Below are 54,319 nucleotides of genomic sequence, written 5' to 3' on the forward strand. Positions count from 1 at the left end.
CCAGGCCTTCAGGAAGCCCTCGCGGTCGTTCTTGTGGTCGAGATAGTAGGCGTGCTCCCAGAGGTCGCAGACCAGCAGCGCGGTCCCGCCCAGCTCCAGGGCGGTCGCGCCGTCGTGAGTAGTCTCGACCGAGAGCTTGCCGCCCTTGGCGATCAGCCAAACCCAACCGGAGCCGAAGTGGCCGTTCCCCTCGGCCACGAACTTGGCCTTCAGCGCCTCCAGTCCGCCGAAGTCGGCGTCGATGGCGGCGGCGAGGTCGCCGCCGGGCGCCTGGCCGCCGGGAGTCATGGATTCCCAGAACAGGGCATGGTTCCAGGCCTGCCCGGCGTTGTTGATCAGCTTCTTCTGGCCTTCGGCCACCGCCTTGCGGACGACGTCCTCCAGGGCGCCGACCGCGGCGTCGCCGAGGATCTCGTTGGTCACGTTGACATAGCGGGCGTGGTGCTTGTCGTGGTGGGTGCGCATGGTGGTCTCGGAGAGCACCGGCTGGAGGGCGTCGTAAGCGTAAGGCAGGTCGGGGAGGGAGAACATGGAACGGGATCCTTGCAAGCATGACGAACAGACGGTCCGCCGCGCGGAACGCTGCGGGCCGATGGGGCGCATATAGGGGCGTTAAGCGACAGTCGATGCCGCAAAGCCAATAATTTCCTGGCCTGGCGCGCCCGGCGCCTCGATTCCCAACGTTTCGGCGGAAGGGGTGTTCCGGCGGTCAGCCGCCCGCTTCGCTCATCGCCTGGCGCAGAGCGGTGATCTCGCGCTGCAGGCGGATGACGTCCTCCACTTTCATGCCCGACTGCTCGAACAGGCAGGCGGGGATGGTCCTGGCCTGCTCCTTCAGCGCCCGGCCCTGGTCGGTCAGGCTGATGCGCACCTGGCGCTCGTCGGCGGGATCGCGGCGGCGGGCCACCAGGCCCTGGGACTCCATCCGCTTCAAGAGCGGGGTCAGGGTGCTGGACTCCAGGGTCAGCTTGTCGCCGAGTTCGCCCACGGTCTGGCCATCCTCCTCCCACAGGGCGACCATCACCAGGAATTGAGGATAGGTCAGCCCCAGGGGCTCCAGCAGCGGCTTGTACAGCCGGTTGAAGGCGTGGCCCGCCGCATAGATGGCGAAACAGAGGAAGTCGCCCAGCTTCAGGTGATCGTCGTCGGAGGATTCTGCACGGGCCATGGTCTTCTCCAGCGCTCGTCCCGGCGAAGGCGGGGACGCGCACACATGAGGGGTCTCGCTTCCATGACAGATATATATCGCACGCGATTTAATCGCAATCGCTTGACAGTCGCCAGCGGCGGCTCATATAAGCGCCACACGATTTAATCGTGTGCGATTTAACTCAACCAAGGAGACCGACCATGTCCGTCAACGTGCTCTACAAGACCTCCGCCCGCGCCATCGGCGGCCGCGATGGCCGCTCGGCCACCCTGGACGGCTCGCTGGACGTCAAGCTGACCACGCCCAAGGAACTGGGCGGCCCGGGCGGCGAAGGCAACAACCCCGAACAGCTGTTCGCGGCCGGCTACGCCGCCTGCTTCATCGGGGCGATGAAGTTCGTAGCCTCCCAGGGCGGACCCAAGGTTCCGGCGGACGCCACGGTGACCGCGACCGTCGGCATCGGCCCGCGCGCGGAAGGCGGCTTCGGCCTGACCGTGGGGCTCGAAGTCTCCCTGCCGGGCGTCGAGCGCGCCGCCGCCGAGGCCCTGGTCGCCAAGGCCCACGAGGTCTGCCCCTATTCCAACGCGACACGCGGCAATATCGACGTGCAGCTGACGGTGGCTTGAGGTCCCTCTACGGTCGCTCGTCCGCCGCCCGCGGGTTGCGCGTGGCGGCGGCGACGCGGCCCAGCCGGTTCCTGTCGGTGTGATGGAACACCTGGTCCTGGCCCTCGATCTTCAGCACGGTGTCCTGTTCATAGGACCAGGTCCCGTCGTCGTGGATCTGCACCGCGACGGTCCAGGCCAGGGTGCGATAGGCCTTGTCGAGGAACGGGTTGGACAGAATGCCGAACTGGGGCGAGCCCAACTCGGCCTTGAGCTCGAAGCGCCTGGCGTCGGGCGCGGCGAAGCCGCCGGCCATGGCCACCTGCCCCCGCGGAATGGCCAGGGTCTGGATCACCGCCCCGGTCGCCGGCTCCCATAGCCAGTAGCCCACCTGGTCGTGAAACGCCTTCTCCTCGTCCAGCCGGCGGATGAAGGTGCGGTAGCGCAGGCCGTAATAGAGCTGAGGCCCGTTGGTCTGGGGATCGATCGGCTGCAGCTCGTAGCGCTCGCGATAGGGTTCGCTCAGCGGTCCGTCCGCCTCGGGATGCAGGTCGACGCCCTTGGTCCCCTCCCAGATCCCGGCCATGGGCCCCAGCGGGCCGAGATTGGCCAGGGTCTCGGGGTCGATCGGATCGGGCTCGAGGAAGATGTCGTCGCCGTAGGTCTTCAGGTCCATCGGATCGCTCTTGGGTCACGCCAGGCGGAGAGGCACCTCTAACCCGCCCGGCGACGCCTGTCTGCCCGCGACGCACGGCCTTGAAGGCTGTACAGTGCCGCCCGCCAGGCCTTGACCAAAAGGGGGGCGAGCATGAGCCGGATCTTCGGGCCTGTGCGGCAGAACGGCTACGTCGTGGGTGATCTGCATACGGCCGTGCGGCGCTGGACCAGCGTCCTGGGCGTCGGCCCGTTCTTCGTGTTCGACAGCGTCAAGATCGAGGACTTCCGCTATCACGGCGCCCCGTCGCGGCCTGACATGAGTATCGCCCTGGCCTGCTCCGGCGGCCTGCAGATCCAGCTGATCCAGCAGCACAACGACGCCCCCTCCCTCGCCCGCGACTTCCGCGCCGCCCATGGCGAAGGCTTGCAGCACCTGACCGCCTGGACCCTCGATTTCGAAGCCGACCTCGCCCGCCTGACCGACCTCGGCTATGGCGTGATCCAGCAGGGGCGGCTGGGCGCCAACCGCTTCGTCTATTTCGACACCGCCGGGGAAGACTGCGCCGGGGCCATGGAGCTCTACGACGTCAGCAACGGCATAGCCGGCTTCTTCGACAAGATCAGGAAGACCGCCGAGCGCTGGGACGGGTCCGACCCGGTGCGGCTGATGAGCTGAGGCCGCCTTCAGTTCACCCCGACGACGGCGCTCATCAGGGGTCCGATCTCCTCGTGCAGCACCAGGGTCGCATAGCCGTCCTGCTCGGTGGGCTCCCGATTGACGATGACCAGCGCTGCGCCGTTGCGGCGGGCCATGAGCGGAAAGCCGGCGGCAGGATAGACCACCAGGGACGAGCCCAGCACCAGGAACAGGTCGCAGGCCAGGGCCTCTTCCTCGGCCCGCGCCATGGCCGCCTCCGGCATCGGCTGGCCGAAGGAGACCACCGCGGTCTTGACCAGGCCGCTGCAGGACCGGCAGGCGGGAATCTCGCCGCGTTCGAGGAACGGGCCCTTCAGGTCCGCCAGCTCGTGCCTCAGGCCGCAGTCCAGGCAGGCGGCGTAGCTGGCGTTGCCATGCAGCTCGATCACCTGGTGGGCCGGCACGCCGGCGTCCTGGTGCAGGTTGTCGACATTCTGGGTGATCACGGCGCTGCACTTGCCCTCGGCCGCCAGTTTGGCGACGGCGCGGTGGCCGGCGTTGGGCTCGGCCCCGACCCAGCCGGCGACGCCGGAAAAGGCGCGGGTCCAGGCCTCGCGCCGCTTGTCCTCGCTGGCGACGAACTCCTGGAAATAGATCGGCTTCATCCGGCTCCAGACCCCGCCGGGGCTCCTGAAGTCGGGAATGCCGGATTCGGTGGAGACGCCGGCGCCGGTGAACACCACCATGCGCCGAGAGGCGTGGATCAGTTCGGCCAGAGCGCGTTGCGCAGAAGTGGACACCGGTTCTGCGCTCACAACGCGCTCAATCTTTTGAATTTACAGCATAATGAGGCCGGGCGATCTCGCCCGGCCTCATTATGCTGTAGGCGGTCGCGGGCGGACATGCTTTGGGGCTCTTCAAATCAGGGCCCCGACAGTCTGCCCAAGGCGTCATTGCGAGGCCAGATAGTTCAGCACGCGAAACAGGCGCAGGGCGAAGGTGCGGGCGAGCATCGGGGCGTGCTCGGACAGGGCGACCTTGCGGGCCAGGCTGCGGAACAGGGGCTTGAACGGAAGATTGGAGAGCAGCTTGGCGGCCTTGTAGGCCGGATAGTCCTTAACCAAGTCCGGATGGTCGGCCAGGATCTTCTGGAAGTTGGCGCCGGACGCGGCGTACTTGTCCAAAAGCGTCGAGACCGGGTCCAGGCCCATATGGCTGACGGTGTTGTCGATATGCACGATCGGCCAGCGCTCGGCGACCCGCATGCCCCATTCCTGGTCTTCCCAGCCCCAGGCGCGATAGTCGGGATTGAACGGGGTGTCGGCCATCACGTCGCGCCGCACCAGGATGTTGGCGCCATAGACGAACCGCCAAGGGGTGACCTGGCGCACAGGCGCCGGCATGCAGTCCAGCATGATCGCCATGGCCCGATGCAGGTCGTAGCGCGGCTCCTGCGAGGCCTGGATCAGCGAAAATCCGCCGATCACCAGCGGCGGGTCGCCGGCCTCGATCATCTCGGCATAGGCCAGGAGGAAGTCGGCGCGATCGGGGATGGTGTCGGCGTCGAGAAACAGCAGGTGCCGGCCGCGGGCGAACTGGGCCAGGCGATTGCGGGCGGCTGCGCGGCCCTCGTTGGCCGAGAGCCGGACGAAGGCGGCGGGAATACCCAGGGCCTTGACCTGGTCGGCGACCTCGCGGGCCAGGACTTCGTCGCCGGTGCCGTCGTCCAGGGCCACGATCTCCACCCGGCCCGGCAGCACCGCGGCCTGGGCCTCGATCGCCTTCATCAGGCGGGTCGGGTCGTCGCGCAGGAAGGGCGTCAGGACCGACAGGGTCGGCTGGGCGTCGGTCCAGGCGGCGTTGGTGACCAGGGTGACGTCGGTTTGGCGGGCGGCTTCGATATCGTTCGCGGCGCGCTTGCGCGGCGCAACGGAGGCGACCTCGCGCTTGGCGCTGATGACCCATGCGCCGCGCGCGCCTACGCCGTCGGTCTGATGACTGCCGGCCGGTATCCGCGTCGCCAAACCCATCTCGATCCCCGAACTTCGCTGCTCAAGCCACGTCCCGAAAAGGGCTTGCGATGCGGAAAACCGTTCCGATATCGCCCACCCGAATCTGGTGAACTGACGTGACAGCAACAACGGCGCCAAACTTGGCCACGCCGGAATGAACTGCGCCTGAACAAAGGTTTTGCCGAGGGCGTCCCGGACAGGCCTGCGCCCGACCCGCAGCCCCCTCGCGGCGCTCAACTAAATCTGTTTCACTTGATTCCAACCTGGATTTGAAGCTCCAGGCCACGCGGCTTATCCGCGCAGACTCATTGACGCTCACGTACGAAATTTTTTCCGAGGGATTCCAAGAGAATGGATAGACACTTGCCGCAGCCGACGCCGGAGACCCGGCATTTCTGGGAGGGCTGCAAGGCCGGCGAGCTCCGCCTTCAGCGCTGCACGGCCTGCAGACAGGCCTATTTCCCGCCGCGTCCCTTCTGCCCGGCCTGCGCCTCGCGCGAGGTCGAGGTGTTTCCCGCCAGCGGAAAGGCCAGTCTCTACAGCTACGTGATCAACCATCGCCCGCGCCCCGATATGGGTAGCGAGCCTCATTCCATCGCCGTGGTGACCCTGGAGGAGGGGCCTCGGATGATGACCAACATCGTCGGCTGTCCCCAGACGCCAGAGGCCCTGGCGCTGGACATGCCGCTGGAGGTGACCTTCCAGAGCTTCAGCGACGAGATCTCGCTGCCCTTCTTCCAGCCAGCGAAGGGCTGAGCGTCATGAAGCAGAAATCCGTGGCCGTGGTCGGCGCCGCCGAGACCACCAAGATGGGCAAGATTCCCGACGTGTCGGTAATCGGCCTGCACGCCGACGCCGCGCTGAACGCCCTGGCCGACGCCGGCCTGAAGCCCTCGGACATCGACGGCGTCGCCACCGCCGGCGAAAGCCCGGTGGCCATCGCGCAGTATCTCGGCATCACCCCGACCTGGGTCGACGGCACCGCCGTCGGCGGCTGCTCGTTCATGCTGCACGTGCGCCACGCCGCGGCGGCGATCAACGAGGGCCTTTGCAAGACCGTGCTGATCACCCACGGCGAATCCGGCCGCTCGCGGGTCGGCGCCGGGGGCTGGGGCCGCTCGCCGACCAGCTGGAGCGGTCAGTTCGAGGTCCCCTTCGGCGTCACCTCGCCGCCGACCATGTTCACCATCCCGGCGCTTCGCTACATGAAGACCTACGGCGTCACCGAGGAACAGGTGGCGATGGTCTCTGTGATCCAGCGCGAATGGGCGGCCAGGAACCCGCGCGCCAGCTTCAAGGACCCGATCACGGTCGAAGACGTGCTGAACTCGCCGATGATCGCCTGGCCGTTCCGCATGCTGATGTGCTGCCTGGTCACCGACGGCGGCGGGGCCCTGATCCTGACCAGCGCCGAGCGGGCCAAGGACTTCCCGCAGAAGCCGGTCTATATCCTGGGGACCGGCGAGAGCGTCGAGACCCAGATCGTCAGCCAGATGGAGGACTTCACAACCTCCAAGGCCTTCCGCGTCTCCGGCAGGAAGGCCTTCGCCGAGGCTGGGATCAGCCACGCCGACGTCGATCACCTGATGATCTACGACGCCTTCGCCCACCTGCCGATCTATGGCCTGGAGGATCTGGGCTTCTGCGAACGGGGCGAAGGCGCGCACTTCATCGGCGCGCGCAACACCGCGCCGGGTGGGAAGTTGCCCCTGAACACCAATGGCGGCGGCCTCTCCTACATGCACTCGGGCATGTACGGCATGTACGCCCTGCAGGAGAGCGTCAGGCAGATGCGCGGTATCGCCCCGGCCCAGGTCCCGGGGGCGAAGATCTCGGTCTGCCACGGCGTCGGCGGCATGTTCGCCGCGTCGGGGACGGTGATCTTCTCGAACGAGCCCGCTTGACCGCCCGTTAAGCGGACTCCCGCTAGGCTCGGGCCATGACCGAAGCCCGCGCCCTGATCCAGGCCCTGGACGCCCCCGCCGCCCTGATCGGGGGCGACGGGGCGGTGCTGGCCGCCAACGCCGCCTTCGAGGCGGCGGCGGTCCAGCCGGGCTGGATTGTCAGCCTCGTCCCCGGCGAGCGGCGCGAGACCCTGGATCCCAGCGGCCGGCTGATCGCCTGGAAGCTGACACTGCTGCCGGAGGGGGCGCGGCTCCTGACCGGCCGCTGGGCCCAGGCGGCGGTGGAGGCGCGGGAGAACTACCTGGCCTCGCTAAGTCACGAGTTCCGCACGCCCCTGAACGGGGTCCTGGGCATGGCCGGCCTTCTGGCCGAGACCAAGCTGGCGGCGGATCAGCGGGCTTATCTCGCATCGCTGCACGAGTGCGGCGAGCACCTTTTGGGCCTGGTCAACGATGTGCTCGACCTGGCGCGGATGGACGCCGGCGGGCTGACCCTGCACCCCGCTCCGCTCGACCTGACCCGCCTGCTGCAGGGCGTGGCCGAGCTGCTCAGCCCCAAGGCCCACGCCAAGGGCCTCGAGATCGGCTGGACCGCGCCGGCGGGCGCGCCGCAGATCCTGGCCGACGAGGGGCGCCTCAGGCAAATCCTGTTCAACCTCGCCGGCAACGCCATCAAGTTCACCGAGGCCGGCGGCGCCCTGCTCTCGGTGGAGGTCGAACCGTTGGGAGAGGGCAGCGCGCGCGTGCGCCTGATGGTCACCGACACCGGCCCCGGGGTCGCCGAGGCCGAGCGGGAGAAGATCTTCGAAGCCTTCGTCCAGGCCGACGTCCATACCGGCCGCAGCGACAGCACCGGCCTCGGCCTCGCCATCGTCCGCCGCCTGACCGCCGCCCACGGCGGTCGGGTCGGGCTGGACAGCCCGCCGGACGGCGGGGCCCGCTTCTGGTTCGAGGCAGAGTTTCCCATCGTCGAGGCCGGCGGCGAGGCGCGCCCCCTGGCCGGCCACAGCGTCGCCGTGGTCTCGCCCAACCCGATCGTGCGCGAGGCCGCCGCGGCCCAGGTTCGCGCCGCCGGCGGCGAGGCGCTCTGCCTCGAGGCTGCATGCAACGCGCCGCTGCCGGCCGGCGCCGTCGTCCTGATCGACCATGCCCTGGCTGAGGGGCGACGGCGGCCGCGGCCCGTGGCGGGCCATCCCAGCCTGATCCTGATCCCGCCCGAGGCGCGAGCCGAGATCCCCCGCTATCGCGCAGCCGGCTTCGGCGGCTACCTGATCAAGCCCCTGCGCGCCGTCTCCCTGGTCGAGCGGGTGCTGGCGGTGGCCGGTGACGTCGCCGACCTCCCCTCGGCGCATGACGAACGGGCCGAGCAGGTCACCGGCGTGCGGGTCCTGCTGGCCGAGGACAATCCGATCAACGCCCTCCTGGCTCGCTCGCTCTTGGAGCGGGAAGGCTGCAGCGTCTCGCGCGTGGCCACCGGCGCCGAGGCGGTGGAGGCGGGGGCCAGCGGGATGTTCGACCTGATCCTGATGGATCTCAGAATGCCAGGCATGGGGGGGCGCGAGGCGACGCGGACCTTGCGCGAGCGCGGCTGCCGCACCCCGATCCTGGCCCTGACCGCCGACGCCTTCGAAGAAGACCGCCGCGACTGCCTGGCCGCCGGCATGGACGACTTCCTGACCAAGCCCCTGGAACAATCCGTCCTGCGGGGCGCCTTGCGCCGCTGGACCCGCGCCGGCTGGACGCGGCCGGCGACGCAGGCGAAGCTCGCGTCCTGATTTGGCGGCGGGTCCGCCGCCGCTAGGGTAGCTGGATGTCGGTGGACAACGAGGCGACGCCGGCGGGCGGCAAGCGGGGCGTCGCCGGCGCGCTCGCCCTGTTCCTGGACCGCCGGATCGCGGTGATGCTGGCCCTGGGCTTCGCCTCGGGCCTGCCCAATCTTCTGATCTTCGACACCCTCTCGGCCTGGCTGAGGGAGAGCGGCCTGTCGCTCGAGGTGATATCCTTCTTCAGCCTCGCGACGCTGGCCTATTCCTTCAAGTTCCTTTGGGCCCCGGTGGTCGATCGCACGGCGATCCCAGGCCTGACCGCCTGGCTGGGCCATAGGCGCTCGTGGATGCTGGTCGCCCAGATCGCCGTCACCTGCGGGCTGCTCCTGGTCGCGCGGGGCGACCCGAAAACGGGGCTCGGCGCGGTGGCGCTGTTCGCCGTCTTCACCGGCTTCGCCTCGGCGACCCAGGACATCGTCGTCGACGCCTGGCGCATCGAGGCCTCCGAGAGCGACCGGCAAGGGGCCATGGCCGCCGCCTATCAGTGGGGCTATCGCATCGCCATCATCGTCGCCGGCGCCGTGCCGCTGGTGCTGGCCGATCACTATGGCTGGAACCTGTCCTACGGCCTGATGGCCGGACTGATGGGGCTGGGCATGCTGGCCGTACTCTGCGCGCCCAGGGAGCTCAGCCGCATCATCCGCCCGCTGCCGCATGCCGACATGGCGGCGTCCCCGGTTTGGGAGGGAATGGAATGGCTGGCGCGGCTGGGCCTGCTGTCCCTGGGCGCCCTGCTGCTCGGATCAGGCCTCGGGGCCAATGGCGAGGTGCTGGCCGGCGCCGTTCGCGCGCTTGGCCTGACGGCGGCCGCCGCCTGGCTGCAGGCCGCATGGGTGGCCAAGCCGGACGGGGTGTGGCTGCAACTCCTGGGCGTCCTGCTCGGCGGCGCGGTGATCGTCGTGGCGGCCTGTCCCCTGCCCCGCCTGCGCACCCGGCCCGGCGTCTATCTCTCCTCCGCGTTCGGCGAGCCGCTGGGCGATTTTTTCGGCCGCTTCGGCAACACGGCCGTGCTGATCCTGGCCCTGATTTGCGTCTATCGCCTGTCGGACTTCGTGCTCAACATCATGACCCCGTTCTATCTCGACCTAGGCTTCTCCAAGACTCAGGTCGCCGAGGCGCGCAAGGTCTTCGGCGTGGCCATGTCGATGGTCGGCGTGTTCGCCGGCGGCTTTTCCGTGGCGCGCCTGGGGGTGATGCGCTCGATGGTCATCGGGGCCTTCGCCCTGCCGATCACCAACACCATCTTCGCCTGGCTGGCGACACAGGGGCCGGATTTCCCGAGCCTGCTGGCCGCGATCGGCATCGACAACGTGGTCTCTGGCTTCGCCGGGACCTGCCTGATCGCCTACATGTCCAGCCTGACCAGCGCCGGCTTCACAGCCACGCAATATGCGCTGTTTTCCTCGCTCTATTCGCTGCCCGGCAAGCTGGTGGCCTCGCAATCGGGCCGTATCGTCGAGGCGGCGGCGCGTGCGGCCGACAGCGGAGGGCCGCTCGGCGCCCTGCGGGGCCTGTTCTCCCATGCGCCGGGAGCGTTCACCGGCGCCATGGCGAAGTCGCATGTTTCTCCCGCCGCTCTGGGCGCCGGCTATGTGGTGTTCTTCTTCTATGCGGGGCTCGTCGGCGTGCTGTCCATGGTGCTGGCCGTCTGGGTGGCCCGGCGTTCAAGTCCGGCTAAGCCGTCGAAACCGGCGCCGCGCGACACCACGGCGTAAGGTCAGCCTCGGCGCCGATCAGCGAAAGGCCCGCGGCGATGGATTCCAGCTCCGCGCCGCTGTCCAGCTTCTCCGCCCCGAAGCGGTCTTCGAACATGCGCCTGACCGCCGGCACAAAGGATGAGCCGCCGGTCAGGAACACATGATCCACGCCGTCGGGCGTCAGGTTCGCGCCGGCCAGGGCCTCGTCGACGGCGCCCGCGATCGCCGCCAGCTCCTTGCCGATCCAGCCTTCGAACTCGGACCGGCGCACATCCTTTTCGATCGACACCTCGCCCGCATGGAAGACGAACCTCGCCGCCTCCTCGGCCGACAGCGCCTCCTTCAGGTGCGAGACCGACTGGTAGAGCGGATAGCCGTATTCGCCGTCCAGGACCTCGACCAGCTTCTTCAGCTTGTCCGGCTCCAGCGCCGTCCTGACCAGGCCGCGGATGCCGCGCATGTCGCGCGAGGCGCGCAGCAGGGCCAGCTGGTCCCAGCGGGCGAAGGCGGCGTAGTAGCGGATCGGGATCGGCAGGATGTTGTCGTAGTCGCGATAGCTGGTTCCTTTGCCCAGCTCGGGCGAGACCAGCTGGTCGATGATCCGGTAATCGAAGGCGTCGCCGGCCAGACCCACGCCCGACTGGGCCAGCGGGATCGAGTCCAGCCGCCCGGCGCTGCGCTCGAAGCGGATGATCGAGAAGTCGCTGGTGCCGCCGCCGAAGTCGGCCACCAGCACGGTGGCGTCCCGGGTCAGGCGCTTGGCGAAGAAGAAGGCGGCCGCCACCGGCTCGTAGGCGTAGAGGATCTCTGAAAAGCCGAGCCGCCGGAACGCGGTCTCATAGCGGCTCAAGGCCAGGTCGGCGTCCGGATTGGCGCCCACGAACCGCACCGGCCGGCCGACGATGAGCCGCGGCGGCAGCTCAGCCAAGGCTGCGTCGGCGTGCTTCCTCAGCTGCAGCAGGAAGGCCGACAGCATGTCCTCGAACCTGTAGCGGCGGCCGAAGATGGTGGTCTCGGAGAACAGGCTCGAGGCGGCATAGCTCTTGAACGACTGGATGAAACGGGTCTCGCCCGGATCGTCCAGATAGGCGTCGATCGCCCACGGCCCGGCCTCGATCCGCCGCCCCCCGCCGTGGTCGTGCTCGCTGTGGAAAGCCAGCGCGGAACGGAAGGGGGCGCGGCCTTCGCCCAGGCCGTCGAACCGCACCAGATCGGCCTCGCCCGTAGGCGCGAGCAGGGAGACCACCGTATTGGTGGTGCCGAAATCGACGCCGATCACGGGACGGGCGGACATGGCGAAGCCTGCTTTTGGAAGGGCGCGGTGTTTGCGCGCCTTCCGCCTTCAGGTCAAGAGGCCAGATAGGGCTTCAACGCCATCCAGGCGGCAAGCTTGCCCTCAAACGAGACCCGTGCATGAGCCGGGCTGCTCGAGGGCAGGTCGATCAAGGCGAGGCCATCTGGCTGCCCCAGTTCCTTGCGGCCGATGGCGGCGGCCTTCGCGCCATTGAAGGCGACTGCGCGCAAAGTCGGGAGCGAGGCGACGAGGTCCGCCAGCGTATTGGCCGCCGCATTGCGGATGGCGCCGTCGAGGCTGCCCCTGCGTTCGGCGATGGCGATCGCGTCCCAAAGGCCCACGTGAGCGCTCAGCAGCTGGGCCAAACGCTCCGCGTAGGCCGCCCCCAGGAGCGGCCGACCGGTCACCGCCTGCATCAACCGCCAGAACTGGTTGCGCGGGTTGGCGTAGTACTGCGCCGCGGCCAGTGACATCTCCCCTGGCAGGCTGCCGAGGACGAGAATGCGCACGCCGGCGTCAACGACCGGCGGGAAAGACGCCTTCAAGCCCTACTCCGTCGGCGCCAGGTTGTAGGCCGCCATGGTGGCCATCTGCAGTATCTTGGACACCGAGGCGGACAGAGGGCAGATCTGCACTGACTTGGACAGGCCCAGGAGGATCGGCCCGATCACCGTCGCGCCGCCCAGGGACTGCACCAACTTGGTCGAGATCGAGGCCGAGTGGATGGCCGGCATGATCAGGATGTTGGCGCTGTCGGTCAGGCGCATGAACGGATAGTTGGCCCTCAGCTCCGGGTTCAGGGCCAGTTCGGGCGGCATCTCGCCTTCGTACTCGAAATCGACCCCCAGCTCGTCCAGGGTCGCCACCGCCTCGCGCACCTTTTCCGACCGCTCGCCCATGGGCTGGCCGAAGGTGGAATAGGACATGAAGGCCACCCGCGGCTTGTGGCCCAGCTTGCGCACGGCGTTGGCCGCCTCGATGGCGATTTCGACGAGGTCGCCCGCCTCAGGCATCTCAGTGACGTTGGTGTCGGCCACGAACAGGGTGTGCCCCTTGGCCATCAGGATCGACATGCCCAGCACCCGGCCGCTGGGCGCGGGATCGATCACCCGCTGCACCTCGTCCAGCACCTGGTCGAAATTTCGGGTCACGCCGGTGACCATGCCGTCCGCATGGCCCATGGCCACCATCGAGGCGGCGAAGCTGTTGCGGTCCTGGTTGATCAGCCGCTGCACGTCGCGCAGCAGATAGCCGTCGCGCTGCAGACGCTTATAGAGGGCGTCCACATAGCCGGGCCCCTGGTGTGACAGGCGGGCGTTGATGATCTCAAGCGGATGATCGTCGGGGCGCAGGCCGACCACCATCATGTTCTCGCGCACCAGCTCTTCGCGGCCCAGAAGGATGGCGTGGCCCAGGCCCTCGGTCTCGAAGGCGTAGGCGGCGCGGATCACGCTGGGCTCCTCGCCCTCGGCGAACACGATGCGCTTCTTGGGTCCGGCCATCACCGCCCCGGAGATCTTCTGCATGAAGCCGGCGGTGGGATCGAGCCGCTGGGCCAGGGAGGCTCTGTAGGCGTCCATGTCGGTGATCGGCCGGCGGGCGACGCCGGTGTCCATCGCGGCCTGGGCCACGAAGGGCGGGATGTAGCTGATCAGGCGCGGGTCGAAGGGCGAGGGGATGATATAGTCCGGCCCGAACTTCAGGGCGTTGCCGGCATAGGCCGCCGCCACCTCGTCCGGCACGTCCTCGCGGGCGAGCTGGGCCAGGGCGTTGGCGCAGGCGATCTTCATCTCGTGATTGACCGTGCGCGCGCGCACGTCCAGCGCCCCGCGGAAGATGTAGGGGAAGCCCAGGACGTTGTTGACCTGGTTCGGATAGTCCGACCGGCCGGTGGCCACGATCACGTCGGGGCGCACGGCGCGCGCCTCCTCCGGGGTGATCTCCGGGTCGGGATTGGCCATGGCGAAGATGATAGGGTTGGGCGCCATCGAGGCGACCATCTCGGTGGTCAGAACGCCCTTGGACGAGAGGCCGATGAAGACGTCGGCGCCGACCATGGCCTCGGCCAGGGTGCGGTGCGGCGTATCGACCGCGTGGGCCGACTTCCACTGGTTCATGCCGTTGGTGCGGCCCTGGTAGATGACCCCGGTGGTGTCGACGGCGATGCAGTTCTCGTGCCGCACCCCCATGGCCTTCATCAGCTCCAGCGAGGCGATCCCCGCCGCGCCGACGCCGCACAGGACCAGCTTCACGTCCTCCAGCCGCTTGCCGTTGATGTGGCAGGCGTTGATCAAGCCGGCGGCGGAGATGATCGCGGTGCCGTGCTGGTCGTCATGGAACACCGGGATGTCTAGGAGCTCCTGCAACTCGGTCTCGATGCGGAAGCACTCGGGGCTCTTGATGTCCTCCAGATTGATACCGCCGAAGGTGGCCCCGATGTTCTTGACCACGGTGATGATCTCGTCCGGGTCCTTGGAGGTGACCTCGATGTCGATGGAATCGACGTCGGCGAAGCGCTTGAAGAGGACCGCCTTGCCTTCCATCACCGGCTTGGAAGCCAGGGCGCCGAGGTCGCCGAGGCCCAGGATGGCGGTGCCGTTGGAGATCACCGCCACCAGATTGCCCTTGGAGGTGTAGTCGTAGGCGGTGTCCGGATCGGCGGCGATGGCGCGCACCGGCACGGCGACGCCCGGCGAATAGGCCAGGCTCAGGTCGCGCTGGGTGGCCATGGGCTTGGTCGGGGTGACCGCCACCTTCCCGGGGGTCGGGTATTTGTGGAAGGCGAGGGCTTCCTCGTCGGTGAAGGTCCGCTTCTCGGTATCGCTCATGCTTCTTCTTTATGCCCCGCGGGTTTCTATCCGCCCCAAACGGCCCCGCGGCTCCTCGTGTCGGCGCACCCTAGAGCCTGAACCGATCAAGCCCAATCGCATTTCTGCATGGGCTTTGCCGACGCTGGGGCAGTCAAGCCGGACGGGCGCAGCCTTGGGGCATTGACCACCAAGCCGCCAAGCCCGACTAAGGGCGAAGGGCGGGCGGGCTCCGTGGAGGACAGAGGCGATGGCGAACCCGGTCAGGATCGGCGTCTCCGGCGCGCTCGGGCGCATGGGTCGGGCCGTGGCCGCGGTGGTGCGGGCCGAGCCGGGCGCGAGCCTCGGCCCGCTGGCCGACCGTCCGGATCGCGCCGGAGAAGCGATCGAGGGGGCCAAGCTCGCCAGCTTCGACGAACTTCTTGCCGGCAGCGACGTGATCGTCGACTTCTCCACCCCGGCGGCGTCCCTGGCCCTGGCGCGAGCGGCGGCCCAGCGCGGCGGCCCGGCCCTGGTCGTGGGCACCACCGGCCTTTCGCCCGAGGAGGTCTCCTGGCTGGACGAGGCCTCCGAGCGCACCGCCATCGTCCGGTCAGGCAACTACTCCCTGGGCCTGAACGTGCTGCTGGGTCTGGTCGAGCAGGCCGCTCGCGCGCTGCAGGCCCGCGACTGGGACATCGAGGTCAGCGAGAGCCACCACCGGCGCAAGGTCGACGCCCCCTCCGGCACCGCCCTGATGCTGGGCGAGGCCGCGGCGCGGGGGCGCGAGGTCAGCCTGGCCCAGGTCGCCATCCGCGCCCGCGACGGGGTCACCGGTCCCCGGCCCGAGGGCGGCATCGGCTTTTCCGTCGTCCGCGGCGGCGGGATCATCGGCGAGCATGCGGTCAGTTTCGCCGCCGAGGAGGAGATTATCACCCTGGCCCACTCGGCCCGCGACCGCGGCCTGTTCGCCCGCGGGGCGGTGGCGGCGGCGCTGTGGGCGGCGGGCCGGCCGCCGGGGCTGTATGACATGATGGACGTGCTCGGCTTTCGGGAGGCCCGATGAGCGACATTCTTTCGCTGGACGCCCTGGGCCAGCTTCAGGCCCTGGTGACCAAGCGGATCAGCGCGGTCGAACTCCTGGAAGCCGCCATCGCCCGGCGCCAGGAGACCAAGGGGTTGAACGCGGTGGTCGCGACGGACCTGACCGCCGCTCGCGAACGCGCCAGAACAGTGGACGAGCGCCGCATAGCCGGCGAGCCCCTGGGCCCCTTCGCCGGCCTGCCCATGACCATCAAGGATACTTTCGACGTCGACGGCCTACCGGCCTCGGCGGGGGTGAAGGCGCTGCTGAACCGCACCGCCCATGACGCCGAGGTGGTGGCCCGGGCGCGCGCCGCGGGGGCCATTCCCTGGGGCAAGACCAACGTGCCGGTGATGGCCGGCGACTGGCAGAGCTACAATGACGTCTATGGGACGACCAACAATCCCTGGGACGTGACCCGCGTCCCCGGCGGCTCCTCCGGCGGGGCGGCGGCGGCGCTGTCGGTGGGGATCACGGCGCTGGAGATTGGCTCGGATATCGGTGGCTCGTTGCGCGTGCCAGCGAATTTCTGCGGGGTCCTGTCGCACAAGCCGACCTGGGGCCTGGTCTCCCAGTCCGGCCATGTGCCGCCGGCGCCGGGCGCCTACGCCGCTCGCGACCTGAACGTGGTCGGGCCCATGGCGCGCTCGGCGCGCGACCTGCGCCTGCTGCTCTCGGTGATCGCACAGGGTCCGATCGCGCCCAAGGCTCAACCTGCGGCGCTGAAGGGGCTGAAGGTCGGCCTGTGGATCGACGAGCCGAGCTTTCCGCTGGACCCCGAAGTCAAGGCGGTGGTTGAGGCCTTCGGCGCCCGCCTGGCGGGCGCCGGCTGCGAGGTCGAGACCATCCGCCCGGTCGACGCCCCGGCCCTGATCACCGCCTATACCACCCTCCTGAGCTCGGTGGTGGCTACCGACCTTCCGACCAAGGTCCAGGCCGACATGCAGCGGCTGCGCGGCATGGCCAAGCTGGCGATGCGCTTCGGCGCCGACCCCATGGGCTGGGCCGGCCAGGTGCTCGCCTATAGCGCCACCCACGCCGAGTGGCTTGCGGCGCACGAGACCCGCGAGCGGCTGGCGGTGCAGGTCAAGGCCACCTTCGACAAGCGCGACGTGATCATCGCCCCGATCTCACCGGTCACCGCCTTTCCGCACGATCACAAGCCGTTCCAGAAGCGCGTGCTGAAGCAGTCCGACGGCAAGACCATCCCCTACGTCTCCATGCTGAACTGGATCGCACTCGCCACCGCGCTGGGCCTGCCCGCCACTGTCCTGCCAGCGGGCTTGGCCAAATCGGGCCGCCCGGTAGGCGTCCAGATCATCGGCCCCCACGGCGGCGACAGCCGCACCCTGGCCGTGGCCGAGGGGATCGAGGAGGCGTTCGGCGGCTATCTGAAGCCGCCGCCGGAGATCGGCGGACGGTAAAACTCCTGCCGTTGCGCGCGGAGCCTTCCCACCGTCGAAACTTAGGTTATCGTCGCTCACCAACGACAAGAACCAGGGAGTGCGGCCATGGCGGACAAGGCCTTTGACGCAGTGATCGTCGGCGCAGGCTTTTCCGGGCTCTACATGCTGCATCGGCTGCGGGGCCTGGGCCTCACCGCCCGGGTGTTCGAGGCCGGCGACGGGGTCGGCGGCACCTGGTACTGGAACCGCTATCCGGGCGCGCGGGTCGATATCGAGAGCCAGGAATATTCCTATTCCTTCTCCCCCGAACTGGAGGACGACTGGGCCTGGACCGAGCGCTACGCCGCCCAGCCGGAGCTGTTGCGTTACGCCAACCACGTCGCCGACCGGTTCGACCTGCGCAAGGACATCCAGTTCGAGACCCGCGTCACCTCGGCGGTGTTCGACGAGGCGGCCAGCCGCTGGACCGTGACCACCGATCGCGGCGAGACCGTCACCGGCCGCTTCTGCATCATGGCCACCGGCTGCCTCTCCAGCGCCAACGATCCGCAGTTCCCGGGGCTGGAGAGTTTCCAGGGGCCGACCTACCACACCGGCCGCTGGCCGCACGAGGGCGTCGATTTCACCGGCAAGCGGGTTGCTGTGATCGGCACCGGCTCCTCCGCCATCCAGTCGATCCCCGAGATCGCCAGGCAGGCCGCCCGCCTCACCGTGTTCCAGCGCACGCCCAACTACAGCGTGCCCGCCCACAACGGCCCGCTCGATCCCAAGTTCGCCGCCGACTGGAAGGCCAACCGGGCCAGGCACAGGGCCGAGCAGCGCGTGTCCTCGGTCGGTTTCATCGCCCACGATCCCAACGACCAGTCGGCGCTGGAGGTCAGCGACGAGGAACGGCAGGCGATCTTCGAGGACCGCTGGCGGCGCGGCGGCTTCAGCCTGGGCGGCGCCTTCAACGACATCGGCGTCAATATGGAGGCCAACCTGACGGCGCAGAAATTCGTCGCCGAAAAGATCCGCGAGATCGTCAAGGATCCGAAGACCGCCGAGGCCCTGGTGCCCAAGACCTATCCGTTCGGGACCAAGCGCCTGTGCATCGACACCGGCTACTACGCCACCTTCAACCGCGACAACGTCGAGCTGGTCGACCTGCGCGAGACGCCGATCGAAGCGATCACGCCCGCGGGCGTGCGCACCAGCGCGAAGGAGTATCCCGCCGACGCCATCGTCTTCGCCATCGGCTTCGACGCCATGACCGGCGCCCTGAACCGCATCGATATCCGCGGGCGCGAGGGCAAGGCGCTGAAGGACGTCTGGGCGGACGGGCCCAAGACCTATCTGGGGCTGATGGTGGCCGGTTTTCCGAACCTCTTCACCATCACCGGCCCGGGCAGCCCGTCTGTTCTGTCCAACATGATCGTCTCGATCGAGCAGCATGTGGACTGGATCACCGACTGCCTGGCCTGGCTGGGCCAGCGCCAGGCCAGCGTGATCGAGGCCACGCCGGAAGCGCAGGAAGCCTGGGTCGCCCACGTCAACGAGGTGGCCGACACGACCCTCTATCCCCTGGCCAACTCCTGGTACATCGGCGCCAACGTGCCGGGCAAACCCCGCGTGTTCATGCCCTATGTCGGCGGGGTCGGGCTCTATCGCGAGCGCTGCGACGCGGTCGCGGCCAACGACTACGAAGGCTTCGAGGTGCGCTCGGCGGCGAGCTGACGAAGCTCAGTTCCCCCCGGTCGAGCCGAAGCCGCCGGCGCCGCGGGTGGTCTCGTCCAGGCTGTCGACCACGGTCCAGCCGGCCTGGGTCACCGGGGCGATCACCATCTGGGCGATGCGGTCGCCGCGGCGGATAGTGAAGTCCTCTTCGCCCAGGTTGATCAGGATCACCTTCACCTCGCCGCGATAGTCGCTGTCGATGGTGCCGGGGGTGTTCAGGCAGGTGACTCCGGCCTTGGCCGCCAGTCCAGAGCGCGGCCGCACCTGGGCCTCGTAGCCCTCCGGGATGGCCATGCAGAGCCCCGTCGGCGCCATCACCCGCGAGCCGGGGCGCAGGACGATCGGCTCGCCCTCGGGCACGGCGGCGCGCAGATCCATGCCGGCGGCGCCCGGGGTCTCGTAGGCCGGCAACGGCAGGCCCTCGGCATGGGGCAGTCGGGTGACGGCGATGGTCGGGGTCATGAGGGGATCTCGCGCGGCTGAGCGTCCGATAGAACCGGATTCTTATATCCGCTCATCCCCGCGAAGGCGGGGATCCAGATTCATCCACAGGATTCGGCCGCAAAGGGCTCAGCCCAGCGCCTCGGCGATCCGCGCCGCGATACGCCCAGCCACCTCGTCCTTGGGCGCTCGCTCCCAGCGCTCGACGTGGTCGCGGGTGATGATCATCACCGCATTGTCCGAGCCGCCCATCACGCCGGGCTCGGAGACGTCGTTGGCGATGATCCAGTCGCAGCCCTTGCGCGCCAGCTTGGCCCGGGCGTGCAGTTCGACGTCGTTGGTCTCGGCCGCAAAGCCGACCACCAGCCTTGGCCGGCCCGGGCCAGCGGCGGAAAGCTCGGCCAGGATATCGGGGTTTTCCACCAGGCGCAGGGTCGGCGGGCCGTCCTTGCCCTTCTTCAGCTTGATCCCGAACACCTCGTCCGGGCGCCAGTCGCTGACCGCGGCGACGCAGACCGCCGCCTCGGCCGGCAGGGCTGCGCGCACGGCCTCCAGCATCTCCTGCGCCGTCTCGACCGAAACCCGGCGCACGCCCGAGGGCGCGTCCAGCGCCGTCGGTCCTGAGACCAGGGTCACCTCGGCCCCCAGCCGCGCCAGGGCGTCCGCGATCGCATAGCCCTGCCGCCCGCTGGAGCGGTTGGTCAGCACCCGCACCGGGTCGATCGGCTCGGCCGTGGGGCCGGCGGTGACGATGATCCGCCGCCCCGCCAGCGGCCGGCCGCCGTCCAGCATCTTCATCGCCGCGGCGAAGATCGCCGCGGGCTCGGCCATGCGCCCCGGCCCGAACTCGCCGCAGGCCATGGCCCCCTCGTCGGGGCCGACGAATCTGACCCCGTCGGCGGCCAGGGTCTTCAGGTTCCTCTGGGTGGCCGGGTGCAGCCACATGCGCACGTTCATCGCCGGGGCCATCAGCACCGGCTTGTCGGTGGCCAGGAGCGTGGTCGCAGCCAGATCGCCGGCGAGGCCGTTCGCGGCCTTGGCCATCAGGTCGGCGGTCGCCGGCGCCACCACGATCAGGTCGGCCGAGCGCGACAGCTCGATATGGCCCATCTCGGCCTCGTCGGTCAGGGAGAACAGGTCCCGATAGACCTTGTCCTCGGCCAGGGCCGACAGCGACAGGGGGGTGACGAATTCGGCGCCCGCGGCGGTCAGGATCGGCCGCACGCCGACCCCCGCCTTGCGGAACAGGCGGGTAAGCTCTAGCGCCTTGTAGGCGGCGATCCCGCCGCCGACGATCAACAGAACCCGTTTGCTGTCCACGCTTTCGCCTCGCGCTCCGCCGCCTCGATCATTATCCGCTGAAAAGGCGCTGGACAAACGCCAAGCTTTTTGTTCTTAGTTTGTTCATACAACCTCCGCAGGAGACGGATGATGGTGAAAGGTAAAGGTCGCGCCGATTGGTCGGCGCTCGCGGCGTCGTGCGCCCTTCTGGTCCTGGCCGCCTGCGACGGCGGGCCGGCCAGCACCCCGGCGCGGGACCACTCGGCCAGCAACGATGGGCGGACGATGAGCGTCGCCTCAAATTCGGCCGCCCGCCCGGCTGCGGCCGGCAGCTATCGCAATGACCCCAACGACCCGCGCAACAAGCCGATCCCGCTCGTCTCGGGCAAGCCGATGTGGGCCGCCAACCGCCAGCACACGGCCGAGGAGAACGCCCAGTACCACTTCGAGCGCGACGGGGCCGACTTCGGCGCCAAGTCGGTCGACGACTATGTGGCCAAGGCCCACGCCTTCATCGACAAGCCGCCCAAGGACGTGCTGACCCTGACCCGCTCCAACGGCGACAGGCTGCTCTATGACCCCAGCGGCAATGTGTTCGTGGTCAGCAACCGCGAGGGCGCGCCGCGCACCATGTTCAAGCCGCGCGACGGCCAGGCCTACTGGGATCAGCAGAAGGAACGCGAGGCCCAGCGGGCGGACCGCTCTGACGGTTCCTCCTATCACCGCTATTCTCGCCGCTCGTCGCGCGGCGGGTCGGAGGACGACCAGGGTTGAGTTTGAAGGAGGCGGGCATGCCCCAGGCGCTCTGGAGCGAGGTCGACAAGGTCCTGAACGAGGCGCTTCTGGGCCCGGACTCGGTACTCGAAGCGGCCCAGGCGGCCGGCCACGCCGCGGGCCTGCCCCCCATCGCCGTCGCCGCCAACCAGGGCCGGATGCTGCAGATTCTGGCCCTGACCGCTGGAGCGCGTCGGATCCTCGAGATCGGGACCCTGGCCGGCTACTCGACCATCTGGCTGGCCCGCGCCCTGCCGGAAGGCGGCCGTCTGATCAGCCTGGAGATCGACCCGCGCCACGCCGAGGTCGCCCGCGCCAACCTCGCCGCCGCCGGCCTCGCGGATCGGGCCGAGGTGCGGGTCGGGCCGGCGATCGAAACCCTGCCGAAGCTCCAGGCCGAGGGCGCCGGACCGTTCGAGTTCGTGTTCATCGACGCCGACAAGGCCAGCAACGCCGACTACTTCGCCTGGGCGCTGAAGCTGACCCGGCCTGGAAGCCTGATCGTGGTCGACAACGTAGTGCGGGCCAGCGCCATCACCGATGGCTCCAGCCAAGACCCCAATGTCGCCGGCGTGCGCGACCTCCTCGACCTCGCCGGCCGGGAGCCCCGCGTCAGCGCCACGGCGGTGCAGACCGTGGGCGAGAAGGGGCATGACGGGTTCCTGCTGGCGCGGGTTTTGCGGTGATAAGGGATGGGCTGCTTTTTCTTGGCCTTCTTGTAGCCACTGGTTGTTCGCCGACCTTCACCCACCCCAGCGGTTCGCTCCCCGTTCGTGAATGTGTCGACGTTGCTGGACATTCTGCCGACTGCGTAGACGGGCCAAATACGCAGGAAGAATGCGTTGCCGTGGAACTGGGGCACTTTGACTGCCCGGGCAATCCCGTTTGCTATGGCGCTAAGAACACCGAAATTCCATGCGAGCGTCCAGTGCGGTTTGCCAGCGCATTGTGCAGCGACGGTCATATCGCAACGGTGAGACCTGCAGCCCTTGGCTGCTTGGGCCACGGCGGGGTTCGGAGAATCGCCGAGCATCGACGTCATTAGAAGCTTTCCATTGCTGGCAGCCCTACCCAACGATGGACTCCGACCCAGACCTGTCATCCTCGCCCGGCCAGGAGGCTGCCCCCTTTAGCAAAGCGCAAGCAGGCCAGTCCGCCCCGGCGTCACCGGAGACTGCGAAGCTTTCGCAACGGTTATGTGACGGTTAAGCCCTGCCGGCCTATAACCGCCGCCCCGGTTGCGAAGTAGGGCCTGCGGTGAGTTTGTCGGCGATCAATCTGTATCTTTTTCACCTGCTGAACGGTCCAGCCGGACATGCGGGACTGGATCAGATTGTCTGGCACCTGGATCAGAACGTGTTTCCGCGCGAACTGATCCTGACAATGCCTTACATCTATTTGTGGTTCTCCCAGAAGACGCCGGAAAGTCGGGCGAGGCTCGTGGCCGGCCTCGGCGGCGCGATCCTGTCGATCGGCCTGGCGCGGCTCATAGCCCACTTCGCGCCCTTCGAGGTGCGGCCGATGTACGATGCGGCCAGCGGCTTTCACAAACTGGCCGTCGACCGGGCCGCCGACATGGAGGGCTGGAGCGCCTTCCCCAGCGACACGGCCGCCTTCTCGATCGCCTTGACCCTCGGCCTCTTCACCGTCAGCCGCACGGCTTCGGTGGCCCTGACCCTGCTCAGCATGGCCTTCTTCGGTCTGGCGCGGGTCTATCTCGGCATCCACTATCCGCTCGACGTGGCCGCCGGCTGGCTGATCGGCGGTCTCGCGGCCGCCCTGGCGCAGACGCCGCCCATCCGAGGGCTCGCGGGGTCGGCCCTGCGCGTCGAGGCGCGGGCGCCGCCGCTGTTCTATGCCTGCGCGGCCATGGTGCTCACCGAAACCGGCCAGATGTTCGACAATGTCCGCGACGCCTTGCACCTGCTGCATATGATCGCGTGAGAGCCGCGCGGCTGGCGTCAAGCCAAGCCCTGAAGCCGAAGCCAGCCCCAGATCCCCGCCGCCGCCAGGGCGGCGCCTGCCACCAGCCAACCCAGCCGCCCCGGCCAGGGGTTGGGCTCGACCACCACGACCGGCGGGGCGGCCTCGCGCGCCTCGGCCAGGCGGGCGAGGGCCTGAAGGGCCTTCACCCCGTCCTGGGCCAAGTCCTTGATCTTCGCCGCCGGCGACAGCTCGCGCATGATCCAGCGGCGCACCACCGGCTCGGCCGAGGCCCAAAGGTTATGCCCCGGGTCGATCGCGCGGCTGACGCCCTCGACCGTGACCATGGTCTTCTGCAACAGGACCAACTCGGGCCTCAGGCGCATGTCAAACAGGGCGGTGATCTCGAACAGCTGGCCCAGGAGCCGCCCCATGGAGACCGCCGCCGAGGGCCGGCCGACATTGGGCTCGCCGACGGCGCGCAGGGCCTGGGCGAAGGCCTCCACCGAGTGGTGGCGCGGCACATAGCCGGCGTCGAAATGGGCCTTGGCCACGCGCATATAGTCGCGCTGGAGGAAGCCCCACAGGATCTCGGCCAGGTGACGGCGGGCGACCGCGTCCAGCCGCCCGACGATGCCGAAGTCGACGGCCACGATCCGGTCCGGCGCGGCGACGAACAGGTTGCCCTCGTGCAGGTCGGCGTGGAACACCCCGTGGTCCATGGCCTGGGCCAGGAAGGCGCGGATCAGGTTGTCGGCTATGGCCTTGCGATCGATCCCGGGCTGTTCCAGGGCCTTGGGGTCCGACAGCGGCATGCCTTCGGCCCAGTCCAGGGTCAGCACCCGGCGCGAGACCCCCTCCCAGACCACGCCCGGCGCCCGCATGAAGCCGTCGGCGGTCATGACCTCGGCCAGTTCGCTGGCGCCCGCGGCCTCGAGCCTGAGATCCAGCTCCAGCTCCAGCGCCCGGGCGACGATGCTGGTCAGGGCGCGCGGCTCCAGCCGCCGGGCCTCGGGTCCGAACAGTTCGGCCAGGCGCCCGGCCAACTCCAGGGTCTCGACGTCGCGGGCGATGCGCTTTTCGATCCCCGGCCGCAGCACCTTGACCGCCACCTTGCGCCCGTCGTGCAGGGTCGCGGGATGGGCCTGGGCGATGGAGGCGGCGGCGATCGGCGGCTCGAAGGTGGCGAACACCACCTCGACCGGCCGATCGAGTTCGCGCGCCACCACGGCCTTGGCCACCTCGACCGGGAAGGGCGCCAGCCGATCCTTCAGGTGCGACAGGTCCTCGGCGAAGGGGCGGCCGAAGATGTCGGCGCGGGTCGACAGCACTTGGCCCAGCTTGATCGCCGCCGGCCCCATCCGTTCCAGCGCCGCCGCCAGCCGCTCGCCTGGCCGGCCGCGCCTGGCCTGCGGGCCGGCGAACAGGCGCAAGAAGCGCGCGCCCAGCCGCGCCGGCGGCGGCAGGATCGGATCGATCTCGCGCGGAATGAGGGCGTCGGCCCGCGCCAGCATCCAGACGGCGCCGATCAGCCGGACAAAGGCGGCGGGCCGGCTCATTATCGAGAGAGGGCCCAGCCCTGGTGCAGGGCGGCGACGCCGCCGGTGAAGTTGGTGACCGTGACCTTGGCGAAGCCCGCCTCGCGCATCATCCGGGCGAAGGTCTCCTGGTCGGGAAACCGGCGGATGCTCTCTACCAAGTACTGGTAGGACTCGCGGTCCTTGGCCACCAGGCCGCCGATCGCCGGAATCACCTTGAAGGAATAGGCGTCATAGGCGCCCCGCAAGGCCTCGGTGGTCGGCCGGGAGAACTCCAGGCACAGGAACCGGCCGCCGGGCTTCAGGACCCGCCGCGCCTCGCGCAAGGCCGCCGGAATGTCGGTGACGTTCCGGATGCCGAAGGCGATGGAATAGGCGTCGGCGCAGGCGTCCGGCAGAGGCAGCTTTTGCGCGTCGCCCACCGCCCAGGCGATCTCCGGCGCGCCGCCGCGGGCCCGGCCGGCGGCGATCATCTCCGCATTATAGTCCACCACCAGGATACGGGCGTCCTCGCCGCCGCGGCGGACCTGGGCGGCGCGGGCCATCTTGGCGTAGCGCATGGCCATGTCGCCGGTGCCGCCGGCGCAGTCGACGATCACCTCGCCCGGCTGCGGGTTCATCCGCGCCGCGGTCATGTCCTTCCAGATCCTATGCACGCCTGCGCTCATCAGGTCGTTCATCAGGTCGTAGCGGCTGGCCACCCGGTCGAACACGCCGCGCACCAGGCGCGGCTTCTCGGCCGGGTCGACATCCTTGAAACCGAAGCTGGCGGTGGTGCTGCTCATGGCCCCGCGTCTTAGCCTTGATGGCGCCGCCCCGCCATCCCTCAGCGCAACAAGCTGTGGCGAAGCGCCCCAGCGCGGCCTACATCCCTGTCATGCCCGAACTTCCCGAGGTCGAAACCGTCCGCCGCGGCCTGCAGCCGGTGCTCGAAGGCGCGCGCCTCTCGCGGGTCGAACAGCGCCGGCCGGACCTGCGCTTCCCCTTGCCCGAGGGCTTCGTCCAGCGCCTGACCGGGGCGCGGATCGAGGCGCTGGAGCGGCGGGCCAAGTACCTCTTGGCCCGGCTCGACCGGGACGAGACCCTGGTCATGCACCTCGGCATGACCGGCCGCTTCGAGATCGAGGGGGGGCCCTGCCGCGCGCGGCCGGGGGAATTCGCCCTCGCTGCACCGGCCGACCCCAAGCACGCCCATGTGGTGTTCCACACCGAGGCCGGCCCTGTGGTCACCTTCTTCGACCCCCGGCGCTTCGGCTACATGGACCTGATCGAGACCGGGAAGCTGGGCGATCACGCCTGGTTCGCGGGCCTCGGCCCCGAGCCGCTGGGCCCGGGCTTCGGTGCCGCCCATCTCGCGAGCGAACTGGCCGGACGTCGCCAGGCGATCAAGACCCTGCTGCTCGACCAGCGCATCGTCGCCGGCCTCGGCAACATCTATGTCTGCGAGGCCCTGTGGCGCGCGCGCATCTCGCCGCTGAAGCCCGGCGGAGAGATCAGGCCCGCAGCGCTGAAGACCCTGGTCCAGGCCGTGCGCGAGGTTTTGGAAGAAGCGATCGAGGCCGGTGGCTCCACCTTGCGCGACTACGCCTCGGCCGACGGGGCGCTGGGCTATTTCCAGCACAGCTTCGCCGCCTATGGCCGCGAGGGTGAGCCCTGCCGCACGCCGCGCTGCCGGGGCGCGATCGAGCGCGCGGTCCAAGGCGGCCGCTCGACCTTCTTCTGCGCGACCTGCCAGAAATAGAGCTTCACGCGCGCCATCTGGCGCCGCCTTGGCCGTGCGCCTAGGTTTCGATGATGTTCAAGCTACTCCGCTCCCTCCTCGCCGCCGTCCTGGTGGCCTTCAGCGCCGGCGCGGCGCAGGCCCAGCCGCCGGTGTGGATCGTCAAGGGCCACGGCTCGACCCTGGTCCTGTTCGGCTCGGTGCACCTTTTGCCGCCCGGGCTCGACTGGCGGCCGCCGGCCCTGAACGACGCCATAGCTCACGCCAGCGACCTCTGGTTCGAGATCCCGCTGGACGACGCCTCGGCGCTGGCGGCCAGCCAGCTGGCCATCAAGGTCGGCATGGAGCCCCCGGGCGTCACCCTGAGCTCGCAACTGCCGCCTAAGGACCGCGAGCGCCTGGCCGCCATGGCCCAGCGCTACGGCGTGCCGATCGCCGGGCTCGACCGGCTGAAGCCCTGGCTGGCCGAGGTCACCCTTTCGGTCGCCGCCTACGCCCAGGAGGGCGCCGAGCAGAACGATGGGGTGGAGCACGCCCTGTCCTCGACGGCGCCGGCCACGCTGGCGCGTTTCGCCTTCGAGACCCCGGAGCAGCAGATCGGCTATCTGTCCCAGGCGCCGACCCATGACCAGCTCGCGTCCCTGCGCGAAACCCTGGGGGAACTGGAGGAGGGCCGAGCGAAGTACGACCGCTTGATCGCCGCCTGGATGGCGGGCGATACGGCCGGGATCCGGGCCGAGGCCGTGGACCCGCTGAAAGAAGAGGCGCCCGGTGTCTACAAGGCGCTCGTGGTCGACCGGAACCGGCGCTGGGTGAAGGTGATGCAGAGACGCCTGGCGCAGCCCGGAGTCAGTGTGATGGTCGTCGGGGTCGGCCACCTGGTCGGGCCCGACAGCGTGCCGGCCATGCTACGCAAGCAGGGTCTTGTGGTGGAGGGTCCTTGAATAGTCATGCACAGGGCCATGCACACACGATTTGACGGCGACGCTTCAGACCCGATTGACCCGGCGTGGCGCTTCCCGTATATGCCCCTCCTTCTGATTTTCCGCGGCGGTTTGAACTCCGTCGCCCCGTCCGTTCCGAGGCTCTAGATCCATGGCCAATAACCCCGGCGCCAAGAAGGCGATCCGCAAGATCGCCCGCCGCACTGAGGTCAACAAGTCCCGCCGCTCGCGCGTGCGCACCTATCTGCGCAAGTTCGAAGAAAGCGTCGCCAGCGGCGACGTGGCCAAGGCGAAGGCCGCCTTCGTCGAGGCGCAATCCGAGCTGATGCGCGCTGTCGGCAAGGGTGTGGTGCACAAGAACACCGGCGCCCGCAAGGTGTCGCGTCTGGCCGCCCAGCTGAAGAAGCTCGCGACCGCGTAATAACGTCCAACCGGGCGTTAACCTTCGAGAAAATCTAAGTAATTCCAGCCAAGCCGCTGGGCCTATATGGTCTTGCGGCTTGGTTGGCGCGTGGGGAATTGTTCCGTGAACAGAAGCCCAAAAACGAGTTTTCCTTGCCCGTTGAGGGACTACTTAGAGTCAATCGAAATATCCGTCGACGGCGCGAAGAATCCCGGTTGACCGGGCTTTGGCGCCGGCTAGCATGGCCTCACAGGATGTTTCCATCTCAGTACGGAAGAATGGCGCCGGCGGTGTAGTGCAACCGCCGGACGAGGGGAATTTTGCGTGAATCATAGAGGCTCGGCCGTTGCGGGAACAGGCCGGACCAAGACCGGTTTCGGGGTGCTGGCGATATGACGATGAACTATTCGGGAGGGATGACCAGTCTTGCCAACCGGGGGGGCGGCGAACTGGAAGCGGTCTGGGCCAAGGCCTCGGCCGCGCTCAAGAGCGAGATGAGTCAGGACACCTTCAATTCCTGGCTGGGCCAGGCGGGGGTGCGTGAAAACGCCGCAGGGGAGCTCTATCTGGTCACGCCGACGGGGATCGCGCGAGACTGGGTGCGGCGCAACGCCTGGCGGCGGGTGACCGAGCTGTGGTCGCAGTACGATCCTCAGCGCCGCGCTCTGGAACTGCGCTCGCGGGCGGAGCTGGACACTGCGGCGCCGGCGCAAGACAGCGCTGGCGCAGCCAGCCCGGCGCCGGCGCCCAAGGCCCCACTGCAGGCCCTGGCCAGCCCGGCGGCCGAAGAAGCCGAAACGGCGCCGCGCGCGCCCGGGTTGCAGGAGCGCTTCCGCTTCGACACCTTCGTACCCGGCCCGGCCAACGAATTCGCCCACTCGGTGGCGAAAAAGGTAGCCTGCTGGAGCGACGGCCACTTCAACCCCGTCGTCTTCCATGGCCCCTACGGTTTCGGCAAGACGCACCTTCTGAACGCCATCGCCTGGGAGGCCATGCGCGCCTCGCCCGGCCGCAAGGTGATCTACCTGACCGCCGAGCGGTTCCTGCAAAGCTTCGTGCGGGCGATGATGGACCGCACCGGCCCGGCCTTCAAAGACGAGCTGCGCGCCGCCGACCTGCTCCTGATCGACGATGTGCATTTCATCGCCGGCAAGCAGTCGAGCCAGGAGGAACTGTATCATACCCTCGCCGCCCTGACCCAGGACGGCCGCCGGGTGGTGTTCACCGCCGACCGGGCGCCCAACGACCTGACCGAAATGGATGCCCGGCTGCGCTCGCACCTTCAGGCGGGTCTGGTCTGCGGTATCGAGCCGGCCGACCGCACGCTTCGCCTCGGCATCCTCGAGCGCAAACTGGTCCAGCTCGGCCGGCCGATGGGCCAGCCTGGCCTGAACGCCCGGCCCGAGGTGCTGCAATTCCTGGCCGACCGGTTCACCGACAGCGTGCGCGAGCTGGAAGGCGCCCTGAACACCCTGGTCGCCCGGGTGGGCGAGCGGGTCGAAGCGCTGAACCTGGACGAGGCCCAAGCGATCCTTCGGCCCCACCTGCGCGGCGCCGAAAAGCGCATCACCGTCGACGACATCCAGAAGGCGGCGGCCGAGCACTACGGCATGAAGCAGGCCGACCTGATCTCGGAACGTCGCAATCGCGCCGTGGCCCGTCCGCGCCAGGCGGCCATGTGGCTGGCCAAGACCCTGACCACGCGCTCGTTGCCGGACATCGGCCGGCGCTTCGGCGGGCGCGACCACACCACCGTGTTGCACGCCGTGCGCCGCATCGAGGCCCTGCGCCAGGAAGACCCCCAACTGGCCCGCGACCTGGAAGTCCTGACCCGCAAGCTGCGGGGCTGAAGCCACCCCCCTTGGGCGGACGACGAGCCCCTTCTTCCGTCCGAACGGCGGGGGAAGGGGCTTGCTTGGCTTTGGGCGCCTGGCGAAGCGGCGGCCTTCCGCCGAATTGGTTTTGCGCCGCCCGAACCCTCTTCCCCGGCGTTGCTTTTCAGTTAATCTCCCCTCCCCTTTAAAGGGTCGCGGAGGAAGGAATCGCCGTCCGCGGCCGCAGATTCGGACGTCCAGATGCAGCTTACCATCGAGCGCGCGGCTCTGCTGAAAGCGCTGGGGCATGTTCAGAGCGTCGTCGAACGGCGCAACACCATTCCCATCCTTTCCAACGTGCTCCTGTCCACCAGCCGCGATGCGCTCGCGCTGTCGGCGACCGATCTCGACATGGAGATCATCGACGAGACGCCCGGCCGCGTTGACCAGCCCGGCCAGATCACCGCGCCCGCGCACACCCTCTACGAGATCGTCCGCAAGCTGCCGGAAGGGGCCGAGGTCGAGCTGCGCTACAGCGGCGAAGACCCACGCCTGACCATCGCGGCGGGCCGCTCGCGCTTCAACCTGCCGGTGCTGCCGGCGGGCGATTTCCCGGTGATGTCCTCGGACGGCCTGTCCAGCTCGCTCAGCATCGACACGGTCGACCTGATGCGGCTGATCGACAAGACCCGCTTCGCCATCTCCACCGAGGAGACCCGCTACTACCTGAACGGCCTCTACCTGCACACTGTCGTCGACGGCGGGGTGACCAAGCTGCGCGCCGTGGCCACCGACGGCCACCGCCTGGCCCTGGCCGAGATGCTGGCGCCCGAAGGCGCAGTCGGCGCGCCCGGCGTCATCGTGCCGCGCAAGACCGTGCAAGAGGCCCGGCGCCTGCTGGAAGACGCCGGCGAGACCGTCGAGCTGCAGGTCTCGGCCCAGAAGGTGCGCTTCGCCTTCGGCCGCGCCGCCCTGACCTCCAAGGTGATCGACGGCTCCTTCCCCGACTATGTGCGGGTGATCCCCAAGGACAACACCCGCATCCTGACCGTCGACAACGCCCTGTTCGCCCAGGCGGTGGACCGGGTGGCGACCATTTCGGCGGAGAAGAGCCGTTCGGTGAAGATGACGGTCGAAAGCGGCCGCATCGTGCTCACCGTGCGCAACATGGAGGCCGGCCAGGCGGTCGAGGAGATCGAGGTCGACTACGACGGCGAGCCCTTCGAGATCGGCTTCAACGCCCGCTACCTCTTGGACGTCTGCGGCCAGATCAAGGGCGAGACCGCCGAGTTCCGCTTCGCCGACCCGGCCTCGCCGACCCTGGTCCTGGACCCGGTGGACGCGGACGTGCAGTACGTCCTGATGCCACTGCGCGTGTAGAACCCCTGCCCAAGGGGAGGGGCCCTGCGCCCCTCACGCCATGACCCGCGCCGTCCTGCGCCAGCTGACCCTGACCGACTTCCGCGGCTATGAGCGCGCCGCCCTGCCCATGGACGGGCGGCCGGTCTATCTGTTCGGGCCCAATGGGGCGGGCAAGACCAACCTTCTGGAGGCGGTCAGCCTACTGTCGGCCGGGCGGGGCTTGCGCAACGCCGCCATCGCCGAGATCGGCCGCCGCCTGCCGGGCGAGGCCGCGGGCCGCGCCTGGGCCGTCGCGGCCGAGGTCGAGAGCGACCCCGCTGAGGAGCCGGTCCGCCTGGGCACGGGGACCGAGGCCCCCGGCGCGGCCCGCCGGCTGGTCCGCGCCCAGGGCGAGCCGGCGATGCCCGGTCGCCTGGCCGATCACCTGCGCCTGGTCTGGCTGACCCCGCAGCAGGACCGCCTGTTCCTGGAGGGCGCCAGCGAGCGGCGGCGCTTCTTCGACCGACTGGTGTTCGCCGCCGAGCCCGGCCACGCCGCCCAGGCGGCGTCTTACGAGAAGGCCCTGCGCGAGCGCGCCCGGCTCCTGGCCGAGGAGGGGCCGGACCCCGACTGGCTGACCGCGCTGGAAGCGCGCCTGGCCGAGGCCGGGGCGCGGATGGCCGAGGCCCGCGTCCGCACCCTCGTCGCGCTCAAGGCCGAGATCGACGGCCGGGCCGACCGGCCCTTTCCCCAGGCCGACCTGGACCTTACCGGCCCCTTCGAGCAGATGGCGCTCGCGGGCGCGCCAACCGAGGAGATCGAGGCCCAGATCGCCCGCGCGCTCTTGGCCGGGCGCCCACGCGACGCCGCCGCCGGGCGCAGCCTGACCGGCCCGCACCGCACCGATCTTTCCGTCCGTCATCGGGAAAAGGACCGCCCGGCCGCCGAATGCTCCACGGGTGAGCAGAAAGCCCTGATTTTGAACCTGGTTTTGGCCCAGGCTGCGCGACTTTCGGGTGCGAAATCCGCACCGAATCCTGTAGTGTTGCTCGATGAGGTCGCCGCGCACCTGGACCCGCTCCGGCGTGCGGCCCTCTTCGATGAAATCGAGGCGCTGGGCCTGCAGGCTTTCCTGACCGGGACCGAAGAAGCGCTGTTTAGCGACCTGAAGGGGCGAGCCCAGGGCGTTCATGTGGACGCCGCCAGTCTCGCCATTGTGGACGACGAATGACCGACCAAACCCCCGAGACCTACGATCCCTCCAACGGCGCCGACGACTACGGCGCCGACAGCATCAAGGTGCTCAAGGGCCTCGACGCCGTGCGCAAGCGGCCGGGCATGTACATCGGCGACACCGACGACGGCTCGGGCCTGCACCACATGGTCTACGAGGTGGTGGACAACGCCATCGACGAGGCCCTGGCCGGCTTTGCGACCCTGGTCGAGGTGACCCTGAACGCCGACGGCTCGGCCACCATCGCCGACGACGGCCGCGGCATCCCCACCGACATCCACGAGGGCGAGGGGGTCAGCGCGGCCGAGGTCATCATGACCCAGCTGCACGCCGGCGGGAAATTCGACCAGAACAGCTACAAGGTCTCGGGCGGCCTGCACGGGGTGGGCGTGTCGGTGGTCAACGCCCTGTCGGACTACCTGCTGCTGAAGATTTGGCGAAACGGCAAGGTGCACGAGATGCGCTTCGAGCGCGGCGATGCGGTCAGCCCCCTGGTGGTCACCGGCGAGGCCCCTCGGCGGGCCAATGGCGAGTACCTGACCGGCACCCAGGTCACCTTCATGCCCTCGCTGGAGACCTTCAGCCACATCGACTTTGACCGCAAGACGCTGGAGCACCGGCTGCGCGAGCTGGCCTTCCTCAATTCCGGCATCAGCATCAAGTTCTCGGACCTGCGCGACGCCGAGCCGTTCGAGGAGATCCTGTCCTACCAGGGCGGGGTCGAGGCCTTCGTGCGCCACCTGGACAAGGCCAAGACGCCGCTGATCAAGGCCCCGATCGTGATCCGCGGCCGCCGCGACAAGGTCGAGGTCGACCTCTCCCTGTGGTGGAACGACAGCTATCACGAGACCATGCTGTGCTTCACCAACAACATCCCCCAGCGGGATGGCGGCACGCACCTTTCAGCCTTCCGCGGGGCCCTGACGCGGATCATCACGGGCTATGCCGAAAGCAGCGGCGCGGCCAAGCGCGAGAAGGTCTCGGTCACCGGCGAGGACGCGCGCGAAGGCCTGACCTGCGTGCTGTCGGTCAAGGTGCCCGACCCCAAGTTCTCCTCCCAGACCAAAGACAAGCTGGTCTCCTCCGAGGTGCGCCCGGCGGTCGAAGGCCTGGTCGCCGACGGCCTCGCCACCTGGTTCGAGGAGCATCCCGCCGAGGCCAAGGCCATCGTGCAGAAGATCGCCGAGGCCGCCGCCGCCCGCGATGCGGCCCGCAAGGCCCGCGAACTGACCCGGCGCAAGTCGGCCCTCGACATCACCTCCCTGCCCGGCAAGCTCGCCGACTGCCAGGAGCGCGATCCGGCCAAGTCTGAACTGTTCCTGGTCGAGGGCGACAGCGCCGGCGGCTCGGCCAAACAGGCCCGCAACCGCGAGAACCAGGCCGTGCTGCCCCTGCGCGGCAAGATCCTAAATGTCGAGCGCGCCCGCTTCGACAAGATGCTGTCGTCGGAGCAGGTCGGCACCCTGATCACCGCGCTCGGCGCCGGGATCGGCCGCGACGACTTCGACATCGAGAAGATCCGCTACCACAAGATCGTCATCATGACCGACGCCGACGTCGACGGCGCCCATATCCGCACCCTGCTGCTCACCTTCTTCTACCGGCAGATGCCGGAGGTCTTGGAGCGCGGCTACCTCTATATCGCCCAGCCGCCGCTCTATAAGGCGTCCAAGGGCAAGTCCTCGCGCTACCTGAAGGACGACAGCGAGCTTGAGGCCTATCTGATCGACGAGGGCGTCGAGGGCGCGGTGCTCGAGCTCTCCACCGGCGAGCAGATCGCCGGCGCCGACCTTCTGGCCCTGGTGCAGACCTGCCGCGGCGCCCGCGCCAATATCGAGCGCCTGGCCGCCCGCGCCCCGGGTTTCGCGATCGAGCAGGGCGCCCTGGCCGGCCTGTTCGGCGAGGCCCCCGATCCGGAGGCGGTGGCGCATCGCATGGACCTCTACGCCGAGGAAGGCGATGGACCCTGGTCCGGGCGACAGGGCGAGGCCGGCGGCTTCGTCTTCACCCGCGTGCGCCGTGGGGTCACCGACCAGCTGGTGCTGGACGAGGTGCTGATCCACTCCGCCGACGCGCGCCGCCTGGCCGAGCGCGGCGCCAGTCTCGCCCAGACCTTCGCCAAGCCCGGCGTTTTCCGCCGCAAGGACCGCTCCAGCCCCGTGCGCGGACCACGCGACCTGGTGGACGCCATCTTCGAGGCGGGCCGGCGCGGCCTGTCGATCCAGCGCTACAAGGGCCTGGGCGAAATGAACGCCGACCAGCTGTTCGAGACCACCCTCGACGTCGACGCCCGCACCCTCTTGCAGGTCAGGGTCAACCATGCAGACGACGCCGACGACATGTTCTCGCGCCTGATGGGCGACCTCGTGGAGCCGCGCCGCGAATTCATCCAGGACAACGCCCTGGACGCCGAGGTCGACGTCTGATCGCCAACGCCCTTGTTCATGCCTCAGGATTTCTGAAGGTGTGAGTAGCGCGCCTGGGCAATGGAATCCTGACGCGGCGAGCATCTCTTGACCGTCTACCATCAGGTTTTCTATCGGTATCGAGCGAAAATGTCGGCTGCCGCCGCCGTTCCCTGAAGCCTGCGCCACCCCATCTGTGCGTGCACCATGATGCATGACAGCAAGGAGGCTGTTCCCATGAGCAAGCTTGCAGGCAAGATCGCCCTGATCACCGGCGGCACCACCGGCATCGGCGCGGCGACCGCGAAACTGTTCCAGGCCGAGGGAGCCACGGTGGTGGTCACCGGCTCCAGCCCGGCCTCGGTCGAGGCGGCGCGAGCGGCCCTGCCGGGCGTCGAGGCGATCGTCTCCGACGGCGCCGACATCGCCGCCACCAAGGCCCTGGTCGACCATGTCAAGGCCAGGCACGGACGCATCGACGTGCTGTTCGTCAACGCCGGCATCGCCAAGTTCGCCCCGGTCGAGGCCGTGGACGAGACCTTCTACGACAGCCAGTTCGACCTCAACGTCAAGGGCGCCTTCTTCCTCCTGAAGCATGCGATCCCGGCCATTTCGGACGGTGGGTCGATCATCCTCACCGCATCGGTCGCCGGCGCCAACGGCGGCCTGGGCGGCGGCGAGGTCTATGGCGCCACCAAGGCGGCGCTGCGCTCGTTCGGCCGCACCTTCGCCCGGGCGCTGACCCCGCGCGGCATCCGGGTCAACACCGTCAGCCCAGGCCCGGTGGTCACGCCGATCCTGGACCGGGGCGGCCTGACCCCGGCGCAGAAGGAAGCCTTCATCGAGGGGGCCAAGGCCCGCATCCCGCTGGGCCGCACCGGTGAGCCGGAGGAGGTGGCCCGCGCCGCCCTCTACCTCGCCGCCGACGCCACCTACACCACCGGCGCCGAGTTGTTCGTCGACGGCGGCCTGATTGATCTCTAGGCCGGCCAAAGCTTCATGCTGGATAGTCCAGGCTGGGATACCAGTCGGTCCCGCGGCCTTCTGGGGTCAGGTCCAGCACCAGCCACAGGGGCGCAGGGTCCGGCGCGCCCCTGGGGTCCTGGCCCGGATCGGCCGTCGAGCCGGTCATCTCTCCGGCCCAGAAGTGGCGGATGGTCCCGTCCCGGCGGGTGAACACGTTCTGGGCCGGAACCTCCGCCCCATCGGGCAGCAGGCCGCGGTAGTCCCGCGAATAGGCCCCGCTCAGGTCCTGATAGAGCCGCAAATGCCGCCAGCCGCGCTCCCGCTTCCAGGCCGTCAGCCGCTCCAGCGGCGAGCGGGCGACCACCGCCAGCGAAACCCGCTGGCCGATATCGGCGGCGTTGCCCTCCCAGGCCGCCAGCAGGTTGGTGCACATGGGACAGGGCCGGCGCCGCTCGGGCCCGAACATGTAGCTGTGGATCACCAGGCTGGACTTGTCCTGGAACAGGCCCGCCAGATCGACCTCGCCCTCCTCGCCCAGGAAGCGATAGTCGCCGATGACCGGGGCGCCCGGCGGCAGGGCGCGCCGCTTGGCCGCCACCCGCTCGATATGCCGGCGAAGCTCGATCTCCTCGGCCAGCAGGGCCGTCCGCGCGGCGCGGTATTCGGCGCTTTCGCCGGGAATGCGCACCGGATTGTCCCGCGCCAGGGCGGCGGCGGGCGTAAGCGTCTGGGTTTCGAAAGCCATGGAACCTCTCCGCTGGAGGACTATCCACCAAGGACGTATGGGCCTGCCGCGCGCCGACAAGGGCCGTGACCCAAATTCGCCACAGCCAGCTTGGCGCTTGAGCCGCGGCCCGCAACAGCGTTTCATAGGCCGGACGCCGCCTTTGGGGAGCAGCCGGCCCGTGCGCCAATCCGTTGTCGTCATCGCCGCCCTGGCCGCTGTGCTGGCAGGGCCGGCCGCGTGGGCGGCCGATCCGCCGGATGGCGCCGCCGTCTCGCCCGCATCCCAGACGGAAAAGGTGCATTCCAGCCTCGACCAGGTGTTCGGACCCGGCCAGTGGCGCCAGACCAGCGGCTATCGCACCCGGGCCCAGGAGAACGCCCTGCGCCGCCGCGGCGCGGGAACCGTGGCGGTTGGCCAGGTTTCGCACCACTCCCTGGGCGGGCCCGACGCGCCCCAGGCCTATGACGTGGTGGTGCCGGGCATGAGCCAGGCGCGGGCGGCGATCAAGCTGCGCCAGGCCGATGCCGGCTTCACCCGCGTCCTGGCCGAGGCCGCCCATGGGCCGGAAGGCCCGCACCTGCACATCGAGCCCGGCGCCGCCCTCGCCGTCGGCCAAGCCGCGGCCGCCGAGGCCGCGCCGCCAGAGCCTACCATCTACCTGCGCATCGCCGACGGCCGGCGCAATCCCGAGATCGGGTCCGCTCGTCATCGCCGCGCCTCGCGCGCGCCGTGACCGCCCTCTCCCCCGTCGAGGGCGCCTGCCATTGCGGCGCCGTGCGCCTGACCCTCGCCCGCGCGCCGCAGACGCTCACCGACTGCAACTGTTCGATCTGCCGCCGCTATGGCGTGCTGTGGGCCTATTACAGGCCGGACGAGGTCGAGATCGCGGCGGGCCACGACGCCACCGAAACCTATGCCTGGGGCAAGGCCAGCATCCTGTTCCACCGCTGCCGGACCTGCGGCTGCGTCGTGCGCTGGACCGCCGTCGACCCCGCCCGCAATCGCACAGGCGTCAACGCCCGCCTGCTGGACCTGGGGGTGCTGGCGACCGCCCGCGTGCGCCATCTGGATGGAGCGGTGACGGAAGCCTACCTGGATTGAACCGGATGGCCCGCGGCCGGGTCTTCGATGCCGCAGGGCACGGCCGTCGGGGCAGCGATCGAGAACACCGGCGCAGGCCGAAACGAGGCGGATGACCGCGGCCGCCGCCGCCACCCGGCCGGCGCGGGCGGGGCGCGGGCCGGGCTCGGGTGGCCGCCATCGCGCGCGAACGCCGCGATTACAAGCAGATTTTCCATGCGCTATGATCAATAAACTGCGCAAATTGTGACGTCGTGATCAGCAGTTTCGATGAAATATCGTTGTTATTATGTCTTATTTGCTGTTGATCGAATTTCTAAATCACTGCTATAGGCGCAAATATAGTCGGGGGCGGGCTTACATGACTGTAAGTTTGGGGGCCTCATGTCGACGTACTTGAATTTCTACGGCCAAGCCATGCCGGTCAGCGCCGCGCCCGTCTATTGGGCGCACACCACCGCTGTCGGCCAGACCCTGACCGGGGTCGACAGGTTCGAGACCCTGCGCGACTCGCTGGGTGGTTCGCCGACCCTGATCGGGGAAACCCGGGACACCACCTTCAACCTCATCTCGCCGACCAGCCACGTTCAGGCCCGCGCCGGCGCGATCAATTCGGTGATCGCCTATCGCGGCTTCACCCTGCCGGCCAATGTGCAGAACCTGACGGTGATGGACGCCCATTCCACCGGCCAGGGCAACAGCCTGAACAACCTGATGATCGCGCGGGGCCTGAACGACACCCTGATCCCGGGGGCGGGCAATGACGTCATGGTCGACGCCGGTTCGGGCCAAAGCATCTTCTCCATCTCGACCTCGGCCGGAAAGGACGTGATCTACGGCTTCAAGGTCAGCGGGACCAACGCCGACAAGATCGTGCTGACCGATCCGTCCATCTCCAGCTTCGCTGAGGTGCGCTCGCACATGACCCAGCAGGGCTCGGACACGCTGCTGGCCCTGTCGAGCACCACCGACATCCTGCTCAAGGGGGTGACGGCCACCAGCCTGACGGCAAGCGATTTCGGCCTGCGCCTCAACACCGCCGGCATGACCCCAACCTTCGTCGACACCTTCAGCCATCTGTCGCTCTACAACCCGACCAGCGGCTCCGGGACCTGGAAGACCAATTTCGCCTTCGGCATCCAGAGCGGGCCGGGCGACTGGAACAGCCGCACCGAACTCGGCAACGCGGAACGCCAACTCTATGTCGATAGCGCCTACAAGGGCTCAGGCTCGAGCGCCCTGGGCCTCAATCCGTTCTGGGTTTCGAACGGCGTCGTCGGCCTACACGCCGCCATGGCTCCATCGGCGGACGTCACCGCCCTGCACGACTACAAGTACACCTCGGGCCTTCTGACCACCGAGAAGTCGTTCGCCCAGCTCTACGGCTATTTCGAGATCCGGGCCGAGCTGCCCAATGTCGCCGGCGCCTGGCCGGCCTTCTGGATGCTGCCCGAGCACCCCACATCGAGCGCCGAGCTGGACGTGATGGAGGATTTCGGCGGCGGCCCGATCCACCAGACCGTGATCCACGGGCCCAAGGGCTCGCCCAGCCAGACCTATTTCGTCAGCAACGTGCCGAACGACGGGACCAGCTTCCACACCTACGGCGTGCTGTGGACCGCCAAGGAGATCGACTTCTATATCGACGGGGTCAATGTCGGCTCGACCGCCACCCCCTCCGACATGAACACGCCCATGTACATGCTGGTCAACATGGCGGTCGGCGGCATTTCGGGGACACCGGGCTCGGGCTTCAGCCAGACCATGAAGGTCGACTATGTCCACGCCTTCAGCCTGAGCGCCGCCGCCAGTTCGGCAGCCGCGGCCCCGGCGGCGGTCCATGTCGCCGCCAGCGCGGCCGTGGCCGCGCCAACGGAAGTCAGCCCGGCCGCGACCAGCGAGCATGCGACCGCCGTCAACCTCGCCGGAACCAACCACCTGACCGGCGACCACGCCCACGGCCTGCCGGTCAGCGGCCTGTTCAGCCATGACCACCTGACGGCTTTCGCGGCGCATCTCCAGGATCATATCTGGGCTTGAGGGGGCGGGCGTTCGGCGGTTCGACACTGCGTCGCCGGCCCGTCCTGGGCCGCACCCTTGAGCTCGGCGCCAAGCTTGGCTAGTCCCTCGCCAGACCACGCCTCGGGAAACCCATCCATGCGCGCCGCCATCGCCAGCCTCTGCCTCGTCCTGGCCGCCGCCGGCGTCGCCCGAGCAGAGGGCCCGCCGACAGCGGCGTGCGCGGGCCGGGACATGGATACGGCCATCGCCGCTTGCTCGCGGCTGATCGGCGCCGGCCATGCCGTAACAGGGCCGCTGGCGGCCGACATCTACGACGATCGCGGCGTGGCCTGCGCCGCCAAGGACAGGCTGGACGAGGCGATCGCCGACTTCAGCCAGGCCATCATCCTCGATCCCATAGACTCCACCGCCCTGCGCAACCGCGGCGACGCCTATGCGCGCCAGCAGCGTTGGGCCGAGGCCATGGCCGATTACGACCGCGCCCTGGCTCTGCGGCCCGACTACGCCCAAGCCGCCAATGGCCGCGCTATCGCCGAGGCGAGTTTGAAGCGGCTGAACGATGCGGTGGCCGATCTCAGCCGGGCGATCGCGCTCTCGCCGAAAGATCCCCTGGCCTGGTCAAACCGCGGCCAGGCCTATGAGCAACTGCACCGGCACGACCTGGCGGTGGCCGACTTCAACCAGGCCCTGGCGCTGGACCCCAATCTAGCCAATACCCTCATCGCCCGGGGCCTGGGCTACAAGCACGCCCGCAAGATGGACCTGGCGATCGCCGATTTCACCCAGGCCATAGCGGTCGATCGCCAGTCGGCGGTCGCCTACAACGACCGCGGCTCGACCTATGATTTCGTCGGCCGCTTCGACTTGGCGGTGGCCGACTTCGACCGCGCCATCGCCTTGCAGCCCGACTATGCCAAGGCCTACGCCAACCGCGGCAACACCCGGATGAACAAGGGCGAAAAGGAGAAGGCCATCGCCGACTTCCGCAAGGCGCTGGCTTTGCAGCCGGGCGAGCGGCTGGCGGTCGCTGGGTTGAAGGCGTTTGGGCTGCAGCCCTGATGAGCCGCGAGGACTATGGCTGCGTCTGCTGCGCAGCCTTGGCCGCCGCCAGGAGCTCGTTGCGGGCGTCGGCCAGCGCCTCGCTCAGGGTCCGCGCCTTGGCGGCCAGGGCGTTGAAGGCCGTCAGGTCGGCCTTGCTGCGAAAGGCGAACATGTGCGCCGCCTTGCTCCAGCGCACGCCGTGGGCGCGCAGGAACGTCGCGATCTCACCGATCTGGTCCACCAGTCGCGCGTCGGCATCATAGACCCGGTCGAGCATCGGCGCCCGCCGGCCCATGTCCGCGTCATAGTGGGCCAGGACCTGATCGGCCTGGGCCTGGCCGGCGACCAGGTTGGCCAGGTCGGCGCGTTCCTGATCGAGGTATTTGTGCGCCCGCGCCTTGCATTCGGCCAGCACCGACCGCGCCCGGACGACCCCGGCGCTCAGCAGCCGATAGTCGGGGTCGCGCTCGCGCGCCTGCGGATTGTTCAGATCCTCGACGCCGGTGGCCTTCAGGTCGGCGACGCAGGTCTCGTCGGCTCCCCGCAGCAGCAGGCGATAGCGCTCCGCCAGGTCGTGGATGGAATCGTTCAGCGCAGCTGCAGTCTGCGGCGGAGCCGCGTCCGTGTCGTCGGCCCGCGCCATGCCCGTGGCGGCCAGCGTCCACACGACCGCCCCCAACGCCATACCCGCCCATCGGCTCTGCATGATGCTCCCCCGTCCCGCCGCAAGCTCTACCGTGTAGCGGGCAGGCAAACCAGGGGACGCGCCTGTTGCGGGAGGAGGCGTCAGCGCGACAGCTCGCAGATCCAGTTCACCTCCCAGGTCCGCCCGCCGTCGTCGGAAAAGGCCTGCTCCATGCGCGCCGCCGTGGGCGACATGTTGGTCCACTCGTAGCGCACCAGGATCTGGCGGCCCTTCCAGGGCTCGGCGTCGTAGAAGTCGCCCCTGTTCCCCTGAAACTGTCCCACCACCGGCGGCATGCCTAGGACGCCGTTGTCCAGGTCCACGCCGTAGATGCTCCATTGGTGGGTCGCGGGGTTGTAGAGCCTCAGGGTCTGGGCCTTGATATGCTGGTGACTCTCGGGGCTGTCGACCTCGAAATCCTCGAAGTTTGCGTTGGAATCCAAAAGCTTCTTGTGGTTCGAGCGGCCGTCGTACTCGATCCAGTCGTGCGAGCCCACGAGGCGCTCGGGCAGGCGGCGCACATGCGCCTTCCAGTCGCCGATCAGAAAGTCGAAATCGTGCGCCCCGTCGTGTTGCGCGGCGACCTGGCCTGGGGTCAAGGGCTGCGGCGCCTGGGCGCAGACCTCGTTAGGAACGGCGGCGGCCGCCGCCATGCTGCATAGCCAGGTGATGAGGCCGCGGCCCATGTTTTCCTCCGACGCCAAGGAATGGCGCCGCACGCCTAGCCGGGGCCGTGTCGCCGGCCAATGGCCACTCGCGGACGAGCCGTCATGACCACTTGGCCCGCCCCTTGACGCCGCCGCCGGCGCCTGCGCATAAGCGCGCGACACGCAGGAGCCTCGCCGCCGGCAGAGCCGCCGAGCCCCGCGCGCCCTACAACATGCTGCACGTCCCCCGCCGAGTCCTGTCGAAGGGCGGTCGGACGCCTCGGGCAGGCGAGGAGGGCTATCCATGGCCAACGTCACCGTCGTCGGCGCCCAGTGGGGCGATGAGGGCAAGGGCAAGATCGTCGACTGGCTGTCGAACCGCGCCGACATCGTCGTGCGCTTCCAGGGCGGCCACAACGCCGGCCACACCCTGGTGGTCGACGGCAAGGTCTACAAGCTGGCCCTGCTGCCCTCCGGGGTCGTGCAGGGCAAGCTCTCGGTCATCGGCAACGGCGTTGTGGTCGATCCCTGGCACCTTTTGGGCGAGATCGAGAAGATCGAGCAGCAGGGGGTGAAGATCACGCCCGAACTCCTGGTCCTGGCCGACAACGCCGCCCTGATCCTTCCCATCCACGGCGACATCGACAAGGCGCGCGAGGCCCAGTCCAGCCAGAAGATCGGCACCACCGGCCGCGGCATCGGCCCGGCCTATGAGGACAAGGTCGGCCGCCGGGCGATCCGCGTCGCCGACCTGGCCGATCCCGAGGCGCTGAAGGCCAAGATCGACCGCCTTCTGGTGCACCACTCGGCCCTGCGCCGCGGCCTCGGCCTGCCCGACGCCGACGGCGAGGCCCTGCTGGCGCAGCTGCTGGAGATCGCGCCCAAGGTGCTGGCCTACGCCCAGCCGGCCTGGCGCCTGCTGGACGCCAAGGTGCGCGAAGGCCATCGGGTGCTGTTCGAGGGGGCGCAGGGCGCGCTGCTGGACGTCGACCACGGCACCTATCCCTTCGTCACCTCCTCCAACACCATGGCCGGCCAGGCTGCGGCGGGCTCGGGCCTCGGCCCCCGCTCGGTCGGCTATGTCCTCGGCATCGTCAAGGCCTACACCACCCGTGTCGGCGAAGGGCCATTCCCGACCGAGCTGAACGACGAGGTCGGCAAGCACCTCGGGACCGTGGGCCGCGAGGTCGGGGTCAATACGGGCCGTCCGCGGCGGTGCGGCTGGTTCGACGCGGTGCTGGTGCGCCAGACCATCGCCATCAACGGCATCCATGGCGTCGCCTTGACCAAGATGGACGTGCTGGACGGGCTGAAGACCCTGAAGGTCTGCGTCGGCTATCGCATCGGCGAGCAGGTGCTGGACTACCTGCCCTCCGGCATGCGCGACCAGGCCGCCGCGGTTCCCGTCTATGAGGAGCTGGAAGGGTGGAGCGAGACCACCCAGGGCGCCCGCAGCTGGAAGGACCTGCCTGGCAATGCGGTCAAGTACGTCCGCCGCATCGAGGAGCTGATCGGCGCCCCCGTGGCCCTGCTCTCCACCAGCCCGGAGCGCGAGGACACCATCCTGATGCGCGACCCGTTCGAGGACTGACGGGCTGGCGCCCAGCGCCGCGGCGGCTTAGGAAGGGCGGACCAAGTGTGATCCGCCCATGCCCGACGCTTTCCGCCGCATCCTGATGTCGCCGATCTGGGCGGGCCAGGTCTTCACCGGCGCCACCTCCTTCGTCGACAACCCGATCCTGGGCTCGGCCCGGCTGAACCGGGCCGGCCTGCACGTCGCCCGCATCCGGCTGACGCAAGCCATGGCGAGCCTGCGCCGGGCCCAGCTCGCGCACCTGGTCTCCGCAGAGGACCGCGCCGCCTATCACCGCGACGGCTTCGTGCTGAAGCGCGATTTCCTGCCGCCCGCGCTCTACAGGGCCCTGATGGACCAGCTCCGCGCCCGGCGCGGCCCGGCGCGCGAGACGACCCAGGGCAACGCCATGACCCGGCGCATCGCCCTGGACCCGGAGGCGCTGGCGGCCATCCCGGCGGCGCGCGAGGTGCTGAAACATCCGGCCTGGCGCGGCCTGATCCGCTATGTCGGCGCCGCCGGCCAGGAGCCGGTCAACTATGTCCAGACCATCCTGACCCAGATCGACCAGCACGCGCCCGACCCCCAGCTGGCGCTTCACGCCGACGCCTTCTACCCCACGGTCAAGGCCTGGCTGTTCCTGACCGATGTGGCCGAGGACGCCGCGCCGCTGACCTACGTCCCCGGCTCGCACCGCATGACGCCTGCGCGCCTGGCATGGGAACAGGGGATCGCTGAAGGCGCCGCCGCCTCCGACTGCCGCCTGACCGCCCGGGGATCGTTTCGCATCACCGAGGCCGAGCTGGCCGGCCTGGGCCTGCCGCCGCCCCGCCGCTTCGTCGTGCCCGGCAACACCCTGGTGGTGGCCGACACCAGCGGTTTTCACGCCCGCGGCTCCAGCGCCGGCCCAACCACCAGGGTCGAGATCTGGGCCTATGGGCGGCGCAATCCGTTCCTGCCCTGGTCCGGCCTTGATCTCCTGGGCCTGACGGGCCTGGCCCCGCGCCAGGCCACCACGCTCTGGTGGGCGCTCGACCGCCTGCAGGAGGCCGGCCTGAAGCACAATGTCTGGCACGCCCAGGCTGACCGGTCGGCCTTCGACCCGTCGTTCCGCTGAAGCGAGAGGCCTACCGCGTCGGAACCGGGTGCTCGCCGCGATAGTCGTAGAAGCCGCGGCCGGTCTTGCGGCCCAGCCAGCCGGCTTCGACATATTTGGTCAAGAGCGGACAGGGCCGGTACTTGGAGTCCGCCAGGCCCTCATAGAGCACGTTCATGATCGACAGCACGGTGTCGAGGCCGATGAAATCGCCCAGCTCCAGGGGGCCCATCGGATGGTTGGCGCCCAGCTTCAGCGCCGTGTCGATGGCGTCGACCGTGCCCACGCCCTCGTACAGGGTGTAGATCGCCTCGTTGATCATCGGCACCAGCACGCGGTTGACGATGAAAGCCGGGAAGTCCTCGGCGTTGGCGGTGGTCTTGCCCAGCGACTTGGCGAAATTGACCGCGGTCTCGTAGGTGGCCACGTCCGTGGCGATGCCACGGATGATCTCGACCAGCTTCATCAGCGGGGCCGGGTTCATGAAGTGCAGGCCGATGAACCGCTCGGGCCGGTCGGTGTTCGAGGCCAGGCGGGTGATCGAGATCGACGAGGTGTTCGAGGCCAAAAGGGTGTGGCCGCTCAGGTGCGGCTCCAGGGCCTTGAAGATCGCCTTCTTGGTGGTCTCGTCCTCGGTGGCCGCCTCGATGGCGATGTCGGTCTGGCCGATCTCGCCCAGGGTCTCGGCCGGCTTGATCAGGGCCAGGGCGGCCTGCATGGCCTCGTCGGTGATCAGGCCGCGATGAACCTGGCGGGCCATGTTCTTCTCGATGGCGGCCAGGCCGCCGTCGATCCGCTCGCGGCTGAGGTCGTTCAGCCGCACCTGGTAGCCCGCCAGGGCGCAGACATGGGCGATGCCTGTGCCCATCTGACCGGCCCCGATCACCCCGACGCAACGGATATCGACCATTCAAAGACCTCGAATGCTGGCGAAGGCCGCAAAAATAGCACTTTCGCGACCCTCAAACCTCATTTCTAACACGCGTTTGCGGCTCGCCAAGAACTTTGCTGCGTCGCAGCGAAAATCTGCCGCATTCTTCGCGCCTGCGGGAAAGCCTGGGGGCGAGCCGGGAGATGACGCTCGCATGACGGGTGGCCTCAGCCCCCCAAAACAAAAGGCCGCGCCAGTCGCCCGGCGCGGCCTTCGATAGAGGTTCGGCGTTCGCCCTTAGAGGCCGGCGGCGCTCAGGGCGGCCATCAGCTCCGGCACGGCGGTCTTGTAGTCCGCCACCAGGCCATAATCGGCGACCTGGAAGATCGGGGCGTCGGCGTCCTTATTGATGGCGACGATGACCTTGGAGTCCTTCATGCCCGCTAGGTGCTGGATGGCGCCCGAGATGCCGACAGCCACGTAGAGCTGCGGGGCGACCACCTTGCCGGTCTGGCCGACCTGGTAGTCGTTGGGGGCATAGCCGGCGTCGACCGCCGCGCGGGACGCGCCGACGGCGGCGCCCAGCTTGTCGGCCAGGGGCTCGATCACCCGCTGGAACTCTTCGGCCGAGCCCATGGCGCGTCCGCCCGAGACCACGATCTTGGCCGCGGCCAGCTCGGGGCGGTCGGACTTGACGATCTCGTCGGAGACGAAGCGGGTCTTGCCCGCCCCTTCGCCGGCGCCGACCTTCTCGACCGCGGCCGAGCCGCCTTCGCCGGCCGCCTTGAAGGCGGTGGCGCGCACGGTGATGACCTTCTTGGCGTCCGACGACTGGATGGTCTCCAGCGCGTTGCCGGCATAGATCGGCCGCACGAAGGTGTCGGCCGAGACCACCTCGATGATTTCCGAGATCGGGGCCACGTCCAGCTTGGCGGCCACGCGCGGGGCGAAGTTCTTGCCCGCGGAGGTGGCCGGAACCAGAATCGCGTCATAGCCGCCGGCCAGGGCCAGCACGCAGTCGGCTGTGGCCTCGGCGATGTGCTGGCCAAGGGCGTCGCTTTCGGCGACCAGCACCTTGCGCACGCCTTCGATCTTGGCGGCTTCGGCGGCGACAGCATCCACGCCCTTGCCGGCGACCAGCACGTCGACGTCCCCAGACAGGGCTTTCGCGGCGGTGACGGTCTTGTGGGTGTTGTCCTTCAGCGACGCATTGTCGTGATCGGCGACGACGAGAACAGCCATCAGATAACCCCCGCTTCGGTCTTCAGCTTGGCCACCAGCTCGGCGGCGTTTTCGACCTTCACGCCCGCGGTGCGCTTCGGCGGCTCGGTCACTTTCAGCACCTTCAGGCGCCCGGTCAGATCGACGCCGTAGTCGGCGGCGGCCTTGGCGTCGATCGGCTTCTTCTTGGCCTTCATGATGTTGGGCAGCGAGGCGTAGCGCGGCTCGTTCAGGCGCAGGTCGGCGGTGACCACCGCCGGCAGGTCGAGCTCGAGCGTCTGCAGGCCGCCGTCGACTTCACGGGTGACCTTGGCCTTGTCGCCGGCGATCTCCAGCTTGGAGGCGTAGGTGGCCTGCGGCCAGTCCAGGAGGGCCGAGAGCATCTGGCCGACGGCGTTGTTGTCGCCATCGATGGCCTGCTTGCCCATCAGCACCAGGCCCGGCTGCTCCTCGGCCACCACGGCCTTCAGAAGCTTGGCCACTTCGAGGGGTTCGACATCGACGTCGCTGGTCACCAGGACGCCGCGGTCGGCGCCCATGGCCAAGGCGGTGCGGATGGTTTCCTGGGCCTGCTGCGGGCCGATCGAGACCACCACGATCTCGCTGGCGACGCCTTTTTCCTTCAGGCGAACGGCCTCTTCGACCGCGATCTCGCAGAAGGGATTCATGGACATCTTGACGTTGGCCAGGTCCACGCCCGTCTGGTCGGGCTTCACCCGAACCTTCACATTATAGTCGATAACCCGTTTGACCGGGACCAGAACCTTCATCGGTTTTCACGCCCTCAGCGTTGGAAAAATGGATATTTGGCGCAAGTCCGGCGCCGCAACTGCGAAAAGCGCGGCAAACTGACAACCGAGCCCTGGCCTGTCAACGCGCCAGCGCGAAATCCCGCATGTATGTTTGCGCCGTCCGGCTTGCAGCGGGGGGACAAGGCTTCCTATAGAGCGCGGATGAAGAGCAATCTCTCGAAAATCGGCATGGGGTTCCTGATCGGCTTCGCGGTTCTCTGCGTCGCCCTGATCGCGTTTCAGGCCTACTACATCTGGCCGATGCAGCGCTGCGAAGAGGCGGGCAACTGGTGGGATCCCCAGGACCGCGTCTGCGCCGTGCCGCTGCCCATTTCGCAGTTCACCGGCCGCAAGGTCGGCGGCAAGGAAGTGATCACCCGCCTGGGCCCCGGCGGCAAGCCGGGCGAGGGACGCTAAGGACACTCTCCCGCAAAGCGCTCAGCGCGTCCCGCCGGGCGTCCACAGCACGTCGCCGGCGCCCGTGCCGTTCGCCCAGCGCGAGGCGACGAACAAAAGGTCGGACAGCCGGTTCAGGTAGCGCAGGGCCGGGTCCTCCACCCGCTCGCCGGTCGCCGCCAGCCGCACCACCTCCCGCTCCGCCCGGCGGCAAACCGTGCGGGCCAGATGCAGCGCCGCCGCCGCGGCCGTCCCGCCCGGCAGGACGAACGAGGTCAGGGGCGAGAGCGCTTCGTTCAGCAGGTCGATCTCCTGCTCCAGCCGGTCGACCTGGCCCTGCACGATGCGCAAGGCGCCCGGCTTGTCGCCTGGAGTGGCCAGGTCCGCGCCCAGGTCGAACAGTTCGTTCTGCGCCCGCGCCAGGATCGCGTCCAGCACCGGATCATCCGCCGTGTGCAGGCGCACCAGGCCCAGGCAGGCGTTGGTCTCGTCCACCGCGCCATAGGCCTCGACCCTCTGGTCGGCCTTGCTGACCGGGGCGCCGCTGGCCAGCCGCGTCAGGCCCTTGTCGCCGGTGCGGGTATAGATGCGGTTCAGCGTCACCATCAGTGGTGGTGTCCCCACCAGAAGGCGGCGACCAGCACCATCACTGCGACAAACTGAAGCAGAACCCGCAATCTCATCAACTTATTCGAGTAGGATCGGCCGAAATCGCCGCCTCTGAACAGGGCGTAGATGCCGAAGGCCAGGGTGACCAGAACCGCGGCCAGGGATAGCGGTATCAGGAAATTGAAGAGGTTGGGCATGGCCCAAGCTTAAGCTCCTGCGGCGCTCGGCGCCATCCCAAACCTATGGTTGTGTCGTAACCTTGATATTTTCCCTGTGCGGACGTATCTGCGCGCCGTCCGGCCAAGAGAGCCGGGCGGGCCCGAAGCGGCCGCAATAGCTGAATCCAAACAAAGACTGTGCGGCGATCCGACGCTGGGGCGGGCGGTCGCAGCGCATTTGCCCCCGGCCTGGCGTAACGCTGCTCTCGCGCCGCCACGCTTGGGACGCCGAAGCCTTTGCATGCGCCCGGCCCGAAGCATCCGGGGGCATTCGTGTGGTGAGCCTTTGCTTCGCAGGACTGGACCGATCGATGAACCATAGACCCGCCTACGCCGTCGCCGCCTTCAACGATGCGCCCCCGACCCGGCGCGCCCTGGCCAAGCAACGGACGCGGCAACGCCTTCTGGAAGCGGCCCGCCGCCTGTTCGCCGAGCGCGGCTACGAAGCCGCCACGGTGCGCGACATCGCCGCCGCCGCCGACCTCTCCACCGGAGCCGTCTTCGCCAGCTTCGCCGACAAGGCGGAGCTGTTCACCGAGGTGATCGTCTCCGACTACGAACAGCTGGCCGAACGCATGGACGCCCTGGACCTCGAGGCCCTGCCGGCCCGCGAGGCCCTGATGAGCATCTTCGCCATCGCCTACCAGAACCAGATCGAGCAACTCGGCCTCATCCAGGCGGCGATCAGCTTCTCCTGGCAGCGCGACCACACGGCCGAGCTGCGCAGCCGCCAAGGCATGAAGCTTCTGACCGCGCTGATCTCCGCCGTCCTGCAGCGCGGCGTGCAGTCGGGGGAACTGTCCGACCGGCTCGACGTTCGTCTGACGACGGAAATGCTCTGGGACTGCTACATGGCCAATTATCGCCGGGCCATCTTCGACCACTGGGACGCCAAGGCCCTGTGCGAGCGCCTTTCGGCCCAGATCGACCTGATGCTGGCCGGCTTCCGCGCCGCCGCCTGATCATACGGACTGGAACTTCAAGGATGGCCACGCCGCAGCACATGCGCGCCGCGCGTTCGCGCGACGCCGAGCCCGCCGCCCACGCCCCCGAGGCGCGGATGGCGACGCTGGCGCGCGTCCAGGCCATCCTGGCCGCCCACCACGGCCTGCACGACTGGCGCGCCCGCCAGCTGTTCCCGCGCATGGCCGAGGGCCCGGAGGCCGCGCCGGTGGTCACCGCCGACGCCCAGCTGCGCGAGGCCCTGGCCGCCGCCCTCAGGCTCGGCGTCGATCGCGGCGAGGTGCGGCCAGGCGCCGACATCGAGGGTTTCCTCGACACCCTGCTGGCCATCTACGTGTGGAACTATCGCGAGCTCGGCCAGGCCGGCGCCGCGGCGGGCAAGCTGGACGCCCTGATGGAACAGCAGACCCGCCTGATGTTCGACGGCCTCGCCGCTCGCGGCTGAGGCCGTAGCGGAAGCCCCTTCAAACCGCTCCCGCCCGGGTATAGCGATCTCGGGCAGAAGAGGGAGCGAACGCCGATGGGCCTTGTCGAGACTGAGCGCCGGGGCGAGGCCCTGATCCTGCGCTATGCCAATCCGCCGCTGGGGACCATGACCGCGGCGGGGTCCGAAGCCATGCTGCAGGCGGTGAGCGACGTGGCCGCCGACCGCACGGTCCGCTGCCTGATCATCACCGGCGGCCTACCGGACATCTTCATCCGCCACTACGACGTGGCCGAGCTGGTGGGCCTGGGCGAGGCCCTGGCCGAGCGGCCCCTGCCGCCACCCACCGCCGCTCCGCCGGCCGGCGGCTATCTCGCCCTGGTCGACCGCATCGCCGCCCTGCCGATCCCGGTGATCGCGGCGATCAACGGCCTCTGCATGGGCGGCGGCTTTGAACTGGCCTTGAACTGCGACCTGCGCATCGCCGGCCGCTCGGTCACCGCCATCGGCCTGCCCGAGACCCGCATCGGCCTCTTCCCCGGCGGCGGCGGGACCCAGCGCTTGGTGCGCCTGGTGGGCGAGGCCCGCGCCCTGGAAATGATCCTGCGTGGGCGGGTGGTGGACGGGGAAAAGGCGGCCGAACTCGGCCTCGTGCACGAGGCGGTGGCCGATCCCGTGGAGCGGGCGCTGGAGATCGCCGCCGAGTTCGCCGCGCGCCCGGCCGAGGGCCTGGCCTACGCCAAGCATCTCATCCGCGCGGCCTTGGACCGGCCCCTTTCGGAGGGCCTCGCCGCGGAGCGCCGGGCTTTCCTTGAGGTCGTGCGCCTGCCTTCGGCGATCCAGGCGATGGCTTCGTCGCTGACGGACGCCCCTCTGGGGACCCGCGAACCGTCTTGACCGGGCCGCGCGAGGGCCGCTTCTTCGGCTTGGCCCAGCCCGGCTTGTATTCGGTCTTGGCCTTGGCTGGGCGTTCGGGCGCGGGCCGCGCCTTGGCCTGGCCGCCGCCCCTGCGCTGGCCGTCGCCCGCTGCAGGCCTTTCCGCCACCGCCGCCCGCGCCGGCGGCGCGATCCGCCGGTCGGCCGAGGGCAGCGACGCCGGATCGATATGCGCCGCCAGCTGCTCGCGGATCACCCGCGGCCCAACCTCCTCGACCTCGCCGGCCTCCAGCGTCCCCAACTGGAACGGGCCGTAGGACAGGCGGATCAGCCGATTGACGATCAGGCCCAGGGCCTCCAGCACCTTGCGGACCTCACGGTTCTTGCCCTCGGTCAGGGTGACGGTGATCCAGAGGTTGGCGGCGGTCCCGCCTTCCTTGGCCTTGTCCAGCCGCGCCTCGATCGGGCCGTAGTGCACGCCCTCGACCGTGATGCCGTTCAGCAGCGTGTCCAGCTTGGCCTGGGTGGTGTGGCCGCGCGCCCGGGCGCGATAGCGGCGCACCAGGCCGTTGGTCGGCATCTCCAGCGCCCGCGCCAGGGCCCCGTCATTGGTCAGCAGCAACAGGCCCTCGGAATTCAGGTCCAGCCGCCCGACCGAAATCACCCGCGGCAGGCCTTCGGGCAGGTGCTCGAACACCGTCGGCCGGCCCTTGGGGTCCTTGTGCGTTGTCACCAGGCCCGTGGGCTTGTGATAGCGCCACACCCGCGTCGGTTCGGCCTCGCCCACCGGCGCCCCGTCGACGGTCAGCAGATCGTCCGGACCCACCTTGATCGCCGGCGTGGTCAGGACCTCGCCGTTCAGCGCCACCCGCCCCTCGGCGATCAGTTTTTCCACGTCGCGGCGCGAGGCGACGCCGGCCCGGGCCAGCACCTTGGCCACGCGCTCGCCAACAGGGTCTTGACCGGCGTCCGCACCGGCGATTGGGTCAAAGGCATGATCGACCATGATTTGGCCACCATGCGCATCGCCCTCGACTTGGCGCAAGCCGCTGCCGCGGCCGGAGAGGCGCCGATCGGCGCGGTGGTGGTCGACACCACGACCGGCGAGGTGATCGCCGCCGCCCACAATGCGCCGATCTCGCTCTCGGACCCCACCGCCCACGCCGAGATCCTGGCCATGCGCGAAGCGGCGAAGAAGCGCGGCAACTATCGCCTGACCGGCCTGACCCTGGTGGTGACGCTTGAGCCCTGCCCCATGTGCGCCGGCGCCATCAGCCACGCCAGGATCGGCCGCCTGGTTTTCGGCGCCGAAGACCCCAAGGGCGGCGGGGTGTTGCACGGCGCCAAGGTCTTCGACCACCCCACCTGCCACTGGAAGCCTGATATCACCGGCGGGGTGCTGGCCGAGGAGAGCGCGGCCCTGCTGAGGGGGTTTTTCCAGGCGCGGCGAGGGAAGGGTGCGGAGGCCGCCAAATAGCGGACCGCCCAGCCTCGCCATGCGTGGGCAGGCGGACTAGGCTGGCGAAAACGGTCCGGAAACAGGGCCGAGACGGGAGGCTGGCCATGGCGGAACTTCTGCGGCGCACCCTAGTGCAGGCGGCGTTGGGGCTTGGCGCGGGCGCAGGCGCAGGCGCAGCGAACGCCCAGACCGTCACCTTGCCCTTCGGCAATGGCGAGCGGCCCCTGGTCTCCTATCCGCAGAAACGGCCCCTCATCCGCCTGACCACGCGGCCGCCGCAGTTGGAGACGCCCTTCGCCGTCTATGACGAGGGCGTTCTGACCCCCAACGACGCCTTCTTCGTCCGCTATCACCTGGCCGGCGCCCCGCCCACGGATCTCGACCCCGACACCTTCCGACTTTTGGTCCAGGGGCTCGTCGACAACCAGCTCGCCCTGTCGCTCAAAGAGCTGAAGGCCATGCCGGCGGTCGAGATCGTGGCGGTCAACCAATGCTCGGGCAACGGCCGCGGATTCTTCGAGCCCCGGGTCGGCGGAGGGCAGGCAGGCAACGGCCTGATGGGCAATGCGCGCTGGCGCGGGGTCCCGCTCAAGGGGGTGCTGGAAAAGGCGGGCGTGAAGGCCGGCGCCGTGCAGGTTCGCTTCGACGGCATGGACGGCCCGGTCCTGCCCGAAACCCCCGACTTCGCCAAGGCGCTGGATCTGGCCCACGCCCTGGACGGCGAGGTGATGCTGGCCTGGGGCATGAACGGCGCCGACCTGCCGATCCTCAACGGCTATCCGCTGCGGCTGGTCGTGCCGGGCTATTACGGGACCTATTGGGTCAAGCACGTGAACGAGATCACGGTGCTGGACAAGCCGCTCGACAATTTCTGGATGTCGACCGCCTACCGCGTCCCCGACAACGACTGCGCCTGCGTCACCCCCGGGACCGCGCCGGCCAAGACCCGGCCAATCGGCCGCTTCAAGGTCCGCAGCTTCATCACCAATCTGGCCGACGGCGCCAAGGTGGCGGCCGGCCGCCAGACCCTGCTGCGCGGCATGGCCTTCGACGGCGGCTCGGGCATAGCCGAGGTGGCGGTCTCGGCCGACGGCGGGGCCAGCTGGACGCCGGCCAGGCTCGGCCCGGACCTCGGCCGCTACGCCTTCCGCCCCTGGTCGGCCCAGGTGCGCCTCACCGCCGGCCGCCACGCCCTGAAGGTCAAGGCGACAAGCCATGCCGGCGAGACCCAGCCGGCGGAGCAGCCCTGGAATCCCTCCGGCTACCTGCGCAACCTGATCGAAACCGTGACCGTGGAGGCGGCCTGATGCGCGCTCGCCTGATCCTGGCCGCCAATCTACTAGCTTGCTTCGCGGCCCTGGCCGCCGGCGCCGTGGCCGCGCCGGTCAGCTATGATCCGCCGGCCGAGACGGCGACGCTGCCGCCCGGGCCGAACCTGGAGACGGCCCAGGCCAACTGCTCAGCCTGCCACTCGGCCGACTACATCACCACCCAGCCCAGGAGCTTCAAGGACCCGCACGCCTTCTGGGCCGCCGAGGTGGCCAAGATGCGCAAGGCCTACGGCGCCCAGATCAAGGACGAGGACGCGCCCAAGATCGTCGACTATCTGACGGCGACGATGGGGAAATAGCGGACGCTCAAAGCTCCCGCCCAAGGTACTTCTCGACCTGGCGCTTCTCCCAGGCGCCGTCGAGGAACGGAACGGCGCCGAAGACCGAAAACCCGTGCGCCGCGACGCCCAGACCCCAGCCTAGGGCGGGCCAGACGAACCACCAGTAGTGGGGCGAGCTGTACAGATTGAAGCCCGCCAGCAGGGGGATCACGATCAGGTACTGCATCAGGTGCATGTAGAACCCCTTCAACTTGCGCACGTGCGCCAGGGCCAAGGCCTCGTCCGGGCGGATTTTCGAAAGTTGCGGCTCGTCCACGGCGGTCTCCTTCAGGCTTTCGAGGTCAGTGTCGAAAACCGCCGCAAGGGCCTTCAGCGACTCCAGGCTGCCGGGCTGGCCGCGTTCGAGCCGCTGGATGGTGCGCACGCTGAGGCCGGAAACCTCGGCCAGCT

The 54,319-nt window shown here is 69.0% G+C and carries 54 protein-coding genes and 1 pseudogene (2 of these 55 running past the window's edge); 33 read left to right on the plus strand and 22 right to left on the minus strand.

All coding sequences use genetic code 11. The annotated features are described in order from the left end of the window. Together KCG34_RS14305 and KCG34_RS14310 are read right to left on the minus strand one after the other, a co-directional pair. Nucleotides 1-531: the 5' portion of a superoxide dismutase gene (locus tag KCG34_RS14305; protein ID WP_211936322.1), read on the minus strand. 105 nt of this gene lie to the left of the window's left edge; the window shows 531 of its 636 coding nt (coding positions 1-531); the start codon lies at nucleotides 529-531; its stop codon lies beyond the left edge, outside the window. 178 nt (nucleotides 532-709) lie between these two features. After that, nucleotides 710-1,168: a MarR family winged helix-turn-helix transcriptional regulator gene (locus KCG34_RS14310; protein WP_211936323.1), complete on the minus strand. Its 459-nt coding sequence runs from the start codon at nucleotides 1,166-1,168 to the stop codon at nucleotides 710-712. 182 nt (nucleotides 1,169-1,350) lie between these two features. Between KCG34_RS14310 and KCG34_RS14315 the strand changes: the two genes are divergently transcribed. Further along, on the plus strand, nucleotides 1,351-1,776 hold the full coding sequence (locus tag KCG34_RS14315; protein ID WP_211936324.1) for an organic hydroperoxide resistance protein: 426 nt from the start codon (nucleotides 1,351-1,353) through the stop codon (nucleotides 1,774-1,776). Between the two features lie 7 nt (nucleotides 1,777-1,783). On the opposite strand, the gene KCG34_RS14320 is transcribed toward KCG34_RS14315, so the two are convergent. Continuing rightward, a complete protein-coding gene (locus KCG34_RS14320; protein WP_211936325.1) occupies nucleotides 1,784-2,431 on the minus strand; it encodes an FABP family protein in 648 nt (215 codons plus the stop codon). A gap of 132 nt (nucleotides 2,432-2,563) precedes the next feature. Between KCG34_RS14320 and KCG34_RS14325 the strand changes: the two genes are divergently transcribed. Further along, complete coding sequence (locus KCG34_RS14325; protein ID WP_211936326.1) at nucleotides 2,564-3,088, plus strand: VOC family protein; 525 nt, start codon at nucleotides 2,564-2,566, stop codon at nucleotides 3,086-3,088. Between the two features lie 8 nt (nucleotides 3,089-3,096). Here the strand turns inward: KCG34_RS14325 and KCG34_RS14330 are convergent, their stop codons facing one another. Further along, complete coding sequence (locus tag KCG34_RS14330) at nucleotides 3,097-3,864, minus strand: SIR2 family NAD-dependent protein deacylase (protein ID WP_249138029.1); 768 nt, start codon at nucleotides 3,862-3,864, stop codon at nucleotides 3,097-3,099. A 135-nt stretch (nucleotides 3,865-3,999) separates the two neighbouring features. After that, the gene (locus KCG34_RS14335; RefSeq protein WP_211936327.1) at nucleotides 4,000-5,079 is read right to left on the minus strand and encodes a glycosyltransferase family 2 protein; all 1,080 of its coding nucleotides are present in this window, start codon (nucleotides 5,077-5,079) and stop codon (nucleotides 4,000-4,002) included. A 333-nt stretch (nucleotides 5,080-5,412) separates the two neighbouring features. Between KCG34_RS14335 and KCG34_RS14340 the strand changes: the two genes are divergently transcribed. The 4 genes from KCG34_RS14340 to KCG34_RS14355 are packed head-to-tail and all read left to right on the plus strand — an operon-like array spanning nucleotide 5,413 to nucleotide 10,506. Continuing rightward, entirely contained in the window at nucleotides 5,413-5,817 is a 405-nt protein-coding gene (locus KCG34_RS14340) for a Zn-ribbon domain-containing OB-fold protein (protein WP_211936328.1), read from the plus strand. A 5-nt stretch (nucleotides 5,818-5,822) separates the two neighbouring features. Beyond that, entirely contained in the window at nucleotides 5,823-6,965 is a 1,143-nt protein-coding gene (locus KCG34_RS14345; protein WP_211936329.1) for a thiolase C-terminal domain-containing protein, read from the plus strand. A 35-nt stretch (nucleotides 6,966-7,000) separates the two neighbouring features. Next, nucleotides 7,001-8,740: a response regulator gene (locus KCG34_RS14350; protein ID WP_211936330.1), complete on the plus strand. Its 1,740-nt coding sequence runs from the start codon at nucleotides 7,001-7,003 to the stop codon at nucleotides 8,738-8,740. Nucleotides 8,741-8,775: 35 nt separating this feature from the next. After that, nucleotides 8,776-10,506 carry an AmpG family muropeptide MFS transporter gene (locus tag KCG34_RS14355; RefSeq protein WP_211936331.1) on the plus strand — a complete coding sequence of 577 codons (1,731 nt, stop codon included), beginning with the start codon at nucleotides 8,776-8,778 and terminating at the stop codon, nucleotides 10,504-10,506. Here the strand turns inward: KCG34_RS14355 and KCG34_RS14360 are convergent. From KCG34_RS14360 to KCG34_RS14370, 3 genes are read right to left on the minus strand one after another with little or no spacing between them, the layout of a single operon-like run. Continuing rightward, on the minus strand, nucleotides 10,466-11,782 hold the full coding sequence (locus tag KCG34_RS14360) for an Hsp70 family protein (RefSeq protein WP_211936332.1): 1,317 nt from the start codon (nucleotides 11,780-11,782) through the stop codon (nucleotides 10,466-10,468). The genes KCG34_RS14355 and KCG34_RS14360 overlap by 41 nt on opposite strands. Before the next feature lie 53 nt (nucleotides 11,783-11,835). Beyond that, nucleotides 11,836-12,327 carry a DNA-deoxyinosine glycosylase gene (locus KCG34_RS14365; protein ID WP_211936333.1) on the minus strand — a complete coding sequence of 164 codons (492 nt, stop codon included), beginning with the start codon at nucleotides 12,325-12,327 and terminating at the stop codon, nucleotides 11,836-11,838. A 3-nt stretch (nucleotides 12,328-12,330) separates the two neighbouring features. Next, nucleotides 12,331-14,610 (minus strand): NADP-dependent malic enzyme, encoded by a 2,280-nt coding sequence (locus KCG34_RS14370; RefSeq protein ID WP_211936334.1) that lies wholly within the window; start codon nucleotides 14,608-14,610, stop codon nucleotides 12,331-12,333. A gap of 229 nt (nucleotides 14,611-14,839) precedes the next feature. Between KCG34_RS14370 and dapB the strand changes: the two genes are divergently transcribed. From dapB to KCG34_RS14385, 3 genes are all read left to right on the plus strand, one after another. Continuing rightward, complete coding sequence (gene dapB / locus KCG34_RS14375; protein ID WP_211936335.1) at nucleotides 14,840-15,634, plus strand: 4-hydroxy-tetrahydrodipicolinate reductase; 795 nt, start codon at nucleotides 14,840-14,842, stop codon at nucleotides 15,632-15,634. Next, entirely contained in the window at nucleotides 15,631-17,076 is a 1,446-nt protein-coding gene (locus KCG34_RS14380) for an amidase family protein (protein WP_211936336.1), read from the plus strand. The genes dapB and KCG34_RS14380 overlap by 4 nt, the downstream gene beginning before the upstream one ends. 87 nt (nucleotides 17,077-17,163) lie before the next feature. Further along, nucleotides 17,164-18,774: a flavin-containing monooxygenase gene (locus KCG34_RS14385; RefSeq protein ID WP_211936337.1), complete on the plus strand. Its 1,611-nt coding sequence runs from the start codon at nucleotides 17,164-17,166 to the stop codon at nucleotides 18,772-18,774. A gap of 6 nt (nucleotides 18,775-18,780) precedes the next feature. Here KCG34_RS14385 and dut read toward each other — a convergent pair whose 3' ends face one another. Then, nucleotides 18,781-19,236, minus strand: coding sequence for a dUTP diphosphatase (gene dut, locus KCG34_RS14390; RefSeq protein ID WP_211936338.1), 456 nt, complete (start codon nucleotides 19,234-19,236; stop codon nucleotides 18,781-18,783). Between the two features lie 108 nt (nucleotides 19,237-19,344). Beyond that, nucleotides 19,345-20,535 (minus strand): bifunctional phosphopantothenoylcysteine decarboxylase/phosphopantothenate--cysteine ligase CoaBC, encoded by a 1,191-nt coding sequence (gene coaBC / locus KCG34_RS14395; RefSeq protein WP_211936339.1) that lies wholly within the window; start codon nucleotides 20,533-20,535, stop codon nucleotides 19,345-19,347. A 111-nt stretch (nucleotides 20,536-20,646) separates the two neighbouring features. On the opposite strand from coaBC, the gene KCG34_RS14400 reads away from it, so the two are divergent. The 3 genes from KCG34_RS14400 (at nucleotide 20,647) to KCG34_RS14410 (ending at nucleotide 23,214) form a co-directional block, all read left to right on the plus strand. Beyond that, on the plus strand, nucleotides 20,647-21,270 hold the full coding sequence (locus KCG34_RS14400) for a hypothetical protein (protein ID WP_211936340.1): 624 nt from the start codon (nucleotides 20,647-20,649) through the stop codon (nucleotides 21,268-21,270). A 17-nt stretch (nucleotides 21,271-21,287) separates the two neighbouring features. Then, on the plus strand, nucleotides 21,288-21,956 hold the full coding sequence (locus KCG34_RS14405; protein WP_211936341.1) for an O-methyltransferase: 669 nt from the start codon (nucleotides 21,288-21,290) through the stop codon (nucleotides 21,954-21,956). A 670-nt stretch (nucleotides 21,957-22,626) separates the two neighbouring features. Next, on the plus strand, nucleotides 22,627-23,214 hold the full coding sequence (locus KCG34_RS14410) for a phosphatase PAP2 family protein (protein WP_211936342.1): 588 nt from the start codon (nucleotides 22,627-22,629) through the stop codon (nucleotides 23,212-23,214). A gap of 17 nt (nucleotides 23,215-23,231) precedes the next feature. Here the strand turns inward: KCG34_RS14410 and ubiB are convergent, their stop codons facing one another. Together ubiB and ubiE are read right to left on the minus strand one after the other, a co-directional pair. After that, nucleotides 23,232-24,752: a 2-polyprenylphenol 6-hydroxylase gene (ubiB, locus tag KCG34_RS14415; protein WP_211936343.1), complete on the minus strand. Its 1,521-nt coding sequence runs from the start codon at nucleotides 24,750-24,752 to the stop codon at nucleotides 23,232-23,234. Continuing rightward, complete coding sequence (ubiE, locus tag KCG34_RS14420; RefSeq protein ID WP_211936344.1) at nucleotides 24,752-25,516, minus strand: bifunctional demethylmenaquinone methyltransferase/2-methoxy-6-polyprenyl-1,4-benzoquinol methylase UbiE; 765 nt, start codon at nucleotides 25,514-25,516, stop codon at nucleotides 24,752-24,754. Before ubiE ends, ubiB begins: the two co-directional genes overlap by 1 nt. Nucleotides 25,517-25,608: 92 nt before the next feature. On the opposite strand from ubiE, the gene mutM reads away from it, so the two are divergent. From mutM to KCG34_RS14460, 8 genes are all read left to right on the plus strand, one after another. After that, nucleotides 25,609-26,472, plus strand: a complete 864-nt coding sequence (gene mutM, locus KCG34_RS14425) for a bifunctional DNA-formamidopyrimidine glycosylase/DNA-(apurinic or apyrimidinic site) lyase (protein WP_211936345.1) — start codon at nucleotides 25,609-25,611, stop codon at nucleotides 26,470-26,472. 53 nt (nucleotides 26,473-26,525) lie between these two features. Then, a complete protein-coding gene (locus tag KCG34_RS14430; RefSeq protein WP_211936346.1) occupies nucleotides 26,526-27,395 on the plus strand; it encodes a TraB/GumN family protein in 870 nt (289 codons plus the stop codon). Nucleotides 27,396-27,546: 151 nt separating this feature from the next. After that, nucleotides 27,547-27,816 carry a 30S ribosomal protein S20 gene (gene rpsT / locus KCG34_RS14435; RefSeq protein WP_211936347.1) on the plus strand — a complete coding sequence of 90 codons (270 nt, stop codon included), beginning with the start codon at nucleotides 27,547-27,549 and terminating at the stop codon, nucleotides 27,814-27,816. Between the two features lie 398 nt (nucleotides 27,817-28,214). Further along, on the plus strand, nucleotides 28,215-29,648 hold the full coding sequence (dnaA, locus tag KCG34_RS14440; RefSeq protein ID WP_367575999.1) for a chromosomal replication initiator protein DnaA: 1,434 nt from the start codon (nucleotides 28,215-28,217) through the stop codon (nucleotides 29,646-29,648). Between the two features lie 225 nt (nucleotides 29,649-29,873). After that, on the plus strand, nucleotides 29,874-30,992 hold the full coding sequence (dnaN, locus tag KCG34_RS14445) for a DNA polymerase III subunit beta (protein WP_211936349.1): 1,119 nt from the start codon (nucleotides 29,874-29,876) through the stop codon (nucleotides 30,990-30,992). 40 nt (nucleotides 30,993-31,032) lie between these two features. Next, complete coding sequence (recF, locus tag KCG34_RS14450; RefSeq protein WP_211936350.1) at nucleotides 31,033-32,184, plus strand: DNA replication/repair protein RecF; 1,152 nt, start codon at nucleotides 31,033-31,035, stop codon at nucleotides 32,182-32,184. Beyond that, on the plus strand, nucleotides 32,181-34,613 hold the full coding sequence (gene gyrB / locus KCG34_RS14455; protein WP_211936351.1) for a DNA topoisomerase (ATP-hydrolyzing) subunit B: 2,433 nt from the start codon (nucleotides 32,181-32,183) through the stop codon (nucleotides 34,611-34,613). Before recF ends, gyrB begins: the two co-directional genes overlap by 4 nt. A 216-nt stretch (nucleotides 34,614-34,829) precedes the next feature. Further along, entirely contained in the window at nucleotides 34,830-35,576 is a 747-nt protein-coding gene (locus KCG34_RS14460; protein WP_211936352.1) for an SDR family oxidoreductase, read from the plus strand. Nucleotides 35,577-35,589: 13 nt separating this feature from the next. On the opposite strand, the gene KCG34_RS14465 is transcribed toward KCG34_RS14460, so the two are convergent. Then, the gene (locus KCG34_RS14465; protein ID WP_211936353.1) at nucleotides 35,590-36,303 is read right to left on the minus strand and encodes a DUF899 family protein; all 714 of its coding nucleotides are present in this window, start codon (nucleotides 36,301-36,303) and stop codon (nucleotides 35,590-35,592) included. A 160-nt stretch (nucleotides 36,304-36,463) separates the two neighbouring features. Here KCG34_RS14465 and KCG34_RS14470 point away from each other — a divergent pair, with 160 nt between their 5' ends. The 4 genes from KCG34_RS14470 to KCG34_RS14485 all read left to right on the plus strand — a co-directional run bounded on the left by KCG34_RS14470 (nucleotide 36,464) and on the right by KCG34_RS14485 (nucleotide 40,446). Continuing rightward, the gene (locus tag KCG34_RS14470; protein WP_211936354.1) at nucleotides 36,464-37,018 is read left to right on the plus strand and encodes a hypothetical protein; all 555 of its coding nucleotides are present in this window, start codon (nucleotides 36,464-36,466) and stop codon (nucleotides 37,016-37,018) included. After that, a complete protein-coding gene (locus KCG34_RS14475) occupies nucleotides 37,015-37,386 on the plus strand; it encodes a GFA family protein (RefSeq protein WP_211936355.1) in 372 nt (123 codons plus the stop codon). The genes KCG34_RS14470 and KCG34_RS14475 overlap by 4 nt, the downstream gene beginning before the upstream one ends. A 363-nt stretch (nucleotides 37,387-37,749) precedes the next feature. After that, a complete protein-coding gene (locus KCG34_RS14480; RefSeq protein ID WP_211936356.1) occupies nucleotides 37,750-39,405 on the plus strand; it encodes a glycoside hydrolase family 16 protein in 1,656 nt (551 codons plus the stop codon). A 117-nt stretch (nucleotides 39,406-39,522) separates the two neighbouring features. Beyond that, nucleotides 39,523-40,446 carry a tetratricopeptide repeat protein gene (locus KCG34_RS14485; RefSeq protein ID WP_211936357.1) on the plus strand — a complete coding sequence of 308 codons (924 nt, stop codon included), beginning with the start codon at nucleotides 39,523-39,525 and terminating at the stop codon, nucleotides 40,444-40,446. Between the two features lie 13 nt (nucleotides 40,447-40,459). Here the strand turns inward: KCG34_RS14485 and KCG34_RS14490 are convergent, their stop codons facing one another. Both KCG34_RS14490 and KCG34_RS14495 read right to left on the minus strand, forming a co-directional pair. Beyond that, a complete protein-coding gene (locus KCG34_RS14490; RefSeq protein ID WP_211936358.1) occupies nucleotides 40,460-41,134 on the minus strand; it encodes a hypothetical protein in 675 nt (224 codons plus the stop codon). Nucleotides 41,135-41,214: 80 nt separating this feature from the next. Continuing rightward, nucleotides 41,215-41,799: a DUF1579 domain-containing protein gene (locus tag KCG34_RS14495; protein WP_211936359.1), complete on the minus strand. Its 585-nt coding sequence runs from the start codon at nucleotides 41,797-41,799 to the stop codon at nucleotides 41,215-41,217. A 265-nt stretch (nucleotides 41,800-42,064) separates the two neighbouring features. Here KCG34_RS14495 and KCG34_RS14500 point away from each other — a divergent pair, with 265 nt between their 5' ends. Both KCG34_RS14500 and KCG34_RS14505 read left to right on the plus strand, forming a co-directional pair. After that, nucleotides 42,065-43,351, plus strand: coding sequence for an adenylosuccinate synthase (locus tag KCG34_RS14500; RefSeq protein WP_211936360.1), 1,287 nt, complete (start codon nucleotides 42,065-42,067; stop codon nucleotides 43,349-43,351). A 58-nt stretch (nucleotides 43,352-43,409) separates the two neighbouring features. Then, the gene (locus KCG34_RS14505; protein WP_211936361.1) at nucleotides 43,410-44,450 is read left to right on the plus strand and encodes a phytanoyl-CoA dioxygenase family protein; all 1,041 of its coding nucleotides are present in this window, start codon (nucleotides 43,410-43,412) and stop codon (nucleotides 44,448-44,450) included. A 10-nt stretch (nucleotides 44,451-44,460) separates the two neighbouring features. Here the strand turns inward: KCG34_RS14505 and KCG34_RS14510 are convergent, their stop codons facing one another. From KCG34_RS14510 to KCG34_RS14520, 3 genes are all read right to left on the minus strand, one after another. Next, nucleotides 44,461-45,339: a 3-hydroxybutyryl-CoA dehydrogenase gene (locus tag KCG34_RS14510; RefSeq protein ID WP_211936362.1), complete on the minus strand. Its 879-nt coding sequence runs from the start codon at nucleotides 45,337-45,339 to the stop codon at nucleotides 44,461-44,463. A 258-nt stretch (nucleotides 45,340-45,597) separates the two neighbouring features. Next, nucleotides 45,598-46,542, minus strand: coding sequence for an electron transfer flavoprotein subunit alpha/FixB family protein (locus KCG34_RS14515; RefSeq protein WP_211936363.1), 945 nt, complete (start codon nucleotides 46,540-46,542; stop codon nucleotides 45,598-45,600). Continuing rightward, nucleotides 46,542-47,291 (minus strand): electron transfer flavoprotein subunit beta/FixA family protein, encoded by a 750-nt coding sequence (locus tag KCG34_RS14520; RefSeq protein ID WP_211936364.1) that lies wholly within the window; start codon nucleotides 47,289-47,291, stop codon nucleotides 46,542-46,544. Before KCG34_RS14520 ends, KCG34_RS14515 begins: the two co-directional genes overlap by 1 nt. Before the next feature lie 183 nt (nucleotides 47,292-47,474). Here KCG34_RS14520 and KCG34_RS14525 point away from each other — a divergent pair, with 183 nt between their 5' ends. Continuing rightward, nucleotides 47,475-47,729 carry a hypothetical protein gene (locus KCG34_RS14525; RefSeq protein WP_211936365.1) on the plus strand — a complete coding sequence of 85 codons (255 nt, stop codon included), beginning with the start codon at nucleotides 47,475-47,477 and terminating at the stop codon, nucleotides 47,727-47,729. A gap of 21 nt (nucleotides 47,730-47,750) precedes the next feature. On the opposite strand, the gene KCG34_RS14530 is transcribed toward KCG34_RS14525, so the two are convergent. Both KCG34_RS14530 and KCG34_RS14535 read right to left on the minus strand, forming a co-directional pair. Next, nucleotides 47,751-48,314, minus strand: a complete 564-nt coding sequence (locus KCG34_RS14530; protein ID WP_211936366.1) for a cob(I)yrinic acid a,c-diamide adenosyltransferase — start codon at nucleotides 48,312-48,314, stop codon at nucleotides 47,751-47,753. Continuing rightward, a complete protein-coding gene (locus tag KCG34_RS14535; RefSeq protein ID WP_211936367.1) occupies nucleotides 48,314-48,514 on the minus strand; it encodes a twin transmembrane helix small protein in 201 nt (66 codons plus the stop codon). Before KCG34_RS14535 ends, KCG34_RS14530 begins: the two co-directional genes overlap by 1 nt. Nucleotides 48,515-48,846: 332 nt before the next feature. Here KCG34_RS14535 and KCG34_RS14540 point away from each other — a divergent pair, with 332 nt between their 5' ends. The 3 genes and pseudogenes from KCG34_RS14540 to KCG34_RS25905 all read left to right on the plus strand — a co-directional run. After that, complete coding sequence (locus KCG34_RS14540; RefSeq protein WP_211936368.1) at nucleotides 48,847-49,497, plus strand: TetR/AcrR family transcriptional regulator; 651 nt, start codon at nucleotides 48,847-48,849, stop codon at nucleotides 49,495-49,497. A 23-nt stretch (nucleotides 49,498-49,520) separates the two neighbouring features. Further along, nucleotides 49,521-49,943 carry a hypothetical protein gene (locus tag KCG34_RS14545; protein WP_211936369.1) on the plus strand — a complete coding sequence of 141 codons (423 nt, stop codon included), beginning with the start codon at nucleotides 49,521-49,523 and terminating at the stop codon, nucleotides 49,941-49,943. Between the two features lie 171 nt (nucleotides 49,944-50,114). Next, nucleotides 50,115-50,681: pseudogene (locus tag KCG34_RS25905) on the plus strand (enoyl-CoA hydratase/isomerase family protein); the annotation flags it as partial. Here the strand turns inward: KCG34_RS25905 and KCG34_RS14550 are convergent. Next, nucleotides 50,671-51,738, minus strand: coding sequence for a pseudouridine synthase (locus tag KCG34_RS14550; protein WP_376788198.1), 1,068 nt, complete (start codon nucleotides 51,736-51,738; stop codon nucleotides 50,671-50,673). The pseudogene KCG34_RS25905 and the gene KCG34_RS14550 sit on opposite strands and share 11 nt — an antisense overlap. Before the next feature lie 78 nt (nucleotides 51,739-51,816). On the opposite strand from KCG34_RS14550, the gene tadA reads away from it, so the two are divergent. From tadA to sorB, 3 genes are all read left to right on the plus strand, one after another. Next, nucleotides 51,817-52,275: a tRNA adenosine(34) deaminase TadA gene (tadA, locus tag KCG34_RS14555; protein WP_211940829.1), complete on the plus strand. Its 459-nt coding sequence runs from the start codon at nucleotides 51,817-51,819 to the stop codon at nucleotides 52,273-52,275. Nucleotides 52,276-52,361: 86 nt separating this feature from the next. After that, nucleotides 52,362-53,564: a SorA family sulfite dehydrogenase catalytic subunit gene (sorA, locus tag KCG34_RS14560; RefSeq protein ID WP_211936371.1), complete on the plus strand. Its 1,203-nt coding sequence runs from the start codon at nucleotides 52,362-52,364 to the stop codon at nucleotides 53,562-53,564. Then, entirely contained in the window at nucleotides 53,564-53,887 is a 324-nt protein-coding gene (gene sorB / locus KCG34_RS14565) for a SorB family sulfite dehydrogenase c-type cytochrome subunit (protein ID WP_211936372.1), read from the plus strand. The genes sorA and sorB overlap by 1 nt, the downstream gene beginning before the upstream one ends. A 7-nt stretch (nucleotides 53,888-53,894) precedes the next feature. Here the strand turns inward: sorB and KCG34_RS14570 are convergent, their stop codons facing one another. Further along, nucleotides 53,895-54,319, minus strand: partial view of a 2TM domain-containing protein gene (locus tag KCG34_RS14570; protein WP_211936373.1) — the 3' portion only. The gene runs 46 nt beyond the window's last position; 425 of the gene's 471 nt are visible here — the last part of the coding sequence; its start codon lies off the right edge, out of view; it ends in the stop codon at nucleotides 53,895-53,897.

It is taken from the genome of Phenylobacterium montanum (genome assembly GCF_018135625.1).
GTDB lineage: Bacteria > Pseudomonadota > Alphaproteobacteria > Caulobacterales > Caulobacteraceae > Poindextera > Poindextera montana.

Bases quoted from the DNA above. Each gene is read 5' to 3' on its own strand.
- KCG34_RS14530 (WP_211936366.1), bottom strand. From the start codon at position 48,314: ATGGTGACGCTGAACCGCATCTATACCCGCACCGGCGACAAGGGCCTG.
- KCG34_RS14345 (WP_211936329.1), top strand. From the start codon at position 5,823: ATGAAGCAGAAATCCGTGGCCGTGGTCGGCGCCGCCGAGACCACCAAG.
- KCG34_RS14380 (WP_211936336.1), top strand. From the start codon at position 15,631: ATGAGCGACATTCTTTCGCTGGACGCCCTGGGCCAGCTTCAGGCCCTG.
- KCG34_RS14495 (WP_211936359.1), bottom strand. From the start codon at position 41,799: ATGGGCCGCGGCCTCATCACCTGGCTATGCAGCATGGCGGCGGCCGCC.
- KCG34_RS14350 (WP_211936330.1), top strand. From the start codon at position 7,001: ATGACCGAAGCCCGCGCCCTGATCCAGGCCCTGGACGCCCCCGCCGCC.
- KCG34_RS14400 (WP_211936340.1), top strand. From the start codon at position 20,647: ATGGTGAAAGGTAAAGGTCGCGCCGATTGGTCGGCGCTCGCGGCGTCG.
- KCG34_RS14500 (WP_211936360.1), top strand. From the start codon at position 42,065: ATGGCCAACGTCACCGTCGTCGGCGCCCAGTGGGGCGATGAGGGCAAG.
- dnaN (WP_211936349.1), top strand. From the start codon at position 29,874: ATGCAGCTTACCATCGAGCGCGCGGCTCTGCTGAAAGCGCTGGGGCAT.
- KCG34_RS14465 (WP_211936353.1), bottom strand. From the start codon at position 36,303: ATGGCTTTCGAAACCCAGACGCTTACGCCCGCCGCCGCCCTGGCGCGG.
- KCG34_RS14325 (WP_211936326.1), top strand. From the start codon at position 2,564: ATGAGCCGGATCTTCGGGCCTGTGCGGCAGAACGGCTACGTCGTGGGT.
- KCG34_RS14520 (WP_211936364.1), bottom strand. From the start codon at position 47,291: ATGAAGGTTCTGGTCCCGGTCAAACGGGTTATCGACTATAATGTGAAG.
- dut (WP_211936338.1), bottom strand. From the start codon at position 19,236: ATGACCCCGACCATCGCCGTCACCCGACTGCCCCATGCCGAGGGCCTG.
- KCG34_RS14510 (WP_211936362.1), bottom strand. From the start codon at position 45,339: ATGGTCGATATCCGTTGCGTCGGGGTGATCGGGGCCGGTCAGATGGGC.
- tadA (WP_211940829.1), top strand. From the start codon at position 51,817: ATGCGCATCGCCCTCGACTTGGCGCAAGCCGCTGCCGCGGCCGGAGAG.
- sorA (WP_211936371.1), top strand. From the start codon at position 52,362: ATGGCGGAACTTCTGCGGCGCACCCTAGTGCAGGCGGCGTTGGGGCTT.
- KCG34_RS14490 (WP_211936358.1), bottom strand. From the start codon at position 41,134: ATGCAGAGCCGATGGGCGGGTATGGCGTTGGGGGCGGTCGTGTGGACG.
- KCG34_RS14355 (WP_211936331.1), top strand. From the start codon at position 8,776: ATGTCGGTGGACAACGAGGCGACGCCGGCGGGCGGCAAGCGGGGCGTC.
- KCG34_RS14335 (WP_211936327.1), bottom strand. From the start codon at position 5,079: ATGGGTTTGGCGACGCGGATACCGGCCGGCAGTCATCAGACCGACGGC.
- KCG34_RS14405 (WP_211936341.1), top strand. From the start codon at position 21,288: ATGCCCCAGGCGCTCTGGAGCGAGGTCGACAAGGTCCTGAACGAGGCG.
- mutM (WP_211936345.1), top strand. From the start codon at position 25,609: ATGCCCGAACTTCCCGAGGTCGAAACCGTCCGCCGCGGCCTGCAGCCG.
- KCG34_RS14515 (WP_211936363.1), bottom strand. From the start codon at position 46,542: ATGGCTGTTCTCGTCGTCGCCGATCACGACAATGCGTCGCTGAAGGAC.
- KCG34_RS14460 (WP_211936352.1), top strand. From the start codon at position 34,830: ATGAGCAAGCTTGCAGGCAAGATCGCCCTGATCACCGGCGGCACCACC.
- KCG34_RS14535 (WP_211936367.1), bottom strand. From the start codon at position 48,514: ATGCCCAACCTCTTCAATTTCCTGATACCGCTATCCCTGGCCGCGGTT.
- KCG34_RS14360 (WP_211936332.1), bottom strand. From the start codon at position 11,782: ATGTCCGCCCGTCCCGTGATCGGCGTCGATTTCGGCACCACCAATACG.
- KCG34_RS14545 (WP_211936369.1), top strand. From the start codon at position 49,521: ATGGCCACGCCGCAGCACATGCGCGCCGCGCGTTCGCGCGACGCCGAG.
- KCG34_RS14370 (WP_211936334.1), bottom strand. From the start codon at position 14,610: ATGAGCGATACCGAGAAGCGGACCTTCACCGACGAGGAAGCCCTCGCC.
- ubiB (WP_211936343.1), bottom strand. From the start codon at position 24,752: ATGAGCCGGCCCGCCGCCTTTGTCCGGCTGATCGGCGCCGTCTGGATG.
- KCG34_RS14485 (WP_211936357.1), top strand. From the start codon at position 39,523: ATGCGCGCCGCCATCGCCAGCCTCTGCCTCGTCCTGGCCGCCGCCGGC.
- KCG34_RS14525 (WP_211936365.1), top strand. From the start codon at position 47,475: ATGAAGAGCAATCTCTCGAAAATCGGCATGGGGTTCCTGATCGGCTTC.
- KCG34_RS14320 (WP_211936325.1), bottom strand. From the start codon at position 2,431: ATGGACCTGAAGACCTACGGCGACGACATCTTCCTCGAGCCCGATCCG.
- rpsT (WP_211936347.1), top strand. From the start codon at position 27,547: ATGGCCAATAACCCCGGCGCCAAGAAGGCGATCCGCAAGATCGCCCGC.
- recF (WP_211936350.1), top strand. From the start codon at position 31,033: ATGACCCGCGCCGTCCTGCGCCAGCTGACCCTGACCGACTTCCGCGGC.
- KCG34_RS14430 (WP_211936346.1), top strand. From the start codon at position 26,526: ATGTTCAAGCTACTCCGCTCCCTCCTCGCCGCCGTCCTGGTGGCCTTC.
- KCG34_RS14540 (WP_211936368.1), top strand. From the start codon at position 48,847: ATGAACCATAGACCCGCCTACGCCGTCGCCGCCTTCAACGATGCGCCC.
- KCG34_RS14340 (WP_211936328.1), top strand. From the start codon at position 5,413: ATGGATAGACACTTGCCGCAGCCGACGCCGGAGACCCGGCATTTCTGG.
- dapB (WP_211936335.1), top strand. From the start codon at position 14,840: ATGGCGAACCCGGTCAGGATCGGCGTCTCCGGCGCGCTCGGGCGCATG.
- KCG34_RS14480 (WP_211936356.1), top strand. From the start codon at position 37,750: ATGTCGACGTACTTGAATTTCTACGGCCAAGCCATGCCGGTCAGCGCC.
- sorB (WP_211936372.1), top strand. From the start codon at position 53,564: ATGCGCGCTCGCCTGATCCTGGCCGCCAATCTACTAGCTTGCTTCGCG.
- KCG34_RS14315 (WP_211936324.1), top strand. From the start codon at position 1,351: ATGTCCGTCAACGTGCTCTACAAGACCTCCGCCCGCGCCATCGGCGGC.
- ubiE (WP_211936344.1), bottom strand. From the start codon at position 25,516: ATGAGCAGCACCACCGCCAGCTTCGGTTTCAAGGATGTCGACCCGGCC.
- KCG34_RS14310 (WP_211936323.1), bottom strand. From the start codon at position 1,168: ATGGCCCGTGCAGAATCCTCCGACGACGATCACCTGAAGCTGGGCGAC.
- KCG34_RS14505 (WP_211936361.1), top strand. From the start codon at position 43,410: ATGCCCGACGCTTTCCGCCGCATCCTGATGTCGCCGATCTGGGCGGGC.
- KCG34_RS14385 (WP_211936337.1), top strand. From the start codon at position 17,164: ATGGCGGACAAGGCCTTTGACGCAGTGATCGTCGGCGCAGGCTTTTCC.
- gyrB (WP_211936351.1), top strand. From the start codon at position 32,181: ATGACCGACCAAACCCCCGAGACCTACGATCCCTCCAACGGCGCCGAC.
- dnaA (WP_367575999.1), top strand. From the start codon at position 28,215: ATGACCAGTCTTGCCAACCGGGGGGGCGGCGAACTGGAAGCGGTCTGG.